Genomic DNA, 53,827 nt, shown 5'->3' with positions numbered 1-53,827 from the left:
TTTTTGTAGCGAAAGCAAAGCGCCAGTTACAGATGTTTTTTGTAGCGAAAGCAAAGCGCCAGTTACAGATGTTTTTTGTAGCGAAAGTAAAGCGCCAGTTACAGATGTTTTTTGTAACGAAGGCAAATCGTCAGCTACAAATGTTTTATGTAGCGAAAGTGCAACGTCAGCTACAGAAGACTCCCACCTCAAAATTCAGCGAAAGCAAAGAAGTTAGTTGGGAGATGAACTGCCTATAAAAGCTCGATTGGTGAATAATCAGTGGGGGATGAAGAAAACCTCCACTGATTAAAGTGAGGGCATTGAAAAAGTCGATTTGCCACAAAGAATTGTGATGCAAATCGACTTTTTTGAGTTTCTAAATCCAACAAAAGAAGAATTTCTTTAGTTTTTCAGTGCCCTTGATTAAAGTTTCACTCTATTTTTTTATAAGCTTATGAATAATCAAGCCGATAAGCGCGCCGATAATTGCAGGTACAAGCCATCCTAGACTTTGCTCGTAAAATGGTAAAGCTTTTAATATGCTCTCGTATGGCGCAATTTTAATATTCATTTCCTTCAAACCATCATACAAACTTACAAAGAATGTTGGAATTAATGCTAAAATATAAACAATTTGTCCACCTTTAAAGAAGTTATCGACAAGCGACAATACCATTAACACCATTGCAAGTGGATAGATAATTAATAATACAGGCAGTGATGCACTAATAATTGTGGAAAGACCAATGTTCGTAATGGCCATGCTTAAAATAGTGAAAATGACTATAAATGTTTTATACGAGATTCTTGGAAATAGCTTGTTAAAAAACTGAGCATTAGCATTTAATAAACCTACAGCAGTAGATATACAAGCTAGTAAAATTGTAACAGATAGGATAATACTCCCGAGTTTACCGAAAAGCACTTCAGCTGATTTTGCAATAATAATACCGCCATTATCAGAAATGCCAATCGCATCAATACTAGTGTTACCAATATGGCCAAGTGAGATGTAGACAAATGATAAGCCAATAGCGGCAACAATTCCCGCGAAAATCGTCGTTTTTACTTGCTTTTTAGTATCTGACATCCCCATGCCGCGCAACGCTTGTAAAATAACGATACCGAAAACGAGTGCGCTCAGTACATCCATTGTTAAGTAGCCTTGAACAAAGCCTTCAGAAAAAGGTGATACAGTGTATTTACCTATTGCTGTCCCAGGTTCACCCATTGGAGAAACAAAGCTTTTAACAGCTAATAATAAAATAACGAGCAATAGAACAGGTGTTAAAATTTTCCCCACGCGATCTATAAGCTTTGTAGGATTAATAGCTAGGCATAGTATTAAGGCAAAAAACAATATAGAAGTAATGAAAAGTGGTGCCCAATGATCAGCTGCTGCCTCTGGAAGAAATGGTGCAATCCCAATTTCATAGGACACAGAGCCTGTACGAGGTACTGCAAAAAATGGTCCAATCGCTAAATAAACGATGGATGTAAAAATAACACCAAAGATAGGGCCGACACGATTCGCAAGTAATTGTAGGTCGCCACCCGCTTTCGCAACAGCAACGATTGCTAATAAAGGTAAACCAACACCTGTTATTAAGAAACCAATCATTGCTGGCGTAATATACTCACCAGCTTGTTGACCTAATAATGGTGGGAAGATAATATTTCCAGCACCTAAAAACAGAGCAAACAAAAGTAAACCTACTGCTAAATTCTCTTTGATGAAAAGCATTATGTTTTTCATAAAAATTAAAAACTCCTTTAAGATTGAAAAGATAAAACTTTCTAAAAATTTTAAATACAGAAGTGTATGTTATCATATGACTACTAATCTTGCAATTAATAATCTATTGTAATTCGTCGGAATCTGTCGTATTCAATAAGATTAATAAATTGTTTGAAAAATAGTCAGTTTTTCCGATATATGATTACTAAAATATCTAGTATGATAGAAGACACACAAGGAAATATTCTAGCACGAACGGAGGAAATTTGATATGAAAAAGACAAAAAAATTGAGAATCCTTGCTTTAAGCACTATTGCTACTTCATTTTTAGCACTACAGACCGCAGAAGCAGCGACCTATACCGTACAAAAAGGAGATACTTTATCTAAAATCGCCCAAAACCATCAAGTAACAATACAAGACATAAAAAGTTGGAACAATTTAATGAATGATACGATTTATGTAGCGCAAAAACTTGAGATTTCAAAACAATCTACTAATGAAACAGTAAAACCTTCAAATCCATCAACAACAAAACCAACAACTCCATCAAAGCCAACAAATGTTTCCTATACAGTAGTTAAAGGTGATACATTATCAAAAATTGCTAAGCAATATAATGTGACACAAAAGGAAATTAAAGATTGGAATGGACTTACGGCAGACACTATTTTCATTGGACAGGTATTAAAATTAACTTCAGTAGCTACAATACCTGACGGCGAAACAATACATAATGGCGGAACTTCAGGTGCGGGAACACCATCAGTAAATTCTAATGATCCTTCAGCTAATGGACAAGCTATTTATAAGAAAACGATAGAAGTAGCTAATACATTAGTCGGAACGCCGTATCTTTATGGTGGTAACACACCAGAAGGCCTTGATTGCAGTGGCTTTATCTACTATGCCTTTAATCAGGGTGGCTTAAAAATAGGAAGAGACAGTAGCGAAGGATATTTTTATGGTAAAACAACACAAGTTAAAAATCCGGTAGCGGGAGATTTAGTATTTTTCGAGAATACGTATAAAGCTGGAATATCTCATATGGGTATTTATCTTGGTAATAATAAATTTATCCATGCAGGTTCAAATGGTGTTGAAATCTCGGATGTTACGTACTCTTACTGGTCTACAAAATTAGTAGCTTATAAACGATTCGACGCTGTGAAATAAAATAAAAGCGATTTTTGCATATACGCAGAAATCGCTTTTTTTTATGGAAGGGAGGCGAATACCCGCGGAAAAGAAGTGAATACCCGCGGAAGAGAATCGAATACCCGCGGAAGGGAAGCAAATACCCGCGGAAGAGAGGTGAATACCCGCGGAAGAGAAGCGAATACCCGCGGAAGGGAAGCGAATACCCGCGGAAGAGAAGCGAATACCCGCGGAAGGGAGGTGAATACCCGCGGAAGAGAATCGAATACCCGCGGAAGGTAAGAATACCCGCGGAAGAGAAGCGAATACCCGCGGAAGAGAAGCGAATACCCGCGGAAGAGAAGCTTCACGTATCACCGATAGAAATCATCAAATGAAAAAATCCCTTCTTTCTATGAAAAAGAAGGGATTTCGATATTTTATTGTGTTACGCGTGCTGTCCAACGAGAAAGATCTGCATCTTTTGCGTCAACAAGCTCTGCAGGGAAGACAAATGTCCAAGGCTTCGTTGAGTTTGGTTGTACAGTTAATACTGGATCCATTGTAAATGAACCGTTAGCAATTTGTTTACCTGTTGCATCTACAATTTCTAGCGGTAATTGTTCTAGATTAATAGCTTTATTGTGTCCGTTACGGATGAAAATCGATACATTTAGATTGCCATTATCAGCCAGCTTTGCTTGTAAGCCAGTGAAGTTTACTTCAGTTTCACCTAACTTTGGTAAAGTATCGACGATTTTGGCTAGCTCTTCTTTTTGAGCTGCAGGTAATTGTTTTTCCCATGATGGATCTAATTCTAATTGATGACCACGAAGGGAAACAAGATTGAAGGCAATTTTCCAACCATCTTCAGGGACTTCATCTACTTTAATTGTAGATTTTTCAAATTCGAACACCCATGGGCGAGCGCTTTCTGCTGGAATTGTGCCAAGTGCTTTAAAATCGAATTTTTTAGATGCTACAAGCTCGTCATTTTTATCCATAATGAAAAGTTCAATTTCACCTAGCTCGATTGCTTGTGGTAAGGATGAGCGGAAAAATGCACGAACAAGCCATTTACGTTTGTTTTCTTCAATACTAATAGAAGAAAGAGATAATTGATTTGGTTTCAATGGTTCTAGCTCATTTGAAAGGAAGTTGAAAATGTATTTTTGCTCCTGTGGTACATCCCAATCTGGATGGAATGAAAGCTTTGTCTCAACATCACGATTGTCGCCTGAATTCGTTGTAGCGTTTCCTAGTAAGTCTTTTGAGTCAATTGTGTTTTCTTGAACGATTTTGTCCGATTTTTTAAAGAATGAAAATAAGCCCATTATTGTTCCTCCTGTTGTGCCTCAATTGTTTTCATGAAGCCAGTAATCTCTATAATAATAGAACGACGTAATTCTTGGAAATTCTTACCGAATAACTCAAGTCCTTCACGTTGGTAAATTCGCATTGGATCTTCTTGTTGGTAATGACGTAAACCAATACCTTCTTTTAAATGAGCCATTACTTCCAAGTGTTTCACCCAGCCACTATCTATGTAACTAAGCATGATTTGTGGAAGAACTTCTATTACTTGTTCATTTTCTGCGAATTTCTCTATATGATTGAGCAGTTCTTGTTCTGAAGGTTGAACGTCAGCTAAAATTTGTTTTACTTTGCCCACTTCTCGGTCAATTGTGACAGACGTAATGAAAAGTGAGTTAAGTGAACTCTCCATTTGATCATAATTCCATTCAATAGAATTAACTTCTTCCGGTGCAGCGTCGAGAACAGCAAACTCAACCGTTTCACGAAGCATTTTTTTTAGCTCGTCCATTAAGTCTTTACCAGCTAAGATTTTGTCACGTAGACCATAAATAACTGTACGTTGGTCATTGATAACATCGTCTAATTTTAGGTTGTATTCACGCATACCGTATTGGGAGCCCTCAACAATTCGTTGTGTACGGTTAATGAGTTCTTGAGCATCTTTATTTTGAATAATGCCTTCTTCATTGACAACCATTTTTGCTGAGAATTTTTCAACTTCTTCTTTTGCGTAACGGCGGAACATATCATCTTCAATAGAGAGAATGAAGCGGCTTTCACCTACGTCACCTTGACGGCCTGAACGACCACGAAGCTGATTATCTACACGGCGGCTTTCATGCTTTTCGGTACCGATGACATATAGACCTCCAAGTGCATGAACTTCTTCGCCTAATACGATATCTGTACCACGACCAGCCATATTGGTAGCTACCGTAATACGACCTTTTTGACCTGCTTGAGAAATAAGCTCAACCTCTTGTTCCACTGTTTTAGCGTTTAGCAATTGGAATTTTAAGCCTTCTTTTTTCAAGCAATCGGCAACTGTTTCAGATTGCAGTATGGACGTTGTCCCAACTAAGACAGGTTGTCCCTTTTCGTGACGACGTTTAGTTTCAGCTGCTACATACTTATATTTATCTTCTTGTTTGTTAAAAATAATATCGGGCTGATCGACACGTTGACGTGGACGATTGGTTGGAATTTGAATAACTTCCATGCCGTACACTTCTCGAATTTCTTTTTCCTGTGTTTTCGCAGTACCCGTCATCCCAGAAAGCTTCGGATACATACGGAAATAGTTCTGAATTGTAATTTGTGCCTGTGCTTTATTTTCGTCGGTAATCGTTACATTTTCTTTTGCTTCAATCGCTTGATGTAAGCCATTTGATAGTGAACGACCTTCTAAAATACGACCTGTGAACATATCAACAAGCTCGATTTTGTCATCCTTTACGATGTAATCAACATCACGTTCAAACATGACATGAGCACGAACAGCTTGGATAACATAATGGAAAAGTGATTGGTGCTCTAAGTCATACAGATTATCTATATTGAATGCAGCCTCAACTTTTTCAATACCTTTATCTGTTAGGGAAGTAGCTTTTGTTTCATCATCAAAATCATAATCTTCATCTACTTTGAAGCGTTTAGCTAACATAGATGAGATGCGATGTAATTCATCGTTAGATGGCATTTTACCAGCGATAATCAGTGGTGTTTTTGCCTCATCGATTAGTACACTATCTACTTCATCAATAATGGCGAAGTGATAAGGACGCTGTACTTTATCAGCTAAGCTGTATGCCATATTATCACGCAAGTAATCGAAACCGAATTCAGTCCCAACACCATATGTAATATCTGCATTATAGGCTTCCTTTTTCTCGTCTGCCTCCATCATTGGTAAATTTAAACCAACTGTTAAGCCAAGGAAACGATGAATCTGTCCAACGAGCTCATAGTCACGTTTAGCTAGGTAATCATTGACAGTAATAACATGGACACCTTTGCCTTCTAATGCACGTACATATGAGGGAAGGGAAGCAACAAGCGTTTTACCTTCACCTGTAGGCATTTCAGCGATATTGCCTTCAGTTAAAACAAGACCACCAATAAGCTGTACATCAAAATGACGCATTCCTAATACACGTTTTGAGGCTTCGCGTACAACAGCAAATGCGTCTGGGATGATGGATGCAATAGACTCATCTTGTTGTAAGCGATCTTTGAAAATAAAAGTCATTTCTCGTAATTCCGCATCTGACTTATTGACATATTTTTCTTCAAGATTATTAATTTGTTCTACTATTTTATAGTAGCGTTTCAATTGACGAGCACTCGTTTGCTCTTTATTACTTTTGAAAATTGAGAACATGTAATATACGCTCCTTTAAAGTTGTCTAAATGCTAGACACTACATTATTCTATCAAATTTTACGAATGGTGACTACATTTGACCCTATAGCATTCTATCAATAGGAAAAGGTGAGAAATATTTGTGAAATGGTGGAAAATGTTTAGAAAAAGTATATTTCAATGCTTGTTCATGCTATAATCAATTTGGATTCCAATGAAGATTATTTTATGAGGAGGAGAGACATGCTTTATGTGTCTTTAATAGCAGCATTCGTTGCTTCCATATTGTTAACTCCACTAGTTAAACGATTAGCGTTCAGAATAGGTGCTGTAGATGCACCAAACTATCGAAAAGTACATGCACGAATTATGCCAAGACTTGGCGGATTGGCGATTTTCCTTGCGTTTTTAATAGCTGTGGCTATATTTTATCCAATTTTGATACACAATGAAAATGGTAGTGAGTTTTTACTATCAATTATAATTGGTGCTTGTATTATCGTAGCAACAGGTGTCATAGATGATATGCGTGAAATTTCCGCAAAGGCAAAATTGGTTGGTCAGCTTGCTGCGGCACTTATCGTTATCTTTGTAGGTGGCATTCAAATTGAAATGGTTAATTTACCATTTGTAGGTGAATTAAATTTTGGATTACTAAGTATCCCTTTAACAATTCTTTGGATTGTTGGTATTACAAATGCCATTAATTTAATCGATGGCTTAGATGGTCTCGCTGCCGGTGTTTCAACGATTGCCCTTATTACTTTAGCAGTCATGGCATTTATTCTGAGCAATATGTTCGTTTTAGCAATCGCATCCATTTTAGCAGCAGCGACATTTGGATTTTTATTTTACAATTTCCACCCAGCGAAAATCTTTATGGGAGATACAGGAGCCTTATTCCTTGGCTTTATGATATCAGTGCTCGCATTGCTTGGATTTAAAAATATTACGTTCGTGGCATTAATTATCCCAGTTATTATATTAGGTGTGCCAATTTCTGATACATTCTTTGCGATTGTTCGTCGTGTACGCATGAAGAAAAAATGGTCTGATCCAGATAAATCACACTTACATCACCGTTTACTGGATATGGGCTTCACACATCGTCAAACAGTACTCATTATTTATGCGATTGCAATGATGTTTGGAATAGCAGCGATCATTTTCTCTATGGCAAAAGTATGGGGTGCGATTTTACTCGTAGCTGTCATATTAACTGCCATTGAAATTTTTGTTGAAATTATCGGACTCGCTGGTAAAAACTACAAGCCGTTATTGAATTTTGTTCGGATATTCAAGTAAATAATAATGCGAAAGCAATCATACATTTTTGTGTGATTGCTTTTTTGTCGACGCTTTTAGAACGACTTTGAAGGAATACCCGCGGAAGGGAAGCGAATACCCGCGGAAGAGAAGTGAATACCCGCGGAAGGGAAGCGAATACCCACGGAAGAGAATTTGAATACCCACGGAAGAGAATTTGAATACCCGCGGAAGAGAAGCGAATACCCGCGGAAGAGAAGTGAATATCCGTGGAATAGAAGCGAATACCCGCGGAAGAGAAGCGAATACCCGCGAAAGGGAAGCAAATACCCGCGGAAGGGAAGCAAATACCCGCGGAAGGGAAGCAAATACCCGCGGAAGGAAAGAGAATACCCGCGGAAGGGAAGTGAATACCCGCGGAAGAGAAGTGAATACCCGCGGAGGAAGCGAATACCCGCGGAAGAGAAGTGAATACCCGCGGAGGAAGCAAATACCCGCGGAAGAGAGGCGAATACCCGCGGAAGAGAAGCGAATACCCGCGGAAGAGAAGCGAATACCCGCGGAAGAGAAGCGAATACCCGCGGAAGAGAAGCGAATACCCGCGGAAGAGAAGCGAATACTCGCGGAAGGAAGAGGAATACCCGCGGAAGAGAAGAATACCCGCGGAAGGGAAGCGAATACCCGCGGAAGGGAAGCGAATACCCGCGAAAAGGAAGCGAATACTCGCGGAAGAGAAGAATACCCGCGGAAGAGAAGCCAATACCCGCGGAAGAGAAGCAAATACCCGCGGAAGAGAAGCCAATACCCGCGGAAGAGAAGTGAATACCCGCGGAAGAGAAGTGAATACCCGCGGAAGAAAAGCAAATACCCACGGAAGAGAATTTGAATACCCGCGGAAGAGAAGCGAATACCCGCGGAAGAGAAGCGAATACCCGCGGAAGAGAAGCGAATAGCCGCGGAAGAGAAGAATACCCGCGGAAGAGAAGCGAATACCCGCGAAAAGGAAGCGAATACCCGCGGAAGAGAAGAATACCCGCGGAAAGGAAGCGAATACCCGCGGAAGAGAAGTGAATACCCGCGGAAGAGAAGCGAATACCCGCGGAAGAGAAGCAAATACCCGCGGAAGAGAAGCGAATACCCGCGGAAGGAAGAGGAATACCCGCGGATTCATATAAATTATATAGCGAAAGCAACTTTCGATATGATTCCATAAAAAAAGCCTTTCCACGAATTGAAGTGGAAAGGCTATAAGATTTATTGGGCTGGTTCACTCACCGAAGATTCTTCACTTGCAGCGCTGTCAGTATTGTTATTTGTGAGGCTTGATGAAGTTTCATCTAATAAGTCAAGGTGGTTTTTCAAAATTTCTTCTACTTCATTAACAGACTCTTGATTTAATTGATAATAATATATACCAGTAGACATATCATCTGTGCCATCTAATGTTAAAGTGTCAATGCGTGGTACACCTTTTGTTAAATAAGACAAGAAGGATTTCATTTCAGTAAATGTCATATCCGTCTTCATATTATCACCAAGTGCCTTAATTACATCATCGTATTTTGTTATAGAACTAACAGAAGCAGCTTTATTGATAATAGCTGTAAGAATTTCTTGTTGACGCTTACCACGCTCAATATCATTATCTTGTTTACGTGTTCTTGCGAGTGCAAGTGCTTGACTACCGTTTAAATGCTGTAAACCTGGCTCCAAATTGATTGTAAACTTGTCGAATTCGTCTAACTCATGTAAAGCATAAGGTACTTCAGCTTCAATGCCACCTAATGCATCAACCACGTCAATAAAAGCATTGAAGTTCATGCGTACATAATAGTCAATTGGGATATCTAATAATTCTTCAACTGTGTCGATTGTTGCCAGTGTGCCACCTAAAGCATGTGCATGGGTAATTTTATCTTTATATTCTACTTTAGGAATATAAACGTATGAATCACGAGGAATGCTTAGCATTTTAATTGTATGCGTTTTATTATTTAATGTAGCTAAAACCAGTGCATCGGAACGCGAATGATCCGAACCTTGCCCACGATCATCACTATCATCAACACCGACAAATAAGATAGATACATTATCTTTTATCGGCTCTACTTTATTGTCGCGAAGTGTAGAAATGTCTCGGCCTTCTAATTCTTCATGTGCTGAGTTTGCTGCATGTTCTACTTGTTTAGTAAGATAAACACCATAAGCAGTTACACAAATTGCCAAACTAGCAATGAGAAGTAGGGAAATTTTTATAATTAAGGAAGCTTTAGAAGACCTCTTTTTGTACTTATTAGTAGCTTTATTTTTCATTTATATTCTCCTCTAAGTTATGGGGATAATAATACGATTAAACTGAATTTTATTCAAATACAAGTAGTAATATGCTGTTGATAAAATAGTATTTAACATTAAAATTATACTATGCATATTTAGTTTCGACAATTAAAACTATTTATTTCACAACAAATTCGATAAATTGCGCATCCTCAAATGTAATGTTTGCTTGTCCGTTTGTCATTTCGGTTACCCAATTTTGGAACTGTTCTTCTTCCTCTTTTAGCACAGATACAATGATTTCGACGCCTTCCAAGTAGCGAATTTCTTCTAATGTATACGAAGAACCTCGAATTTCATTTTCAACTTTGCCAAGCCATGTGTAATCAACGGCTATTTTCATAAAATGATGAAGCTTGCGTTCAACTACTTGTGCAGCAAGTAAACCTTCAGTTGTCGCTTTTCCGTATGCACGAATAAGACCGCCACCGCCAAGCTTAATGCCACCAAAGTAGCGTGTGACGACAACGACCGTATCCTTTAAGCCTTGTTTCTTTAAGACTTCTAACATAGGGACGCCTGCTGTGCCACTAGGTTCCCCGTCATCGTTTGCTTTTTGAATATGATCATGCTCTCCAATAATATAGGCTGAGCAATTGTGCGTCGCGTTATGATGCATTTTTTTTATGCGTTCAATAAAAGAAATTGCATCCTCTTCCGTTTCTGCACGTTCTATATAAGTGAGAAAACGAGATTTAGAAATAACAATTTCGCTTTCTCCGTATCCTTTTACTGTTAAATAGTTTTCTCTCATCGGTATCAATCTCCTTTAAAGTAGAGTTCTATTCTATAATTTTCATTAAGAAAAAGCATTAATTTTTAGCAGGGTGATGCTATAATAGGTGTAGACTATGGAATATATGAAATTGGTCTATTAAAATGGTAAGTAATCATAAGACATTAGACTGGGGAGTACACTATGTTTTCAAATGATACCTTCGATTTAAAGTCGCTTGATGACATATTTAATCGAATGTTAGATACAATCATGAGCTCAAAGGATGATATCTTTATTATAAGTGAACAAAGCAGAAGAAACTTCGAAGATATGCAAAATGAGCTAGAAATTGTTCGAAAACAAGTTTCAATTGTTATTGATGAAGGCGATGCTTTAGAAAAAAGTACACAGCTTGCTAAACAAAGACTTGTGTTAGTAAGTAAAGCTTTTGATAATTATACCGAAGAACAAGTCAGAGAAGCATATGAAACTGCACATGATTTTCAAGTGAAGCTCTCCGTTATTAGAACACAAGAAAAGCAGCTACGTGATAAAAGAGATGATCTAGAGAGAAGATTAAGAGGATTGCTCGATACGATTGAACGTGCAGATCATATTGTCAATCAAGTAAATGTCGTTTTGAATTACTTAACTTCAGATTTAAGAAATGTTGGTTTAGCACTAGAACAAGCAAAAATGAAACAAGATTTTGGTATACGAATTATCGCAGCACAAGAAGAAGAGCGGAAACGTTTATCTAGGGAAATTCATGATGGACCTGCTCAGATGCTGGCAAATGTACTAATGCGCACTGATTTAATAGATAGAACGTATCGTGAGAAGGGCATTGAATATGCTTTGGCTGAAATTGCTGATTTAAAGAAAACGGTGCGTAATGCATTATCAGAGGTGCGACGTATTATCTATGATTTAAGACCAATGGCACTTGATGATTTGGGAATCGTTCCGACATTAAAAAAGTACTTATCGACAGTGACTGAATATAACCCTGGTGTTGAAGTTCATTTCCAATCGAGAAGTACCGAAAAGCGTATACCTTCAAACTATGAAGTATCTATTTTCCGACTAGTGCAGGAGTGTGTAACAAATGCCATGAAGCACGGGAATTGTAAGGATATTTGGGTGAAACTTGAGTGGTTGAACAATGCCGTAAATATCGTTGTAAAGGATGATGGCAAAGGTTTCGATCCACAGGTAGTTAAAGATCATTCCTTTGGGATTTTAGGAATGAAAGAACGTATCGAAATTTTGGATGGTACAATCTCCATTACTAGTGAGATAAATCGAGGTACGACGGTTTTATTTAAAATTCCGTTAGAAGTAGAGTGAAGCAATTGTTGCAGAAATTTAGGGGGTAAAGACAAATGACGAAGATTATTATTGTAGACGATCACCAGCTATTCCGCGAAGGAGTAAAACGTATTTTAGATTTTGAAGATACGTTCGATGTAGTAGCAGAAGGTGATGATGGTACAGATGTGGTTACTTTATATGCTGAAAATCAACCAGATGTTGTACTAATGGATATTAATATGCCGGGTAAAAATGGAGTAGAGGCTACGGCAGAGCTAATTAGTGAATTCCCAGACGCAAAGGTTATTATGCTATCCATTCATGATGATGAAACATATGTAACACATGCGCTAAAATCTGGATCACTTGGCTATATGCTAAAAGAGATGGATGCTGACGAAATTGTTGAAGCCATTAAAGTAGTCGCGAATGGTGGATCTTATCTACATCCTAAAGTAACTAAAAATCTAGTAGCAGAATTCCGTCGTCTATCTGAGCATGAAAATAAAGGAAACTTCCATCAAACAGAAATTCGTCGCCCGTTCCATTTATTAACAAAGCGTGAATGTGAAGTATTACAATTATTAACAGACGGTCAATCTAACCGTACGATTGGCGAGACACTGTTTATTTCTGAAAAAACAGTTAAAAACCACGTTTCAAGCATTTTACAAAAAATGAATGTAAACGACCGTACACAAGCTGTTGTTACAGCCATCAAAAATGGCTGGGTTGAAGTACGATAATTGCATAGCATTGAATTAAGAGCTGTTTTTAAAGGCTACTATATTATTAGTAGTTTTTAAAGCAGTTTTTTTATGGCTGAACACCTCTGGAAAGAACAACCCTCGTTAGATAAAAATGGATCATCACAAAAGTGAAGCGTCTCATCGGACACGCCCAGTCGGAACGGAAATCAACTACACGATATGGTGATGAGTCACAAAAATGGAGCACTCCTATGGGTAACGGATCTTTGTTAAAAGTGTAGCAATTTAAGTTGTGCAACATTTTAAAAACATGGACGTCTTAAGAAAGATGTAGCACCTAAATATTGAAAATGTACAACAAAATTCATACGACGGGATTTATATGCTACAATATGCGCGGGAGGTTTTTTGATGTTAAAGAAAAGTATTCTAGCAGTTCTTACCTTATTAGTGTTAACTGCCTGTAGTAATAAAAAAGATGAGATAAGTACGGAAGATCGTGCAAAAGTGATTGAAGATGGAACTGTTGGTTTTGAAATGGTTGGCGGTAATGTAGAAAAAGCTACGAATGTACCAGCAGCAGAAGAAAAAGCCATTTTAGCGTCTTTCGATGAGTATATTGCTGCGTTAAATGCAGAAGATATCAATCGTTATATGCAATCAATATCGAAGAATCCAAGAGGCTTTAAGTATGATGAAGAGAAGACTTATGCAGCCGAGGTATTCGACCAATTTGATAGTAAACGTGAAGTAGAAAATGTAACCATTGCGAAGTATAAGAACGAAGAAGCGGAGGTCTTTGCCAATATGACAATGCACGCTCTGCAGGTTGAAACAAACATCGAACATGAAAGTGCGGGGCGTCAAGTAACTGTCTTTGTAAAAGAGGATGGAAGCTGGAAAGTAACGAGCGTCTATTATATTGGAGATGACTCTAAATCAAGCACTGGCCAATAAAAATAAGGAATTTTGAATAAACCTCTAGGGGATTCACACAGCTTCGCCAAGAGGTTATCTTCATTCAGCAGATGTTTTTTGTAGCGAAAGCAAAGCGTCAGCTACAGATGTTTTTTGTAGCGAAAGCAAAGCGTCAGCTACAGATGTTTTTTTGTAGCGAAAGTGAAACGTCAGCTACAGATGTTTTTTGTAGCGAAAGTGAAACGTCAGCTACAGAAGACTCCCACCTCTGAAGGTGGTAAGATGAATGCGGATGAGGTTCCTTTTCAGTGGGTGTCCAAACACCTACTGAATGAAGATAATGCCTCCGGCGGATGTCACGGATTTTGAAAGGAATGAATTGTGCGGGCACAATTCAAAATCCGGACGCATTGTTTATCTGTGCGAAAGCGAAGCGACAGCAACAATTACGCCAAGGCGAAATTGATTATACATAGAAAATGAATGTGAAATGAATGCTAGAGAAACTGGACAAGAAGTTGAACAATCTAGCAGAAGTCTGGAATGATGAAAGAGTGAATTGTACTTACTCCTATTCGAAATTCGGACGAAATTACGCAATGTCGTAATTCATTTCACATTCATTATTTTTTATCTTCATTCAGTAGGTACCTACTGAAATAGAGGAACTCAGTCTAAGAACGCCACGTCCTGTGGCAATGACTGAGTGACCAACGTCGTGTTGGCCTAAAGCCTCCGGACAACATTTTTTATCTGTGCGAAAGCGAAGCGACAGCAACAATTGCGCCGAGGCGCAATTGAATGTAAACTATGTAGAATAGGAGAGTGGACATGGATGAGGACAGCAATCGTAACAGATAGTACTGCATATATTACGGCTGAAGAACGAGCACGCTTAAACATTCATATGATTCCGTTAAGTGTAAATATCTCAGGGCAATTATTTGCAGAAGAAGTAGATATCACGGCATCTGAATTTTATGATAAAGTACGCGGGGCAAAAGAATTTCCAAAAACAACGCAGCCCCCAATCGGAGAATTTGTCTCTCTCTTTGAAGAGCTGGCAAAAGAGCATGATGAAGTAATTTCTATTCATTTATCAAGTGGAATCAGTGGAACATATCAAGGCGCCGTTCAAGCAGGCGAAATGGTGGAAGGCGTTGATGTGTACGCTTTTGATAGTGAAATATCCTGTGCGGTACAGGGTTTTTATGCTATACGAGCAGCTGAAATGGCGGCTCAGGGCTTTTCTGCAAAAGAAATATTCGCTACATTGGCGGACATGCAGCAGTCTATTCGTGCTTACTTCATTGTAGATGACTTAGCGCACTTACAGCGTGGGGGACGTTTGTCTTCAGCAGCAGCATTAATTGGCGGCTTATTACAAGTAAAGCCTGTACTTCATTTTGTGGACAAGGTCATTGTACCTTTTGAAAAAATTCGTACGCGTAAAAAAGCATTAAAGCGTGCGGAGGAGCTACTGGCTGAGGATGCTAAAAAATATGAAGCGATGGATGCGGTTGTGATCCACGCCAATTGCCAGGCTGAAGCAGAAGAATGGCTAGCACAACTAGCAGCAACCTACCCGAACGTTAACTTTAAATTGAGCTATTTCGGTCCCGTTATCGGCACACACTTAGGTGAAGGCTCAATGGGACTAGGCTGGACAAAAAAATAAACTTAGGTAAGACAGTCTCTACAGCAAATTTGTAGGGGCTGTTTTTTTATTTTGTATCGCCGGAAGAAGTAAGAGAGTCGCTGGTAAGCCCATGAACATCGCCGATAAACATACAAACATCACCAATAAAAAAATCACAGGAAGGAGCAAAGCAATGAAATACAAAGGTTGGTTGTTGCCACCAGCATTACGAGACTTTCATGAAGGTCGTATTTGGTTAAAGGAGCATACCCCATTTTCAAAGGAAGATATCGAGAAATCGATCCACCATAAATACTTCCATATAATAGAAGGAATTCAAAAAGTGCCTCATCTAGAATGCAATCGTTGTCATAATGATGATCCACAGCAATTTACAACGTTTGATTGTTCAAAGTGCCAGCAACAATGTATTTATTGTAGACATTGTCTGAATATGGGCAGAGTGAGTAGCTGCACGCAATTGATAATCTGGATTGGCCCACGCACAATTAGAACAAGGAAGCATTCACTTAAATGGGCAGGTCAATTTACAGTGCTTCAACAGCAGGCAGCAAATGAAATGTTAGAAAGTGTTAAAGTAAAACGTTCCCACCTTACGCATGCAGTGTGTGGGGCAGGAAAAACAGAGCTACTTTTCCTAACTGTTCATTATGCTTTAGAGCAAGGCTTACGGGTATGCATTGCTACGCCTCGTACAGACGTAGTGCTAGAGTTATATCCACGCTTTCAAAAAGTCTTCCCGCAATCGATTATCCATGCTTTATATGGTGGATCACCAAAGCAGGGGGGCTATGGACAGCTTGTGTTGGCTACAACTCATCAGCTTTATCGTTTTGAACGAGCCTTTGATGTCATGATTGTTGATGAGGCTGATGCATTTCCGTATACATTTGACGAAACCTTACAAAGAGCCGTGCAAAAAGCAAAAACAGAGAACGCACCGATATTATTTGTCACAGCAACACCTTCGCAAAAATTACTGACCCAGTATCAAAGTAAAAGCTATTCATTTATCCCGAAGCGCTATCATAATTGTCCATTACCAGTTCCACGATTTATTTCTTTATGGAGCTATGAAAAAAGCTTAAAACGAGGAAAAATTCCACGAAAGCTGAAACAATGGACGGAGGAGCGTCTTGCACAAAAAGAGCCCTTTCTATTATTTTTCCCGAAAGTAGAATTAATGAAAATAGCAACGCCTCTTTTTCAGCTATTAGATGCAAGCATTATGGCGGTTCATGCTGAAGATCCTGATCGTAAAGAAAAAGTGCTTAAACTACGTCATGAAGAAGTTCCTGGTTTACTCACAACAACCATTTTAGAAAGAGGGATTACGATAAAGAATGTGCAGGTTGCTGTTATAGGGGCAGAATCGACAATTTTTACTTCCAGTGCACTTATACAAATTGCAGGGCGAGTTGGGCGGAATGCTAATTTTGCAGATGGAGACGTTGTATTTTTTCATCATGGCATAACAGTTGAAATGGATGATGCGCGTATAAAAATCCTTTATTACAATAAGAAAGGATTTCCGCAATGAATAAAATTGAAACACGTTGCTTATTATGCTCACGTCCTTTGCAATCAGCAATTTCATGGAAAATACTTTTAACAAAACAATTTCAGTCAACCATCTGTGATAAGTGTTCGGCTCGATTTGAACATTCCCCGGCTGCAACTGCACTTTACCAATATAACGACGCTATGAAGGATTATTTGCATCAATATAAATTTCTTCAGGATGTCGCCCTTGCCAAAGTATTTCGGCAGGAGCTACATGCACGATTCAAAAATGAAAAAGCAACCATTATATTGATTCCAATGCATCCCCTTAAGCAAAAGGAACGTACCTTCTCACATATGGAGGAGCTATTAAAGGCTGCCGATATTCCCTTTACGCAACTTTTAGAAAAGACGACTACAGAAACGCAAAGTTCTAAAAATAGAGAACAGCGAATACAAGTAGCTCCTCTTTTTCGTCTGATGACTGGTGCGCATGTAGAGCATAAAGAATATCTTCTTTTTGACGATATAAAAACTACAGGAACTACTTTGCGGCACGCCAGCGAGATTTTATTAAATGCAGGTGCCCGAAATGTTCGATGCTTTACGCTAATTAATGGATGAAAATGCTAATGCATTGTGTATAATAGATTATGAGTATATAAGATTCGTATAGTGTTGTTAGTTATGCCAAGAGGAGGAAAAACAGATGGCAGAGGTTCGTAATTGTCCAAAATGTAATGAGTTTTTTAATTATACAGGGGTCAGAGAAGTATGTCATAAATGTGCTCAATCTGAAGAGGACTTATATCAAATCGTTTATCGCTTTTTACGTAAACGTGAAAACCGTGCTGCGACAGTAGAACGTATTGTTGAAGCAACTGGAGCTGAAGAGGAGTTATTGTATAAATGGGTACGCAAGGGGCGCTTACAGACTGCGATGTTCCCTAATCTTGGGTATCCATGTGATAACTGTGGTCACCTAACGACAACAGGCAAGCTTTGTACAAAATGTCAGGATGAATTGAAGTCGGAGCTGCGCACATTCGAAGCGGCGAAGGAGTTCCGCGAAAGTGTGGCAGAACGTGATCGTGTGACATATCACGCAGATCGAAAACGTTAAAGGCATAAAGTGTGTTAATTTTAAACAAAATTAGCACACTTTTTTATGTTTAGAAACTTAACATTATGTGAGACAATCCGAAATAATAGGAAGATAAGCTTTTTAGGATGGGGGTTAAAAAATGAAAATTACAACTTATGGCATTAATGCAGTAAACGCCTATAAAAATAAGGTGCACAATGTAAAATCAGGCACAAACAAGGCATCTTTCGCCGATAAAATCGAAATTTCAAAGGCTGCACAGGAGATGCAAGGAGTTTCAACATATAGCACAGAGCGTGCAGAACGCGTACAACAATTAAAAGAAGATATTGATTCTGGAGAATACAAAGTCGACGCTCGCAAAGTTGCAGAAGATATGCTGAAATATTATCGTTTCTAAGGAATATCAGAGAGGGTGCTTAGCAATATGTCTGTAGAAGCAATTTGTTCTACACTAACAAAGCTAGAAAGAATGCATAAAAGCTTACTTGAACTAGCCAATAAAAAAACTGAAATCATCACAGCTGGCGATATCGAAGCACTGGACAAAATGCTCAAGGATGAGCAGGCACATGTAGCGGCCATCGATAAGCTCGAGCAACAGCGTCAGAAACAGGTAACGGAATACCTTGGAGCAAAAGGATTTGCTTCAACTGACAAAATGACTGTCGCTGATGTCATCGAGGCTGCTGAACAACAGTCTGAAAAAGAAGCACTATCAGCAGTTCGCAATCGATTAATGCAAATCATCAATGACTTAAAAAAACAAAACGATTTAAATCAAAAACTAGTGTTCCAATCACTACAATTTGTCAATCTCACATTAGGTGCACTACAACCTCAGACCGAGCAAATGAACTACTCTGGCAGTGAGGTGCGCGGCACAAATACAATGGCCAAAAAATCATATTTCGATTCGCAAGCATAGTTTCTTGCGCCCATGCAAGAAATTATGCTTGAAATTATAAACGTTAAAAAAGGGAGGAAAAAAAATGCGCTCAACATTTATGGGCTTAGAAGCTAGTAAACGTGGTTTATTTACACAACAAACAGCTTTATATACAACTGGACATAATATTTCCAATGCAAATACATTAGGTTATTCTCGTCAACGAGTAAATATGGAAGCAACGGCAGGTTTCCCAGCTGCAGGCTTAAATCAACCTAACTATCCAGGGCATCTCGGAACTGGGGTTCAAGCAGGATCGATTCAACGTATTCGCGATGAATTTGTTGATCGTCAATTCCGTCAAGAAACAAACAAGCTAGGCTATTGGGAATCACGTTCAAATGCAATTTCTCAAATGGAAGATATAATGGACGAACCATCTCAATATGGTCTTAACGCAGCATTAGAACAGTTCTGGAAAGGGCTTCAAGATGTCAGTACAAACCCAGAAAATACAGCATCTCGTAAAGTAGCAATGCAACGTGCTGAGCACCTAGCTGAATCCTTTAGATATATGGACAAGCAGCTAAAAACAATTCAAGGTAATTTAGGGAACGAAGTTAATGTAGCGACTAATCGTATCAACTCACTCTTAAAGCAAATTGCTGCCATCAATAAACAAGTTCAGGAAGTAGAGCCGAATGGTCATGTACCGAACGATTTATACGATGAACGTGATGTTTTAATCGATGAATTAAACAATTACATACCTGTATCCATTAAACGTGTCGAATCTGGCGGAAATGCTAGTGCTGTGGCAGAAGGAAGCCTGACAGTTGTGTTCAAACCATATGGCACAGATAAAGAAATTGAGCTAGTGAATGGTAAAGATTATGCTACTTTCGAAGTAAATGGTACTGTCGCTAATCCAAGTGGCTCAAAGCAAATTGATGGCACGAACTTGTCCAATATGTTCTCATCTATTCAAGTAAGTGGGCTAGGCTCGACAGAATCAATTGCATATGACGATTTAGAGCCAGGTAAAGGGAAACTATTATCACTAATTGATTCATACGGTTATGATAGTGCAGGTGAGTCTAAAGGTTATTACATTGAAACACTAGCAAGCCTTGATAAACTTGCAGCTGAATTTGCTGAAGCCTTCAATGAAATGCATAAGAAAGGTTATGATTTATCAGGTGATAAAAATGATATAGATTTCTTTACTACGGAAGACGGATCACCGATAACGGCTGGTAATATTAGGGTAAATGATGATTTTTTAAATGATCCTTCTAAATTAGCTGCTTCTTCTGGACCGAATGAAGAAGGAAATGGTAAATGGGCACTTGAACTTGCTAATATTCAATCAAAAGGACAAGCTAGTTTAAATGGTGCAACATTCAACTCGTATTATCAAGGAATGATTGGTAAATTAGGTACTGACGGTGAAGAAGCTTATCGCTTAAACAAAACTTCTGAAACTTTATTAGTAACACTTTCTGGTAATCGTGCCTCAGTAAGTTCAGTATCCCTTGATGAGGAAATGACAAATATGATTACGTTCCAACAAGCATATAATGCCAACGCACGTATGATTACAGTTGTCGATGAAACATTAGACAAAATCATTAACGGCATGGGCCGTGTAGGACTATAAAAAATACTCTAGCATTACGATAGAAAGGGGCTTTTAAAAAATATGCGCGTAACACAATCCATGTTATCGAATAACATGCTTTTAAACTTAAATAATAGCTACGGTAAAATGTCCAAGCTACAAGACCAAATCACTTCAGGTACAAAGATTACTCGTCCTTCTGATGACCCAGTTATTGCAGTAAAAGGCATGGGCTATCGCCGAGATTTAGGTCAAGTAGAACAATATACACGTAATATGAATGAGGTTAATAACTGGATCGATACAACTGACGAATCGCTAAATCAAGTTAGCGAACAAATGAAGCGTGTTCGTGAGCTTGTTATTCAAGCAGCTAATGATACGAATACTCCAGAAGAACGTGCGAAGATTAAAACTGAAATTGATCAAATTCGTCAGCAAATTCAGGATATCGGAAATACAAAAATTGCTGATCGTTATATTTTTAGTGGTACGAACACTAGTAAGCCATTATTTGTTGAAGCTACACCGCCAAATGCTGATGGTATTAAAATTATAAATTCAGATATAAATGCGCCTAATGGTGATGTAGAAATTGAAGTATATGATAGTATTCAAATGAAAGTGAATACTCCTGGAGCTGAACTATTTCAAAATATTGATGATATGATGGGGAAAATTTCAGATCTTTTAGATCCTGAACGTCCTGGTGGTCCAGCTACTGGTGAAGAAATCGGTAATGCGCTTGGAGGAGTAGCGGAACAAAGCACTGGAGATGATATTACTGCAATCCATAATAAAATTCTCGAGGCTCAGGCTGATGTCGGGGCACGTCAAAACCGTGTAGAATTAATGGAGAATCGTCTTTCTATTCGTGAAATCGGTGTAACAAAGCAAATGTCCGATAATGAAGATGTTGATTACGCAAAAGCAATTACAGAAATGATCACTCAAAATTCCATTCATCAGGCTGCATTATCTGTAGGTGCACAAATTATTCAACAAACATTAGTAGATTTTATTAGATAAAATAGTCTTGCCTATTTAAATTTGAGTCAGATTTGAGAGATTTTAACGAATAAGATTAAAAGAAGCGTTTGGACATTTTGTTCAGACGCTTTTCTTGAAAGGAGATGTTTTACATGAGACTCCCGCAAATTCAAATTCATACAACCGATGCGAAAATAGACCTGAATATATCTAAGCCACAACAGTATATTAAACAACCAAACGCAACACAGCATATTAAACAACCCGCAGCCATTCTCGAAATAAATACAACTCGCAGTGTACTAAAAATCGATTCTTCTCAAGCCAGACGTGATTTAGGTTTAATTGGTCCCTTTGAATCAAGCGCGAATTACGCAGAACAAGGTAAACAAGAGGTTCTAAGGGGGATGGCGCGAAGAGCAAGAGAAGGGCGCCAGATGATGGATAATTCCGGTAAAGGGCATGGTCGTGCTACAATTCAGGGTATTGCAAAACAAAACCACGGTCCTCACCAAGCGCAATTTAATATTAAGTTTGTCCCATCTGTAGGATCAGTCAAAATCGACTATACGCCTGGGACAACGGACGTTAATATCCAGCGTAGAGAACCAATTATTGACGCAAAGGTGAACAAACCAATACACGAATACACGCCAGGTAAAGTAACTGGTACAATGGTACAAAGACCAGATGTTAACATCGATGTCGTCATTTAAAGGAGCGTATAAAAGAATGAAAATTGCTACTAAATTTTTAGGGGAAGTCGAAATATCTGAACAAGACATCCTTACGTTTGAACAGGGACTATTAGGATTAGAGAATGAAAAAAAATTTGTCATACTACCTATAGATGCTGATCTTCCTTTAGCAATATTACAATCAGTTGAGCACACAGAAATTGGTTTTGTAGTTGCCTATCCGTTCGTCTTCAAAAAAGATTACAGCTTTGATATAAGCGAAGATGATCGTGAGCAGCTACAAATTGAGAAGGAAGAGAATGTACTTACATACTCTATCGTAACAATGAAGGAAACATTCCAAGAATCAACGATTAATTTGCTGGCACCTATAATCGTTAACATGGATAAAAAATGTGGTAAACAAATTGTCCTGCAAGATAATAAATCCTATCCACTACGCTACCCAATGCAAACATTGGAAGGAAGTGCGAAATAATGCTAGTGCTCTCACGTAAAAAAGATGAATCTATTATGATAGGCGACCAAATTGAAATTAAAATATTAGCAGTGGATGGCGAGCAAATTAAAATCGGCATTGTTGCACCAAAAACAGTGAAAGTACATCGATCCGAAGTTTTTGAAGCCATTCAAGCACAAAATAGAGAAGCTCTTTCTACCTCATCAAGTTTCTTAGAGCAGCTGAAGAAAAAATAATTTGGAATCTATTACATAAAAAAATAAAAAACTTTCGAAATACTATTAAACATTTCCAACTAAATACGATATATAGATTGTAAGGGGCAGGAAGTACATACATACTACCTAATCCGAAATTCCACACGGATGTGGAATAACAAAACAAACATTCAAGGAGGAATTCCAAATGAGAATTCAACACAACATTTCAGCTTTAAACACACACCGTAACCTAGCATTCAACAACACTCAAGCTTCTAAAAACCTTGAGAAATTATCTTCTGGTTACAAAATCAACCGCGCTGGTGACGATGCTGCTGGTTTAGCAATCTCTGAAAAAATGCGTGGACAAATCCGTGGTCTTGACATGGCAACTAAAAACGCTCAAGACTCAGTATCATTAATCCAAACTGCTGAGGGTGCATTAAACGAAACACACTCTATTCTACAACGTATGCGTGAACTAGCAGTACAATCTGCGAATGATACAAACGTAGAATCTGACCGTGAAGCACTACAACTTGAAATTAAATCACTATCTGACGAAATTACACGTATTGCTGACAACACAGAATTCAATACACAAAAATTATTAGATGGTACATTTAAAGGTTCACGTACAGATACTGTTACAGGCGGAAATGCAACTAATGCTAATGGTAAAGTATTCCATATCGGTGCAAACTCTGGCCAATCTATTAACTTAGCAGTTGGTACAATGACTGCAAATGCATTAGGTGTAAATGTTCAGGACACTGCAGCTTCTGTAACATCTATTTCATCACCAGGTGAAATCGGTGGAGGTATTAACATTACAACACAAACAGCTGCAGATAACTCAATCTCTATCATTGATTCTGCATTAAACCACGTATCTAAAACTCGTGCATCTTTAGGGGCTGTTCAAAACCGTTTAGAGCACACAATCAACAACTTAGGTGCTACATCTGAAAACTTAACAGCTGCTGAATCTCGTATCCGTGATACAGATATGGCGAAAGAGATGATGGGCTTCACAAAGAACAACATCTTAATGCAAGCTGCACAATCTATGCTAGCGCAAGCTAACCAACAACCACAAGGCGTTCTTCAATTATTAGGTTAATCATCTTAAAACGAAAAGGTACAAAAGGGATTATTCCTTTTGTACCTTTTTTGTGTTCATAGGGAGGCAGAATTAATTACTTAGCCAATGCCTTTCTCATTAAAAGCAAAAGAAAAAATATTAATAAAAAATATGTAGATTAAGAAAATCAATAAAAAGTCGATAATAACAAAGAGGTGGTTTATGTGGCTAAGTATACAATCGAGAAGATTGTTGCAAAAACTGGTCAAGAGGTTTATCGTGTGAATAACTATTATTTACACAGTAAATATGACCCGATAAGTGAGGCAGGACGTTTAGTAGAAAAGGAATATAAAATTAATTGTATACATATATTATTTGGTTATGGGAATGGATACATTTTAGATGCATTATTGGATAAAGTAAAAAATGAGTCAATCATTATTATAGACCCATTGTTAGATGATGGGACGCTTCAAGTTTTTGCAAGGCATATGCAACTGAAAAACGTATATTATTGGTCTGAACACCATAATAATACGCTTGGCTTTGTAATTTCAAAGCTTGCAAATGGACTGAACTTAAAAATTCATGTCTTTGCTTCATCTAATTATAATCAGATATTTAAGCAAGAGTATAAAGAAATTTTACTATATATAAGAGATTTTCAAAATAGAATGCAAGTTAACTATAATACAGAAGTTCAATTTTCTAATGAGTGGCAACAAAATTTCACAAAAAATGTGTTGCAAATAGCTAAGGATAATACTCTATTATCACTGGAAAATAAATTTGATTTACCAGTTGTTTTAGCTGCTAGTGGGCCGTCATTAACAAAGCAATTACCTTTATTAAAGGAAGTTGAACAAAATGTATTAATTATAGCAGCTGGATCTACTATAAATGCTTTACTAGATGCCAATATTGAGCCGGACTTTGTGATCTCTATAGACGGTGGAAAATGGAATTATGAGCACTTTAAAAACTTGAGTTTACAAAATGCAAGACTGATATATGCACCATACAATCATCCTGGAGTAAGAAAGTCTTTCAAGAAACAGGCATTCATATTTTCACAAATAGGACACGAGTCTATGGGGGGATATTTATATGAGCATATGGGAATTAATTTACCAATTATAGCTGGTGGAGGGACCGTAGCACATTATGGAGTAACTGTAGCAGGATTATTGAATTCTGGACCTATAGCTATGATTGGACAAGATTTGGCTTATACAAATAACCAAACTCATGCACAGGGGAACAAATTTATAAATACAGTTCAAGATTTAAAGGAGTTAGGAAAAGATTTATTTGAAGTTGATGGTTATAATGGTGAGCCTGTTCAAACTTCTAGAGAATTTTTATCGATGAAAATGGTATTTGAGGAAATTGCCCAATTTCATAAACCATCTGTACCTTTGTTTAATTGTACAGAAGGAGGAGTATCATTAAGGGGGTATGAGCAATTACCTTTTAAAAGCTTTATTGAGCAATACGTAGATACAAAAACTTATAAAGATTTATCAACAATTGAAACAATCAAGCCATTTAAGACAAGCGATGGCATCATTGCTATTTATAAAAATGAAGTAAAGATTATCAATGACTTACAGCGATCTATAAACAAAGGGCTTGAAAAATTAAATAAAATTCAACACAATATATACTTTGATGAAAAAACCTTGATAGTATTGGACGAAATTGAAAAGAAAATTGAAGAAAAAACAAAAATGATACAAATTCATTTTTTAATAGCACCAATTACCTACGAAGTTGCTAATCAATTTTTGCCAAAAGAATTTGAAACACAAGAAGAGACTTATAAGCGTTCTTGGAATCAAACGAATACATTATATAAGCGCTTGTTGGAGGCATTGGAAAAATCCAAAAAAAATTTACAGGGTGTAATTGATACTGTAGAAAACAATAATCAAGAGTTACTTTAACAAGGAATGAGAAAAGGGGAAACACTATGGATGACTTATTAATTGAAACAATTGAAAGTTATAACGACTATTTAGACAAAGTAATGCCAGGTTGTTTGAAAATTGCAGAATATTTACGGCAGGATGAAATAGAAAGTGCATTACAAATGATTCTGCAATTTTCAGAGGGAATGGATTGGCTAGTACAGGCATGTAATTTATTTGTACAAAATGAAGTAAGTGCTGTTTTAGAAGTTGAAACTATCCACGAATTTTTAAAAGAAGTGAATGAAGGTCTGGAAATGCAAGACTATGTAGTAGTGGCAGATATGTTTGAATATGAAGTTGCTCCTTTCTTTGGAAAAGCACAACGGGTAAAAAGTATTAAACATTAATGAATTGGGATATTATTTTGCAAAAAAACTGGGAACGTACACTACAATTGAACGACGTTTATGTAAATATGGGCCGTTGAAGATGCACTGCGATGAGCTCAGGTAGAGGCATTCAAATGATGAGATTTATAGACTGCCGAAATTATCAAATTTTTAAAGATGGTTTAATCAAAAATTAAAACGCTCATCATCAAAGGTCTATAATACAACTAGACAAGGCGCTAAAAATCAGAGGAGTTCCATTAATTTGATTAGAAACAATTATTGGCGTTAATAAAGTGAAAATAAAAAATGTAGTTTACAAGATTGGAGTAAGTCGATGACTGTGTTAAGTGGGAAAACAGTATTAGTTACTGGTGGAACGGGTTCATTTGGAAAAAAAATTACGAAAAAAGCATTAGAATTAGGTGTGAAAAAAATTATTATTTTTAGCCGTGATGAGCTAAAGCAATATGAGATGAAGCAAGAGTTTGACGATACACGTCTCCGATTCTTTATTGGAGATGTGCGGGATAAAGAACGTTTACATAGAGCATTTGACGGTGTTGATATTGTAATTCATGCAGCGGCTATGAAGCATGTGGATGCATGTGAATATAATCCATTTGAAGCGGTAAAAACGAATATTCATGGAGCTCAGAATATTATTGAAGCGGCGATAGATTGTGGTGTGGAGAAAGTAATTGCGCTTTCCACAGATAAAGCATGTGCGCCAGTAAATTTATATGGTGCAACAAAGCTAGCTTCAGATAAATTATTTGTTGCTGCAAATGCATATGTAGGAAGTAAAAAAACAAGTTTTGCTGTTGTTCGTTATGGCAATGTTGTAGGAAGTCGCGGGAGCGTAGTACCTTTCTTTAAAAAAATGAAATCAAAAGGTGTTCTGCCAATTACAGATGAGCGTATGACTCGTTTTTGGATTACACTAGAGCAAGGTGTACAGTTTGTACTTGATAATTTAGAACGTATGCACGGCGGTGAAATTTTTGTACCTAAAATTCCAAGCATGAAAGTCGTTGATTTGGCAAAAGCAATTGCGCCAGAATGTGATATTGAAATTGTAGGGATTCGACCAGGTGAAAAATTGCATGAGGCGATGATTATGGAAGATGATGCTCGCCATACAGTTGAGTATGATTCATATTATGTCATTCAACCAGAGTTTCCATTTTGGTCATCGAAATTCGCAGAAGATGGTAAAAATCTTCCGGATGGGTTTGAATATACGAGTAATAAAAATGAAGATTGGTTGACGATAGAAGAATTGCGTACACTAGCAGAGGAGATGTAGTTATATGATAGCTGTTGTCGGTGGAGCAGGTTATATAGGCTCACATGCAGTGAAATATTTAATTGAACAAGGTGAACAAGTTGTGGTTTTTGATAATTTATGCACAGGTCATCTAGAACTTGTTCATAAAGATGCTCAATTTCTAGATGGTGATTTAGCATCATTGGAAGATTTACATACTCTGTTTACACAATATCCTATAACTTCAGTGATGCACTTTGCGGCGTATGCCTATGTAGGAGAATCTGTACAAGATCCTGCAAAGTATTATCATAATAATCTTGCTAATACAATGAACTTATTAGGCGTAATGCTGACAAATAACGTGAAAAATATTGTTTTTTCTTCTACGTGCGCAACATATGGCAACCCAATAGAGTTACCGATTACAGAGCAACATTCGCAAAATCCAATTAATCCATATGGCCGAACAAAGTTCATGATGGAGCAATTAATGGAGGATTACTCTACAGCATATGGCTTAAAGTATGTTGCATTACGTTATTTTAATGCAGCAGGTGCAGATGAGGATGGGACTATTGGAGAATGGCATGAGCCGGAGTCTCATTTAATTCCTTTGGTTTTAAATGTAGCTTTGGGAAAATCGGATTCAATCAATGTATTTGGCTCAGACTTTGATACGCCAGATGGAACGTGTATTCGTGACTATATACATGTGACAGATTTAGCGGATGCACACCATAAAGCCTTACAGTTTTTAATTAAAGAACAACAAAATCTTCAATTAAATTTAGCAAATGGTGCAGGCTACTCAAATTTAGAAATAATTAAGATGGTAGAGCAAGTAACCAAAAAAACTATACAATATCAATTAACAGATCGTCGTTCAGGTGATCCAAGTAAGTTGATTGGTTGCGCGGACAAAGCAAAGGATATCATAAATTGGGTTCCTAAATATAACTTAGAGCAGATTGTTGAAACAGCCTGGCATTGGCACAAGAAGAAATTTGGGGGTACTTTATGAAAAAACGTATTTTAGTAACTGGAGGAGCGGGTTTCCTCGGTTCACATTTAATCGATAGATTATTGGAACAGGGACATGACATTATTTGTATGGATAATTTACAAACAGGCTCTATAGATAATATTCAGCATAATTTAGAAAAGATTTTATTTATTAAGCATGATATTACAGAGCCTTTACCAGCGATAGGGCATGTGGATGAAATTTATAACTTGGCATGTCCTGCAAGCCCTATTCATTATCAAGCAGACCCTGTTCATACGTTTAAGACAAGCATACTAGGAGCATTGCATTTATTAGAGCTAGCAAAACAAACAGGAGCTAAAATTTTCCAAGCTTCTACATCAGAGATATACGGTGATCCGTTAGTACATCCGCAGCCAGAACATTATTGGGGGCATGTAAATCCAATAGGTATTCGAAGCTGTTATGATGAAGGAAAACGCGGTGCAGAAACATTATTTTTTGATTATGCAAGAATGTATGATATTGAAATTAAAATTGTACGTATTTTTAATACATATGGTCCCCGAATGGATGCCAAGGATGGACGAGTTGTAAGCAATTTTATTGTGCAGTCATTGCAAAACAAGCCGTTGACAGTTTACGGTGATGGTCAACAAACGCGCTCTTTTTGCTATGTTGATGATTTAATAGAAGGATTTTTAAGATTAATGGCTACGCCAAAAGATATTACAGGACCTGTAAATCTAGGTAACCCGAATGAATTTACAATGCTAGAGCTTGTAGAAAAGGTAGTGAAATGGACGGGGAATAAAACGCCTTTACAATATGAACCACTACCACAAGATGATCCAAAACAGCGCAAACCGATGATAGATGAAGCAAAGCGTACATTAAACTGGGAGCCACAAGTTATGTTAGATGAAGGGCTTCAAAAAACAATTGCTTATTTCAAGGAGCGAGTGTAAATGAAAAAAGTACGTAAAGCTGTTATTCCAGCTGCTGGATTAGGAACTCGTTTCCTACCAGCAACAAAGGCACAGCCGAAGGAAATGTTACCAATTGTTGATAAGCCAACGATTCAATATATTGTAGAAGAAGCGGTTGCAGCGGGCATTGAAGATATCATTATTATAAGTGGACGCAATAAAAGATCAATTGAAGATCATTTCGATAAAACATATGAACTAGAAGAGTTATTAACGAAAAAAGGAAAATGGGATGACCTTGAAGAAATTCGAGCAATCTCAAATTTGGCCAATATCCATTATATACGCCAAAAAGAGGCGAAAGGGTTAGGTGACGCAATTTATTGTGCACACCGTTTTATTGGTGACGAGCCTTTTGCAGTGTTATTAGGTGATATTATTTTACAAGCTGAAACACCTGCATTAGCACAATTAATTGAAACATATGAAAAAGAGCAGGCATCTGTTATAGGTGTACAAGCAGTGGAAATGGATGTAGTACATCAATATGGGGTTATTGATCCGAATGGCGAAATTGAAGAGGGGAAAGCAATAGAAGTGAAAGGCTTTGTTGAAAAACCAAAAGCTGAAATGGCCCCTTCAAATTTAGCCATTATGGGTCGATATATACTTACACCAAATATTTTTAATGCTTTAAAAGTAACACAGCCAGGAGCAGGTGGCGAGATTCAATTAACAGATGCTATTGAGTTATTAAATCATTCAGAACGTATTGTAGCACATGATGTACAAGGTAAACTCTATGATTGTGGTAGCAAGTTTGGTTTTGTACAGGCAACGGTTGATTTTGCATTAGAACGAAATGATTTAAAAAATGAAGTATTAGCTTATATAAAAAAAGTAGTGACTGAGGTGGAGGAAGTATGACAAACGTAGCGGTGATTGGTACAGGGTATGTAGGACTTGTTACAGGTGTAGTATTATCTGAGATTGGTCATACAGTAACTTGTATCGATTTAGATGAACAAAAGGTAAATTCATTAAAATTAGGAATGTCACCAATTTATGAACCAAGCTTAGATGAATTAATGGTGAAAAGCATAGAATCTGGTCGCCTGTATTTTACAACAAATCATCAAGAGGCTTTTGTAAATGCACGTATTGTATTTATCGCTGTAGGTACACCTCAAAGTGAGAGTGGAGCGGCAGATTTAAGTTATATTCAACAAGCTGCAAAGGATATTGCATTAAAAATTGTTAACGACACGATTATTGTTGTGAAAAGTACGGTTCCTATAGGTACGAATGATCTAGTAGAAAAAATTATTTATGAAAATTTAGTGGCAGATGTAGACGTAAATGTAGTATCAAACCCAGAGTTTTTACGTGAGGGTCATGCAATTCATGATACATTCCATGGAGATCGTATCGTGATTGGTGCTGAATCTATTGAAGCTGGTGATACGATTGAGCAATTATTTAACCCGTTAGAAATACCGGTTGTACGTACAAATCGTCGAAGTGCTGAGATGATTAAATATGCGGCAAATGCCTTTTTAGCAACAAAAATAAGCTATATTAATGAAATTGCAAATCTTTGTGAAAAGATGGGGGCTAATGTGCTCGATGTAGCAGATGGTATGGGATTAGATCATCGTATTGGACGTGCCTTTTTAAATCCCGGATTAGGATATGGGGGTTCTTGTTTCCCGAAAGATACTGAGGCAATTGCTTATTTAGGGAGGCAATATGAAACACCATTAACAATTGTAGAAAGTGCTATAAAAGCAAATTTCCATCAAAGAGAATTATTTTTACATAAAGTGTTAGATTATTTTCATGGCAATGTAGAGGGTAAAATCATTGGTATGTTAGGGCTTGCTTTTAAACCAAATACAGATGATTTACGAGAAGCACCATCGCTTTATTTAATTGAAGAATTAGAGAAACGAGGGGCGATTGTAAAGGCTTATGATCCTGTTGTAAAGAATTTGAAACAGTGTGTGTGCTCTGTACAGGAGGTATTAATAAATTCAAATGCTGTATTACTTGTTACGGAATGGGATGAGTTTAAAAAAGCGAATATAGATAACAGTGTGATTTTTGATGGTAGATACATTTATGGAAAATAACAGAAATGAGTGAGGGAATTGAAAGGTATTATTCTTGCAGGTGGTAGTGGTACACGTTTATCCCCACTAACAAAATCTATTTCAAAACAATTGTTACCTATTTATGATAAACCAATGATTTATTATCCATTATCAGTTCTAATGTTGGCTGGCATTAGAGAAATATTGGTAATTAGTACCCCTAGAGATTTACCGATTTTTCAGGAATTGTTAGGAGACGGATCTCAATGGGGTATGACATTAGAATATGCTCAGCAAAAAGAGCCGAGAGGACTTGCTGATGCTTTTATAATAGGTGAAGAATTTATAGGAAGTGACTCAGTTTGTTTAATACTAGGTGATAATATATTTTATGGCCAAGGATTTACACCTGTTTTAAAACAAGCAGCTGCTTTAAAGGAGGGAGCACTAGTATTTGGATATCAAGTTAAAGATCCAGAACGTTTTGGTGTTGTTGAGTTTGATGGAAATTTAAATGTAGTTTCTATTGAAGAAAAGCCTATGAAACCTAGATCAAATTTTGCAGTTACGGGTTTATATTTTTATGATAATGATGTAATTTCTATAGCTAAAAATGTGAGACCATCTGAACGTGGGGAGATTGAAATTACTGATATAAATAATGCATATTTAAAAAGAAAAAAATTAAAGGTTCGACTTCTTGGGAGAGGATTCTCTTGGTTAGATACAGGTACATTTGAAAGCCTTTTGGAAGCTGGGCAGTTTGTGGAGACTGTTCAAAAAAGACAAGGTTTTATGATTGCTTGTTTAGAAGAAATCTCTTTGAATAATAGTTGGATTACAAAGGATGAAATTATTGTTAAAAAAGGGAACAATACATATTTTAAATACCTACAATCTTTGAAGGAATGAATAAATTTCTATGGATATTTCTGTCTTCACTTTAAACGATTGTAAAATTTCCTATCTATATTATTAACAAAAAAATGAGAGTAATACATATATAGGACTGATTCCATTCAATGAGATGCAATGATTGTTTTTTGATGAGTCAGAAGGAAATATAAGACCTAAAACGAACGTTATTTTTAAAATACAAGGTTTAAAAACAAATACTGATACATTTTTGCAACCAATATTAAATCAAAATGAACATAGTATATTAGGACTTATTATTACAGAAATAGAAGGGGAAATATACTAGTGCAGATGAAAGTAGAACCATGAAACAAGAAAATTATCTAAATTTCCCCAACGGTTAGGCTACCGAAAATAATTTTAAAAGTGTTAATAAAGGAAAAATAGTGAGATGTATAGATCATTTGCCTGGACATGATATATATTCTAAAACAATTATATATATAATTACAATCTGAGCAAGGTGTTGAATTTTTCCAAAACAAAATTTGATAAGGTTAATAATCCTAAAAATAAGAATAGAAAAAAATACAGTGGAAACATTTTTAAAAATAGAGGCGGCAGATAATTTTAAGGAAATGTTGGATTCAATTGCTAATCAAATAATATTACAGGATATTAAAATTGATACTTCTATTCTTGAACGATGAAGATTAGAGATAAATTTTATCATGAAAGTAGGGTGTAAATATGATACCAGTTACACAGCCTTTTATGCCTTCAAAAAAGGAATATGAAAAATTATTAGAGAATCTTTGGGATACTAAATGGTTGACAAATAACGGACCTTATGTAGTTGAATTGGAAAAAGAACTTTCAGAAAGATTAGCAGTACATAATTTAACATATGTTACTAACGGAACATTGGCGCTTCAATTAGCTATTAAAGCTTTAGACTTACAAGGAGAAATAATTACAACCCCATTTTCTTTTATCGCTACTACGACATCAATTACATGGGAAGGATGTAAACCTGTATTTGTTGATATTGATCCCACAACATTAAGTATTGATCCTGAGAAGATTGAAACTGTAGTTACTACAAATACTGTTGCAATTATTGCAACGCATGTTTTTGGTATTCCTTGTGATGTTGAAAGAATAGAAGCGATAGCCAATAAGTATAATTTGAAAGTAATATATGATGGTGCGCATGCATTTGGAGTAACTTATAAGGGGCGATCTATTTTCAATTACGGTGATATTTCAACGTACAGTTTTCATGCAACAAAAGTTTTCCACACTGTGGAAGGCGGAGGAATTACATGCGCTAATAAGAATCTTGCAACAAAAATTGAATTATTACGAAGTTATGGTTATGTAGGTGAAGATTATTATTTACCTGGAATTAATGCAAAAGCAACAGAATTTCATGCTGCAATGGGGATATGTAATTTAAATTATATTGAGCACAACTTAGAAAAACGCAAAGAAATAAGTGAATTTTATAATAAGCTATTACCTAGTGATATCCATGTGATTTATATTACAGAAAATGTTGAATACAACTATGCATATTACCCTGTTTTATTCAACAGTGAGGATACTTTATTAAAAATAGTCTCAGAATTGAAATCCAAAGAAATTCAAACTCGTCGTTATTTTTACCCTTCTTTAAATAAATTACCTTATCTTAAGGACAATAATGACTGTCCAGTTTCAGAAAGTATTTCAAAAAGAATCCTCTGCTTACCTTTATATGCAAATTTAGATAAAAAAATAGTAAAAAAAATATCGGACATCATAAATTCGATAATTGAGGAGGAAAGCTAATTGAATCTATTAGTTACAGGTGGAGCTGGATTTATTGGTTCTAATTTTATTATTTATCTACTAAGTAAGTACCCAAAGTATAAAATTGTTAACTTAGATCTATTAACATATGCTGGTAACTCTAATAATTTAAAAAATGTTGAAAATCATCCTAATTATGAGTTTGTTAAAGGTGATATTTGTAATCGTGAATTAGTGGAGTTCTTATTTGAAAAATATAATTTTAATGGTGTTTTTCATTTTGCTGCTGAATCACATGTTGATAACTCGATTAAAAACCCAGGTGTATTCGTGAAAACTAATATTAATGGTACATATGTATTGTTAGATGTTGCAAGAAACCATTGGATGAAAGCACCGAATAATTTTAAAAAGGAATTTGAAAGTGCTAGATTCCACCATATTTCAACAGATGAAGTGTATGGATCCTTGGAAAGTGAAGGTTATTTTACAGAAGATAGTCCATTTGCTCCTAATAGCCCTTATTCCGCTAGTAAAGCAGCTTCTGATATGTTAGTTAGAAGTTATTATCATACATTTGGAATGAATGCTGTGACAACAAATTGCTCAAATAACTTTGGACCGGGGCAACATAGTGAAAAATTAATCCCAACAATTATTCGTAAAGCGATAGCATTCGACCCTATTCCAATTTATGGTTCAGGCCAGAATATAAGAGATTGGCTATATGTAGAAGAGCATTGTCGAGCAATTGATTTAGTTTTCCACGAAAGTAACAAAGGGGAAACTTACTTAATTGGGGGACAAAATGAAAAAACAAATCTAGAAATTGTAAATGATATTTGTGGAATTTTAGATGAAAAACTCTCTCATAAATTAGAAAAAAGAAAAATGAAATCTTTTAAAGAATTGATTACTTTTGTAGAGGATCGTGCAGGACATGATTTTAGATATGCGGTAGACACAAGTAAGATTCAAAATGAACTAAAATTTGAATGTAAAACTAACATGAAACAGGTATTGAATAAACTAATAGATCAATATTTAATGGAGGGATCTTAAAATGAAGCGACAATATATTTATGGTGCAGGAGCCCTTGCTAGAGAAATTTATAGTACTATCTTATGTTTAAATAAAAGTCAAGCTGTTGCTAAATTTAATATTGAAGCTTTTGTTGTAGATCAAGCTTATTTTAATGAGCAAGATAATTTACTTATGGGCATTCCAGTTATTTCAGAGACTATCTTTTCAAATGAAGAATGGGGAAATTGTGAATTTGTAATTGGAATTGGAGAAAGTTTAGTAAGAGAAAAAATTTATAAAAAAATAGTATCAAAAGGTTCTACGTTAATGGAAACGATTATACATCCTAATGCACTAGTAATTCAAGGCAGTAGTACTGCAATAGGTTCATATATCGCACCAAATACAACAATTTCTATAGATACAATAATAGGTGAGAATGTGATAATAAATCAAAATTGTTCAATTGGCCATGACTGTAATATCCAAGATAATAGTGTGATTTCTCCAGGAGTGATTTTATCAGGACATGTCAGTATTGGACGTAGTAGTTTTGTAGGAAGTGGAGCAGTTATCTTACCAAAAGTTAATATTGGAGAATATTGTATTATAGGAGCAAATGTAACATTAAATAAAGATTTGTCAGCTAATAATAAATTATTACAGGTAACAAGGAATATAGCTGTACCGATAGAGTAAAGTCCTAATAATAATATAGAAAATTGGTGAATTTTAATGTCAAATATAGGTGACACTTTAGTAATAAAACAAATAATTGAAAATGATATGCCATTGTTTATATATGGTAGTGGTGAAGTGGCTAAATTTGTACACGAAAAGCTTAAAACAAACAATTTATGTGTGAAAGGTTATTTTGTGGATGATATTTTTTTAAACAGCTCTGATAAAAATAGTATTCTTCCATTAAGTTATATTAATGTTTATAAAGAAAAATTTAATATTGTCATGGGGCATATTGAAGGATATAAAATATCTAAAAGTGAAATTAGAAGAAGAATTAATAATATTAACTTAAATGATATTTATTATTTATCAGAAATTTATAATATGGAAGAATTATCATTAAAATTTATTGATATGAATAAAGGAAAATTTCAAAATATCAAAAATTTACTAGCAGATGAACAATCACGTAAGTCACTTACAGCTTATATAGATGCAAAAGTTTATAATAATTATAGCTGTTTAAAGGACATATATTGTGAAGAACACTATTTCCCAAAAGATATAATTTCATTGAATGAAAATGAAAGTCTCATCGATTGTGGTGCATACATAGGAGATACAATCAAAGATTTTATAGCTTTAAATAATAATAAATTCAAAAATATTATTGCAGTAGAAGCAGACCCGATTAATATGTCTATTTTAAAAGAGAACTATTTAGATGAACGTATAAGATTTTGTGAAGTGGCAGTGTTTAGTAAGAAAACTGATTTATTGTTCGATTCTTCAGAAAATATGTTATCCAAAATATCGGAAGGTAATGGTGTGCTTGTTAAGGCCGATAAATTAGATAATATTGTGAAAGAGGGTGAAGAAATTTCATTTATAAAGATGGATATTGAAGGAGCAGAAATGGCAGCATTAAAAGGAGCAGAAAAGATAATTAAAACTCAAAAACCGAAACTAGCAATTAGTGTCTATCATAAAAGAAATGATTTGATAGAAATATTTGAATATTTAAAAGGACTTGTTCCAGAATATAAATTCTATTTTAGAGTTCATAAGCCTATAGCAATTGATGCCGTTTTATACGCTGTAGCGGAATTTTGAAATTATTAATATAGTGGCTAGTGGCGAAATATTACCTATACAAACATAGAAAAGAGAGACTTTATAGCTTGAAATGTAAAAATCATTTTCAACATATATATACTATTTATAAACACATTTAAATATACCATCTACTTTTTTTCCTGGAAATAGTTTAGAAAAGAGGAATTGAATTTAATTAAAGAAAACCGAAAATTGATTTGTTTTCGTTCTTTCTTTTTTGAGGCAATCGACCTAAGCGTAGACAGTTTATCGAAGGATTCTTTTATTGTAGGTAGTGGTTTAGACCTTCCATGATGAAAGAGGGGGGAACTAATGAGGCAGTATATTAGTGAGTCTCTAAGTAATGTAAGCTACTTCCCTTATAATATAGTATGAAAAATTAAACTGGTAAGTACATACAAATAAGAATCTTATAAACAATTTATTAATGAAAATGATGATTTCTTTTTGGATCTTCGGTAAAAAGGAGATAAACAGTTCAAACATAAAACAAAGTGGAGGAAATCAATGGAGACCACTACCTTATAGGGAAATTCAACAAATTTAACTTAGCTAACTAAATCAACTAGTGTTGCTTTAGGAAAGAGCTTTTACTTAAAGGAGAATAGTATGAAAAATCAATATTGTCAGATATGCAAAGGAGACTTAGAATATTTTTTTACTAAAAGTTTCAATCTAGAAATATTAAATAAAGTGGACTATCTAAAATGCAATAATTGTGGTTTTGTTAAAGCTGATACAATTTGCAAATTGAATATAGAAAAATGGAATAGATTGAATAATGAATTTCATTCGAATTATCAATATTCTGAAATGAATATTGAAGATCTAAAATGGGTCACTAGGCTTGAAAAGCAATCAAAAATACTCAAAGAGTTTGCCGATTTGAAAATTATTAATTTAAACGAAAGTTTAGATTATGGATGTGGCGATGCAAAACTATCTAAATCATTAAAGAAAATTAGTGGCTATAATTTATTGAATTATGATAAATACATGACTGAAGAAACATATAACACTCAATTAAGAGAAAATTACTTTAACTTTTTAATCACAACTTCTGTTTTTGAACATATTGTAGATTTGAGAGATTTAGATAATATAGTTAGTTTGATAAATGAGAATGGGGTTATGGCTGTACACACATTAATTACTGAAAAAATTCCTAGAGATCCTAACTGGTTTTATTTATACCCAGTGCACGTATCTTTTTTTACAAATAAATCTATGGAAATATTGTTTAATAAATGGGGATTTAAATCAAGTTTATATCATCTTGAATCTCAATTATGGTTCTTTTTTAAAGAAAATAAAGAGTTTGATCAAAGATTTTTAAGTGAAAATAATTTATTTTATAAGGATGGCTTTATGGATTACTGGCATGTAAAGCCATATAGAAGAAATTAACTATATGTATTATATTATTGAGTTATAAGTACCTGAAAAGTATTTTTCCTCCAAAACAATATTTTAAGAAATTAACACCACTAGAAGAAATGATATGGATAAGAAAACATGAGAATTATATGCTATAGGAATTCTTATGTTTTTATGTTGCTGTAGATTTTTGAAGAGGTAAAATATACTAGTATATTAAGGAGGGAGATTAATGGAGGAGTATAGCCCACTTGTTAGTATTTGTTGCTTTACTTATAATCATGAAAAGTATATTAGAGATTGTATAGAGGGCGTTTTAAAACAAAAAGTTAATTTTGATTATGAAATAATCATTGGAGAAGATTGTAGTACAGATCTTACAAAAAAAATAATAGAGAGTTATGCTGCTTTAAACTCGAAAATTAAAATTGTTACTTCTAAAAATAATGTTGGGATGATAAATAACTTTATTAGAACAATAAAAGCTGCTTCTGGAAAATATATTGCTTTTTGTGAAGGCGACGATTATTGGGTAGATGGTAATAAATTACAAAAACAATTTAATTTTATGGAAAAAAATACTAAATTTGTTCTTTGTGGACATGCGGTTAAAGTATTAGATAATCGTAATAATATGTTTTTAGAGAACTATCAGAAATTTAATTATTCAGGTGAAATTAGTATAAACGAAATAACAAAGGAGCCATTATTTCATGCAGCAAGCTGTTTTTTTAGAAGTAGTGTTTTCGAAAACGGAATTCCTGAATATATACTGGAGGCTCCTGTTTTAGACTACTATTTACAATTGATAGCGGCGGAAAAAGGGAAAATATATTATTTCAATGAACCTATGGCTACATATAGAAGATTTACAGAAGGATCATGGAGTGAAAAAACATCAAAAATAGAAAATCAATTAGATTTTTTAGAAAGACATATTATAACTTTAGAGAAATTTAGAAGCCAAACTAATGAAGAGTACAAAGAGCATTTGTTAAAAGTCATTGAGCAATATATAGAAGAAATTAAGCACATTAAAGAAAAACATCCCAAATTTTCTTGCCCAGAAAATTATTTGAGTTTACAGAATATAGATTCCCTCGAGGAATATGATTCTATTTATATTTTTGGAGCAGGAGGAAGAGGAGAAACTTTAAAAAAGATATTAGATATAAATAAAATAAAAATTAAAGGTTTCATTGATAACAATAAAGTAGGTTTAGAGCTGTATGAAGAAAAAATATTTAGTCTATCTATGATTGACAAAAGAAGTTTAATATTAATTGCATCTGATTGGTATAAAGATATTATACAACAGTTGAAAAAAGGAGATTTTTCAAATTTCTATGTATTTTGGTTATAAGAAGAAGTTTGGATTATTCAGATAGATGAGGGATATTATGAGTGATTATAAAATGTTAAATGTTGGGTGCGGATCGACGTATCATCAAGATTGGGTTAATGTTGATTTAGTATCTGAAAGTAAAGATGTAATTGAGATGGATATTCGAAAAGGATTGGATTTTCCAAATGAAAGTTTTGATGTTGTATATTGCTCACATATTTTGGAACATTTAAGACCTGAAAAGGGCGAGGAATTTATTAAAGAAATGATTCGTGTTCTAAAGCCAAATGGCATTATAAGAGTTGTTGTTCCTAATCTTGAAACAATAGTAAAAAATTATCTATATTATAAAAAAAGAGTAGAAGAAAATTACAATCCTTATGATGAAGCAAATTATGATTGGTCTATGTTAGAGTTGTTTGATCAAATTGTACGAGAAAATCCTGGTGGAAATATGGTTAAATATATGCTAAATGAAAAAATTATTAATAAGGATTTTATTTTTGAAAGATGGGGATGGCAAGCAGAACAAATTTATTCTTTATTTGAAAATGAATTGTTATTAGATTTCTGTAAAGACAAAAAAATTGTTATTTTTGGTGCAGGATCTTATGGAAAAAAAGTAAAGCAAGCATTAAAAAAAGCAGGTATGGAAATATTTGGATTTATTGATAATGATGTTCAAAAGCAAGGTACTTTTTTTGAAGACAAGATGATTTATAATTTAGATGAAGTAATTGCAGATGATATTCTTATAGTTGTAGCCTCTTCCTGGTGGAAATCAATAGAAGAGCAATTAATAAGTGAAGATATGGAAAATGGAATACACTATTTTATCGAAAATAGAGAAATTGAAGTAACTATAGAAGACAAGAAATTTACGGAGACCTACGAGTATATTGAAAAAAAACTAGGGTTAGAATATGCTGATATCTTTAAAAAATCCTTATTTAGAAATAGGGGAGAGGTACATTATTGGATGTATGACTCGTTTTCATTAAAGAGACTTTTAAAAAAATACGGAGTGAACTTTAGTAAAATTTGTAATTCTGATGAAAGCGAAATACCAAACTTTAATTTATTTAACTTGGACACAATAGAAGGCGTAACTAGAAAGCCGGATTCTCTATTTATCGAAGGAATAAAGTAATTTTTCCTTTTATGGAGGCTAATAAAATGCACACTGAACGTATAAATATAGTTATTACATGTGATGATGATTTTATTCAACATATGGGGGTCATGTTAATATCATTATTAAAAAATACAACTGAACCTCAGAATATAAATATTTTTTTTCTAGATCACGGTATTAAACAACAAAGTAAAGATTCAATGAATAGGATATGTAGCGACTATAAAGCAACAATACATTTTTTAGAAATAGATGGGAAATTGTTTGAAGATTTTTATATAAGCCATCATATAAATCAAGTAACTTATTATAGAATAATAGCTCCTTTGGTGGTTCCTAGAAATATAAAGAGAGTAATTTATATAGATGGGGATGTAATAGTTGAAGGTGATATTAAAGAGTTATTTAGAATAGATTTAAATAATAAAGTTCTTGGAGCGATACCTGATCCTTATGGGATAGAGAGAATTCAGGAGTTGAACATTCCGAACTCGAAGTACTTTAATGCAGGTATTTTATTAATAGATGTAGAGAAATGGAATTCAAAAAACTTAACAAAAAAATTATTGGATTATATTCAAAATAACAATAAATTAAAATATTGGGACCAAGATGCTTTGAATGCAAATTTATATGATTTATGGGAAGAGTTATCACCGGAGTGGAATTACCAAACGGCAATAGCTTTGAATAAAGAATATAGTGAATTGAGTCCTAAAATTATACATTACACTGAACCTCAGAAACCGTGGCAAATTTATTGTAGACATCCTTATAGCGATAGATATTATAAGTATATTGAATTTAGTGAATGGAAACAATATAATCCTATTCCAAATAAAATACAGCAACTTTTAAAAGAAAAAAAGTATAAATATTTTATTTTTGGAACTGGAGAACTGGCTAAATCGTTTTATACTAAAGTGTCTGATGATAAAATTATTCAAGGATTTATTGATAATGATTCAAAAAAGTGGGGAAGTCTTTTTGAAAATAAACATATTAATTCCCCAAACGTTATTAATGAATTTGAAAATATAAGAATATTAGTATGTAGCTCTTATTTTGAAGAAATAAAAAAGCAACTTGAAAGTGATTATTATAAAATAGAGAATATAGATTTTTTTAAAATTAATATTGATTCGAATCAATTTCCATAAATCACATTTTCCAAGAGCTTAGACCGCTCTATTAAGAAAATTTTATTGTTTTTAGAACCCTTGATACGATGGATTAGAATTATGAAATTAACTTATACTAAAGAGATTTTGTATAAGTTTAAAAATATAGGTGACATTTTATGAAAAATGATAAGCAAATTATATTGTTTGGGACAGGGAGTTCTGCTCAGGCAACTGAAGCTTTACTTAATCGTGTAAACTTAAAGGTAGATGGCTATACCGACAATAATCAACAATTATGGGGACAGTATAAAAATGGAAAACCTATCTTTTCCCCTTCTAATTTAAATATTCACCATCATATTATAATAATTGCAAGTATGTATAAAAAAGAAATTGCAGAACAGTTAGATATGCTAGGTTTTATTGAACATCAATCATATTTATACCCAGAAAATTTTATGTTTATTAATAATAAGTATATTTATGTGAAGAAAGAACCAATCTTCCCAAAGCCTACAAATATTTTAGAAAATATAGATACGCAAGCTATAACTATTTATGATAATCAAGGAATGTTACAATACTCCAAACCTATAATACTGGACTCTAAAAGATATCCAAATTTTATTTTTCCTCAGCAAGACCATCCTAGCGGTGAGGTTTCTATTCAGGTACTTAAAGATGCCTATACTCTAGGCTATAGTGGCATGATATTTGATAACCAAGTTCAAATGGTTAAGTCATTATCTACTCTTAGCATGGTAAATATGGGTATTTGGGATGGGAGAAGATGGGATGAGTCGTTTTTTGAAAATTTAGTACCAACCCCTTTTTTAAAGAAATTAAATGGGATTAACGCTGTAACTAGTACAAGATGGAGTGGTGTTAATTACTATCATTGGATGTTTGAAGAACTGCCTCGCTTTTACATATTAAAAAAGTCTGGAATTAAGATAAATAAATTTATAAGTAATTTTAGGGGATATGACTTTCAGAAATGTTCGTTGGAGGCTATTGATATTAATCAAGATAATATAATTTCATCTAGTGATTCATATGGATTTCAAACTGAAACTCTAGTTGTACCATACTCCCCTTATTATGATTCAGGCTATGTAAGTACATGGGTATGTGATTTTTTGAGAAAAACTTTTTTAAATAAAGTCACTATGAAAGAGAATGAGTATAAGAGAATTTATATTACGAGAGGATCAGCTAGATATAGAAAAATCCATAATGAAGAAGCACTAATAGAGCTATTAAAAGCATATGATTTTAAAATCTTGGATATGGGACAATTTAATATTTATGAACAAGCCAATATATTTAATTCTGCTGATGTAATAATTGGAATTCATGGTGCGGCATTATCTAATGTTGTATTTTGTAAACCCAAAACAAAATTAGTTGAAATTTTTAATCCTTTATACATGCCTACAATGTATTGGGGTATAGCTAGTCAAGTAGGCGTAGAATATTATTGTTCAATTGGAAATAGTCTTGATACACATTTTAATGAAACAGAAATTGAAATTTTACTTTCGAAAGATATAGAAGTAGATTTAAAGCAAATTCAAAAATTTTTAACTGAATACTTATAGGGGAATGAATAAAAATGTTTGACACAATAATTATCGGCGCAGGATACGCAGGTTTAGTTTTAGCCGAACGCCTCACCTCTCAACGAAATCAAAAAGTGCTTGTAATTGAAGAACGTCAACATATTGGTGGTAATGCTTATGATCATTTTGATGAGCATGGTGTTTTGATTCATAAATATGGTCCACATATTTTCCATACACGCTCAAAAGAGATATGGGATTATTTATCACAGTTTACAGAATGGCATTATTATGAGCATCGTGTGCTCGCAAAAGTGGATGGCAATGAGGTACCAATTCCCTTTAATTTAAATACGATTGCGGAAGTGTTTTCACAGGACTTAGCTGAGCGATTACAGCGAAAGTTAGTTGATTTGCTTGGTTATAATGTGAAAGTCCCTATTTTAAAACTTCGAGAGCAAAATGACGAGGACCTAAAATTTTTAGCAGACTATGTATACGAAAAAGTATTTTTGCAGTATACATTGAAACAGTGGGGCATTGGTCCAGAGGAATTGGATCCGACGGTGACTGGTCGAGTTCCTGTTTACATTTCAAGGGATGATCGTTATTTCCAAGATCCATATCAAGGTTTACCTAAGTATGGCTATACAGAAATGTTTAAAAAGATGGTTGATCATCCTAATATACATCTCATGCTGAATACAAAATATCAAGATGTGATGACAATTTCAAAGGATGGACATACTTTGTTTGGACAGCCTTTCGAAGGACAAATTATTTATACAGGTAAGATTGATGAGTTATTTGACTTTAAATATGGGGAGCTTCCATATCGTTCATTGCGGTTTGAGTATGATACATATGATGTAGAGTATAAACAAACCGTTGGGCAATTGAATTCGCCCAATAGTTATGATTTTACACGAACTACAGAATTTAAACATTTAACAGGTCAGCAGCATCCAAAGACTACTTTAGCACGTGAATATCCACAAGCCTATGTACGTGGTGAAAATACCCCTTATTATCCGATTATCGCTAAAGAAAACCAGCAACAATATAAACGTTATAAACAATTAGCAGATGAACTAACAGATGTACATTTAGTGGGACGTTTAGCAGAGTATAAGTATTATGATATGGATGCTGTAATCGCAGCAGCTTTGAAAACTTATAAAAAATTAATAGAAAATTAGTATCTAAGGGGTTATGTTGAGAAAGGAAATCTTAACATAACCTTTTATGATAGTATATATAATAGATATATTAAGTATATAGAATGGAGGAAAACTCATGAATATTTCTGTAGTGATTCCGTTATATAATGCAGAAAAATACATAGTAGAAACATTAGATAGTTTAATGAATCAAACATATCCAATAGATGAGATTTTAGTTGTAGATGATTGTGGTCCTGATCGTTCTGCTGAAGTCGTAAAAGAGTACAGTAAGCGACATCCAATCGTTCGTTTAATTCAGCAGCCACATAATCAAGGCGGATCAGCAGCACGCAATAGAGGACTTAAAGAGGCACGTAATAAGTGGGTATTGATGATGGATGCGGATGATACGATTCATCCCGATTTATTAAGAAATCAATTTGAGCTGCTCGGACAATATTCAGAGGCTAAACCTGCTCCTGTTTGTGTACATCCTGCTTATGTTCAAACAGATGCGGAAGGTAACATTTTAGCAAACAGTGAATACAGAGGACAGCAGCTATCATACAATGAAACTTTTGGTTCTTTATTAGTAAGGAATTATATTATTACTCCTTCAGGTTTATTACTGGATAGAGATGCAGCACTTGAAATTGGAGGCTATAAAACGAACTTTTTCGTTTCGGAGGATGCTGAGTTTATTTTACGTTTATCGCGCAAAGGAACTTTTGTTTATTTAGATAAGCCGTATGTCTATTTCCGCCGTCATCCAATGAGTATTACTTCGGATTTAAAAAAGGCTTCCAATGCAGGAAAAGCTATTTTAGAGGTTTATTCAATTGACGAAATAAAGGAGGCAATTTTTAGTCGAAGTTTTGTTGAACAAAAAAATTTGCTGGATTTTATAACGTTGTTGTATCAATATCAACTATTTGATAAAGGTTTTCGTTATTTAGCCGATATTAAAGGTGATGAGTACCAACAAAGTAAGCTGTTCTATCAAGCACTTTATTATATAGAAAATAATCAAGAAATAGAAGCTTCGCGTCATCTAGATCAGTTATTAAGTATAAATGATGGTCATGGTGCAGCATTAAATAATCGTGCTGTCATTTACGCAAAGGATAATGATAGTAAAATGGCGTGTGAACTTTTGGAAAGTGCAATATTATTATTCCCAGGCTATATGGACGCGACAGATAATTTACAAGCTGTAAAAGAAGGTACGCAAGAGTACCGTTTCACTAAGCGCGAATTGCGTAAAAATTTATTAAGATATTCCTAGAGTAGGTGATAGTATGTCTTTTAAGAAAATTATTCTCATTACTGGTGCAACACGTGGCATTGGCTATGAAACAGCTGTAAAAGCAGCGAAAAAAAGCTGGACGTTAATTTTAAATGGTCGAGATGAAAAGCGCCTGCAAGAGATTAAGGAAGAATTGGAATCGCTATACGATACAACTGTACATATTCTAAGCTATGATGTTTGCGATATAGATGCTATAAAAAAAGCATTTATGTGGATTAAAAAAAATGTTGGGCAACTAGACGCTGTAGTTAATAATGCTGGCATTTTGGATGATGCATTGCTTGGAATGGTCAATGAAAAACAGGTGTCAAATACTTTAGCTGTTAATACTGAAGCAGTTATTTACCATATGCAATATGCGTCTCGCCTAATGATGAAACAAAAATCTGGTTCTATTGTTAATGTGAGCTCGATTATTGGTCGAGTTGGTAATGCTGGGCAAACAGTATATGGTGCAAGCAAAGCAGCGGTAATTGGTGCGACGTATTCTGCTGCGAAAGAGCTAGCACCTTATAATATCCGTGTAAATGCAGTAGCACCTGGGTTTATTGAGACAGATATGACGAAGCAATTGTCACAAGAGAAATATGAGCAGCGTTTATCAGAAATTAAAATGGGTCGTATTGGTACCGCTGAAGAAGTAGCTAATGTCATTTTATTTTTAGCTTCAGATTATTCTTCTTATGTAACAGGACAAGTTATAGGTGTAGATGGAGGCATGGTGATTTAAGCCATGCCTTTTATATAGGAGTTGGGATAATTGATTTCATTTCGTAAACTAGAGGAACGAGATTTAGAGCTTGTGCTAGAATGGCGTACAAGTGAGCATGTGACACAATATATGTATACGGATATAGAAAAGGATTTAGTAAACCAATATAAATGGTTTGAGAAAATTTCCAATGATGATACACAATATTACTGGATAATCGAAGTTAAAAATACGCCAATTGGTTTAATTTCACTAAATCAGTTGGATCGAACGAATAAAAAATCATCATTTGCTTATTACATTGGCGATTTAAATTATTCGATTATCGCGGGTCGTATTCACCCTTACCTTTATAATTTTGCCTTTTATGAACTTGGTTTAAATAAGGTATATGCAGAAGTCATGCGCGGAAATGATGGAATGATGAAAATGCATAAGCATTATGGCTTTACACATGTTGCAACATTTAAAGATCATATTTATAAATACGACCAATTTCACGATGTAGAGTATTTTGAACTTTTAGCTTCTGATTGGACAGAGTGTACAAAGTTTCATAAATTTAAATTAACATTTGTATTATAATTAAGTAGAAATAGCCGAAATAATATATATACAATTTGAAGTAGGTAGGGATAATTTATGACGAATGAAGAGAAATTACGTGGAATTTTTGCAGAAGCACTTGGGATTAATATTAATCAAGTTACAGAGAACCTAGCTTATAATACAATTCCAGAATGGGATTCAATTGCTCATATGGCATTAATTGCAGAAATTGATGATCAATTTGATACAATGTTAGACACAGATGATGTATTAGATATGAGTACTTTTGCAAAGGCAAAGGAAATATTAATTAAATATGATGTAGAGTTTTGATTGAGGAGGGTGTGGTAGAGACTATCACGCCTTTTTCAATGGAAGGAGAGATTGAATGAGTTTTTTTAAACTGAACAACGATAAAGTTGCAGTCATTACACATGAACGTACATATACTTACAATGAAATTTCTAGAGTGGAATTTAAAAGTACACAAAAAGAATTAGTGTTAATTTTATGTAAAAATACTATTGATATATTATCAACATATGTATCAGCTATGAATAGCCAGCATGCCGTGATGCTACTTTCGGCAGATATTAATCGTGAACTTTTAGAAGATATTATAATCCAATATAGACCAAAATGGATTGTAGGTTTAGAGAGTTATGATGGATATGAGAAAAGTAGAGAGTATTTAGTAAGAATCCAAAATAGTAAAGCGAATATACATCCCGACCTCGCGATTTTATTGAGTACTTCCGGAACAACTGGTAGTCAAAAGTTTGTTCGATTATCCTATGAAAATATTCGCTCAAATGCGGAATCAATTATTAACTATCTTGAGATAGATGAAAATGAACGTGCCATTATGAATTTACCACTTTCTTATTCCTATGGGATGTCCATTGTAAATAGTCATCTTTTTGCAGGTACTTCTATATTATTAACAGATGAAAGTGTCATGGAAAAATCCTTTTGGAGTTTTGTGAAGGATCAGAAGGCGACATCTATATCAGGGGTACCTTTTACGTATCAAATGTTGCAACGTATAGGTTTTACCAAAATGGAGTTACCGACATTAAAAACTTTGACACAAGCTGGAGGGCGACTAAATGAAAAGCTTGTGAAGTTTTTTGCAGAGTATGCAAAGGAAAAAGATAAACGCTTTTACGTAATGTATGGACAGACTGAAGCATCACCACGTATCAGCTATATTCCCTTTGGAAAAGTGTTGGAAAAAGCCGGTACGATTGGCGTGCCGATTCCTGATGGCCATTTGGAAATTGATAAAGCAACGGGAGAGCTTATTTATAAAGGTGCAAATGTCATGATGGGCTATGCTGAATGTCTAGAAGATTTAGCAAAAGCGGATGAGCTTGGTGGCGTTCTTCATACTGGTGACACTGCAACTGTTGATGCAGAAGGATACTTTACGATAACAGGGCGAATGAAGCGCTTTATTAAGCTTTTTGGTTTGCGTATAAACCTAGATGAGGTTGAGAAAAAACTCGAGTCCGCCTTCCATACACCTATAGCTTGTACTGGTTCTGACGATAAATTAATTATAGCCATTGAGCAAGAAGTATTTGTTGAACCTATAAAAAAAGCCGTAGAAGATTTGTACAAACTTCATAAAACAGCTTATAGGATAAAAGTGATGGAAATACCACGCTTGGCAAATGGGAAAACAGATTATATGAAATTAAAGGAGAGCTGTTTATGATTGCCCCTTATCATTTGGAACGAGAGCAAAAATCAGCACAGCTATTAGATAAACTTAATGATTTAACAAAATGGCATATTGAAAAATGTTCAGATTATAAAGCGATGCTTGAAAAAAGTGGTTCTGTAGAGCAAGCAAACTCATTAGAAGAAGTACCCTACCTACCTGTACAACTATTCAAGCTATTAGATTTAAAATCGATTTCACAAGAAGATGTAGTAAAAGTACTTACATCAAGTGGTACGACAGGGCAGCAAGTGTCAAAAATCTATCTAGATAAGGAAACATCTGTTTCGCAAACAAAAACATTAGTGGAAGTGATGAAGCCACTACTTGGCAGTAAACGCTTACCGATGATTATTTTAGATACGAAGTCCGTTTTAAAAGACAGAAAATCCTTTAGTGCACGTGGTGCTGGAATCTTAGGTTTTTCCAATTTTGGTCGTAAACATTTTTATGCTTTAAATGATGATATGAGTTTGGATGTCGAAGGTCTACAGGCATATCTAAAAGAATTTGCAGGACAGAAAATTTTACTGTTCGGCTTTACTTTTATGATTTGGCAGTATGTCTATAAGGAAGCTGTATCTCATGGCTTGGGGATTGATTTTGGCGATAGTATTTTAATTCATGGTGGTGGCTGGAAGAAGCTTAAGGATGAAGCGGTCGATTCATTAACATTTAATCGACTGCTACATGAGCAGTTGGGAATTCGTGAGGTACATAATTATTACGGCATGGTCGAACAGGTCGGTTCAATTTTTGTTGAGTGTAGTATGGGACATCTCCATACACCTAGCTACGCTGATGTCATTATTCGCAATCCGATTACATTTGAGCCAGTTGCTTATGGAGAGCAGGGGCTAATTCAAGTACTAAGCGAACTCCCAAAAAGCTACCCAGGGCATTCGTTACTGACAGAGGATCTAGGTACCATTCATGGGGAAGATAATTGTCCATGTGGTTGGAAAGGGAAATACTTCTCCGTAGCAGGTAGAATTCCAAAAGCCGAGCTCCGAGGTTGTAGTGATACGTTTCAAGGAGGTACAAAATGATGAAGTTATTTTGGCCAAAAAATATAGAGATTGAAGTTGCAATTGAGCAACTATCTTCGAATCAACCGAATCAACCATTCGATCAAGAAGTTGAGGCATTCACACAATCACTTTCCAAGCGTTTTCTTCGAATGAGAGAATTACCTGAAGTGGTAGCTTTAGGTTATTGGCTACGAAAGGCAAATATAAAAGAAATGCAAACGGCTTTTGAACAAGGTACAGTTCAAAAAATTATACGATCACGTGGGACAGTCTTTCATATTGCACCATCAAATGTTGATACGATTTTTGTCTATTCTTGGATGTTATCGTTACTAGCAGGTAATCGAAATGTCATACGAATTTCAAGCAAGGAACAAAATGGATTAAACGTGCTTCTACAAATTATTATAGAGGAATTAGCACGTACCGAATTTCAAAAAATCGCTAAACAGACGATAATATGTACGTATGGTCACGAGGAAAATACAACAGCTGTCTTAAGTGCTGCTTGTCAAACACGTGTGATTTGGGGCGGGGATGAAACGATTAGTTCTATTCGAGAAATACCACTAGCTCCTTTAGCGAATGAACTTGCTTTCCCAGATCGTTTCTCGTTGGCAGTATTAAATAGCGATGTACTCTCTAAACTAGATGAAGTACAACTAGACAGTCTATTAGAGCAATTTTATAACGATGTTTTTTGGTTCGATCAAATGGCGTGCTCTTCCCCTAGATTAATAGCTTGGTGTGGAGATAATCAGCAGGCAGTTAATCGTTTTTGGAAAGCCTTTGCACAAAAGATTCAGCAAAAACAGTATGAATTAATGGCTGCTACACAAGTGTTAAAATATACAACAACCTTAATGCTTGCGACAGAAAGTAATGTAGAAAATTTGAAAAATGGGACTTATTTTTCACGAGTGACACTATCGAATGTTCCAGTAGACGTTCGTGAACGCCACTGTGGTGGTGGTTTATTCTATGAATACAATGTCGATAAACTTGAAGAATTAGCAGATGTACTAATAGATAAAGATCAAACAATTGCCTATTTTGGATTTAAACGCGAGGAACTTGAGAGTTTAGTAGAAGCTATTTCAACTCGAGGTATTGATCGTATAGTCCCTATCGGTAAAGCACTTGATTTTAATGGAGTATGGGACGGACAAAGTTTTTTAACATCGTTTACAAGAGAAGTAGTAATTATATAAATTGAGGTGTTTCAAGGTGAATACAATTGTAATCATCCAAGCAAGAATGGGATCATCCCGTCTACCTGGTAAAATTTTAAAACAGCTTGGCGATGTGGATGTACTTACATATAATATAGAACGATGTCGAGCAATTCAAGGAGTTAGTGAAGTGATTGTTGCGACAAGTAATTTACCACAGGATGATGCTATTGCAAAATGGTGTGAAATGCATCATGTAGCATATTTCCGTGGTTCTGAAGATGATGTGCTAGATCGCTATGTACAATGCGCTAAAATGTATAAACCTGATTATGTAATGCGAGTTACATCAGATTGTCCCTTTGTCGATTACGAAATGGCAAGTGAGATTGTTTCACTAATGGAAAAAGAGCAGAAAGATATTGTATTAATGAATGGAGAGCTTCCACGTGGTTTAGCGGTTGAACTCATTTCCTATGAGGCGTTATTACGTATATACGAAATTGGAACTGAATCACGTCATCGTGAGCATGTCACTTATTACGCTTATGAATTTCCTGAAGAATTTAATGCGGTTACATATAAGGTACCTAAAAATCGAATAGCGCCTGAGCTACGTATCACGTTAGATACTGCAGAAGACTATGAGTTGATTTCGGCGGTTGCCAAGCATTTTAATGACCCGCTAGTTTCAAGTTCAGAGGTTATTCGCTATTTACGAGAAACGCCTAATGTCGCTAAATTAAATGCACATATTGAACAAAAGCCGGTGATTTAATGAAAAAAATAATTATCCGTACGGATGCTTCAGTAGACATTGGAAGCGGTCATGTTATGCGCTGTTTAACAATTGCTCATAATTTAAAGCTGGAAGGTTGTAATGTTCAATTTTGGATGGAGCCACATGCTGGCAATTTAATAGATTATGTTGCACAACAAGGCTATGAAACTATTGCAAAGGCAGAACAAGCTGATCTTTATATAATTGATCATTATGGGCTTGATATGGAATGGGAACAAAATATTCGTCCTTATACAAAAAAGCTAATGGTGATTGATGATTTGGCAAGAGCACATGATTGTGACCTTGTACTCGATCAAAATGTTGTACCGAACTTTGAGGTTCGTTATGATGAGCTTGTACCAAAGCATTGTATTAAACTATTAGGCCCAAAGTACTTAATTATGCGTGAAGAGTTTATTGATGCCCGTCAGCAAATTAGACAGCGCTATCAAGATATTCAACGACTTCTTGTATTTATGGGGGGAACTGATCCAACCAATGAAACGATGAAAATATTGACTTCACTTGAAGAATTGACATTTGCTCATGTAGATGTAGTTGTTGGCAATGGGAATGTGCATAAAGAGAATATTGAACAAATTTGTCATGAACGTAATTATCACTATCATTGTCAAATTTCGTATATGGCACAGCTTATGCAGCAAGCGGATTTTTCTATGGGTGCAGGTGGAAGTTCAATGTGGGAGCGTTGCTATGTTGGACTCCCATCTTCAAGTACTATAGTTGCTGACAATCAGCTCATTACAACTAACTATGCAGATCAGCTTGGAGCAGTCATTAATTTAGGATGGCATGAAGATGTCACAGTAGATACCTATAAACATTTGCTAAATGGATTAGGAGATATAGATGTGGAGAGACTTGAAAGAATCGGTTTGCAATTGACAGTCACATCACAACCAAATGCCTGGTTATCACAAATAATGGAGTTGTTAGCATGATTAAAATTGGACACAAAGAAATTGGCAAGCATGCAAAGCCTTTTATTATTGCAGAAATGTCTGGAAATCATAATCAATCATTAGAAAGAGCTTTGCATTTAGTAGATTTAGCAGCTGAAGCTGGTGTGGATGCGTTAAAGTTACAAACGTATACACCGGACACAATTACATTAGATGTACATACAGGTGAGTTTTTTATCCAAGATGATGCCAATCTCTGGAAAGGGAATTCCCTATATAATTTGTATAAAGAGGCCTATACTCCTTGGGAATGGCATGAGGCGATTTTTAATCGTGCAAAAGAACATGGCTTACTAGCTTTCAGTTCACCTTTTGACGAAACAGCTGTCGATTTTTTAGAAACTTTGAATGTACCTGCTTACAAAATTGCATCTTTTGAAAATGTAGATATTCCATTAATTCGAAAAGTTGCTCGTACAGGTAAGCCTATTATTATTTCGACTGGCATGGCAACAGCATCAGAACTAGACGAGGCAGTTCGAGCTGCAAGAGCTGAAGGAAATCATCAAATTATTTTATTAAAATGTACAAGTACATATCCAGCAACGCCTGCAAACTCTAATTTAGCCACTATACCTCATATGCGAGAGTTGTTTGGTACTGAAATTGGTTTATCAGATCATACGATGGGTGTTGGTGTATCAGTTGCTGCCGTAACACTTGGAGCAACTGTTATAGAGAAGCATTTTACTACCTCTCGTGCTGATGGAGGAGTTGATTCTGCCTTCTCTATGGAGCCACATGAGTTAAAAATGCTAGTAGAGGAAACGGAAAGAGCATGGCAA

General features: G+C 35.2%; 58 protein-coding genes (1 of these 58 only partly in view). 53 read left to right on the top strand and 5 right to left on the bottom strand.

Annotation, left to right across the window (positions count from 1 at the left end):
* Positions 1-239, top strand: a 239-nt coding sequence (locus AN161_RS21650; RefSeq protein ID WP_347230954.1) for a hypothetical protein, incomplete at its 5' end; no start/stop codon positions are given.
* Positions 240-418: 179 nt separating this feature from the next.
* Here AN161_RS21650 and brnQ read toward each other — a convergent pair.
* Positions 419-1,738 (bottom strand): branched-chain amino acid transport system II carrier protein, encoded by a 1,320-nt coding sequence (gene brnQ / locus AN161_RS21645; protein ID WP_053596403.1) that lies wholly within the window; start codon positions 1,736-1,738, stop codon positions 419-421.
* Positions 1,739-1,991: 253 nt separating this feature from the next.
* Between brnQ and AN161_RS21640 the strand changes: the two genes are divergently transcribed.
* The gene (locus AN161_RS21640; protein WP_053596402.1) at positions 1,992-2,897 is read left to right on the top strand and encodes a C40 family peptidase; all 906 of its coding nucleotides are present in this window, start codon (positions 1,992-1,994) and stop codon (positions 2,895-2,897) included.
* Positions 2,898-2,911: 14 nt separating this feature from the next.
* A complete protein-coding gene (locus AN161_RS29090) occupies positions 2,912-3,256 on the top strand; it encodes a hypothetical protein (RefSeq protein ID WP_143114984.1) in 345 nt (114 codons plus the stop codon).
* A 42-nt stretch (positions 3,257-3,298) separates the two neighbouring features.
* On the opposite strand, the gene AN161_RS21635 is transcribed toward AN161_RS29090, so the two are convergent.
* Together AN161_RS21635 and secA2 are read right to left on the bottom strand one after the other, a co-directional pair.
* Entirely contained in the window at positions 3,299-4,192 is an 894-nt protein-coding gene (locus tag AN161_RS21635) for an accessory Sec system S-layer assembly protein (RefSeq protein WP_053596401.1), read from the bottom strand.
* The gene (secA2, locus tag AN161_RS21630) at positions 4,192-6,555 is read right to left on the bottom strand and encodes an accessory Sec system translocase SecA2 (protein WP_053596400.1); all 2,364 of its coding nucleotides are present in this window, start codon (positions 6,553-6,555) and stop codon (positions 4,192-4,194) included. Before secA2 ends, AN161_RS21635 begins: the two co-directional genes overlap by 1 nt.
* A 224-nt stretch (positions 6,556-6,779) precedes the next feature.
* Between secA2 and AN161_RS21625 the strand changes: the two genes are divergently transcribed.
* From AN161_RS21625 to AN161_RS29075, 5 genes are read left to right on the top strand one after another with little or no spacing between them, the layout of a single operon-like run.
* Entirely contained in the window at positions 6,780-7,841 is a 1,062-nt protein-coding gene (locus tag AN161_RS21625) for an MraY family glycosyltransferase (protein ID WP_053596399.1), read from the top strand.
* A gap of 28 nt (positions 7,842-7,869) precedes the next feature.
* Complete coding sequence (locus AN161_RS31150) at positions 7,870-8,001, top strand: hypothetical protein (RefSeq protein ID WP_277815970.1); 132 nt, start codon at positions 7,870-7,872, stop codon at positions 7,999-8,001.
* A complete protein-coding gene (locus tag AN161_RS29085; protein WP_143114981.1) occupies positions 7,998-8,273 on the top strand; it encodes a hypothetical protein in 276 nt (91 codons plus the stop codon). Before AN161_RS31150 ends, AN161_RS29085 begins: the two co-directional genes overlap by 4 nt.
* Positions 8,270-8,755, top strand: a complete 486-nt coding sequence (locus tag AN161_RS29080) for a hypothetical protein (protein WP_143114978.1) — start codon at positions 8,270-8,272, stop codon at positions 8,753-8,755. Before AN161_RS29085 ends, AN161_RS29080 begins: the two co-directional genes overlap by 4 nt.
* Positions 8,685-8,873, top strand: coding sequence for a hypothetical protein (locus AN161_RS29075; protein WP_143114975.1), 189 nt, complete (start codon positions 8,685-8,687; stop codon positions 8,871-8,873). The genes AN161_RS29080 and AN161_RS29075 overlap by 71 nt, the downstream gene beginning before the upstream one ends.
* Before the next feature lie 183 nt (positions 8,874-9,056).
* Here the strand turns inward: AN161_RS29075 and AN161_RS21615 are convergent, their stop codons facing one another.
* Complete coding sequence (locus AN161_RS21615; protein ID WP_053596397.1) at positions 9,057-10,115, bottom strand: LCP family protein; 1,059 nt, start codon at positions 10,113-10,115, stop codon at positions 9,057-9,059.
* Positions 10,116-10,257: 142 nt separating this feature from the next.
* Positions 10,258-10,893, bottom strand: a complete 636-nt coding sequence (locus AN161_RS21610; RefSeq protein ID WP_053596396.1) for a YigZ family protein — start codon at positions 10,891-10,893, stop codon at positions 10,258-10,260.
* A 165-nt stretch (positions 10,894-11,058) separates the two neighbouring features.
* On the opposite strand from AN161_RS21610, the gene AN161_RS21605 reads away from it, so the two are divergent.
* From AN161_RS21605 to pseI, 45 genes are all read left to right on the top strand, one after another.
* A complete protein-coding gene (locus AN161_RS21605) occupies positions 11,059-12,207 on the top strand; it encodes a sensor histidine kinase (RefSeq protein ID WP_053596395.1) in 1,149 nt (382 codons plus the stop codon).
* 35 nt (positions 12,208-12,242) lie between these two features.
* The gene (locus AN161_RS21600) at positions 12,243-12,917 is read left to right on the top strand and encodes a response regulator transcription factor (RefSeq protein WP_053596394.1); all 675 of its coding nucleotides are present in this window, start codon (positions 12,243-12,245) and stop codon (positions 12,915-12,917) included.
* Positions 12,918-13,292: 375 nt separating this feature from the next.
* Positions 13,293-13,838 carry a nuclear transport factor 2 family protein gene (locus AN161_RS21595; protein ID WP_053596393.1) on the top strand — a complete coding sequence of 182 codons (546 nt, stop codon included), beginning with the start codon at positions 13,293-13,295 and terminating at the stop codon, positions 13,836-13,838.
* 71 nt (positions 13,839-13,909) lie between these two features.
* A complete protein-coding gene (locus AN161_RS29920) occupies positions 13,910-14,071 on the top strand; it encodes a hypothetical protein (protein WP_158003081.1) in 162 nt (53 codons plus the stop codon).
* Between the two features lie 563 nt (positions 14,072-14,634).
* The gene (locus AN161_RS21590) at positions 14,635-15,477 is read left to right on the top strand and encodes a DegV family protein (protein WP_053596392.1); all 843 of its coding nucleotides are present in this window, start codon (positions 14,635-14,637) and stop codon (positions 15,475-15,477) included.
* Between the two features lie 154 nt (positions 15,478-15,631).
* Positions 15,632-16,999: a DEAD/DEAH box helicase gene (locus AN161_RS21585; protein WP_053596391.1), complete on the top strand. Its 1,368-nt coding sequence runs from the start codon at positions 15,632-15,634 to the stop codon at positions 16,997-16,999.
* Positions 16,996-17,586, top strand: coding sequence for a phosphoribosyltransferase family protein (locus AN161_RS21580; RefSeq protein WP_053596390.1), 591 nt, complete (start codon positions 16,996-16,998; stop codon positions 17,584-17,586). The genes AN161_RS21585 and AN161_RS21580 overlap by 4 nt, the downstream gene beginning before the upstream one ends.
* A gap of 85 nt (positions 17,587-17,671) precedes the next feature.
* Complete coding sequence (locus AN161_RS21575; protein ID WP_053596389.1) at positions 17,672-18,085, top strand: TIGR03826 family flagellar region protein; 414 nt, start codon at positions 17,672-17,674, stop codon at positions 18,083-18,085.
* A gap of 121 nt (positions 18,086-18,206) precedes the next feature.
* Complete coding sequence (gene flgM / locus AN161_RS21570; protein ID WP_053596388.1) at positions 18,207-18,467, top strand: flagellar biosynthesis anti-sigma factor FlgM; 261 nt, start codon at positions 18,207-18,209, stop codon at positions 18,465-18,467.
* A gap of 27 nt (positions 18,468-18,494) precedes the next feature.
* Positions 18,495-18,995, top strand: coding sequence for a flagellar protein FlgN (locus AN161_RS21565; RefSeq protein ID WP_053596387.1), 501 nt, complete (start codon positions 18,495-18,497; stop codon positions 18,993-18,995).
* A gap of 64 nt (positions 18,996-19,059) precedes the next feature.
* Complete coding sequence (gene flgK, locus AN161_RS21560) at positions 19,060-20,616, top strand: flagellar hook-associated protein FlgK (RefSeq protein ID WP_053596386.1); 1,557 nt, start codon at positions 19,060-19,062, stop codon at positions 20,614-20,616.
* Positions 20,617-20,658: 42 nt separating this feature from the next.
* Positions 20,659-21,606: a flagellar hook-associated protein FlgL gene (gene flgL, locus AN161_RS21555; RefSeq protein ID WP_053596385.1), complete on the top strand. Its 948-nt coding sequence runs from the start codon at positions 20,659-20,661 to the stop codon at positions 21,604-21,606.
* 113 nt (positions 21,607-21,719) lie between these two features.
* Positions 21,720-22,283: a DUF6470 family protein gene (locus AN161_RS21550; RefSeq protein WP_053596384.1), complete on the top strand. Its 564-nt coding sequence runs from the start codon at positions 21,720-21,722 to the stop codon at positions 22,281-22,283.
* Positions 22,284-22,299: 16 nt separating this feature from the next.
* A complete protein-coding gene (gene fliW / locus AN161_RS21545) occupies positions 22,300-22,743 on the top strand; it encodes a flagellar assembly protein FliW (protein WP_053596383.1) in 444 nt (147 codons plus the stop codon).
* Complete coding sequence (gene csrA / locus AN161_RS21540) at positions 22,743-22,961, top strand: carbon storage regulator CsrA (RefSeq protein WP_053596382.1); 219 nt, start codon at positions 22,743-22,745, stop codon at positions 22,959-22,961. Before fliW ends, csrA begins: the two co-directional genes overlap by 1 nt.
* A gap of 169 nt (positions 22,962-23,130) precedes the next feature.
* Positions 23,131-24,048 (top strand): flagellin Hag, encoded by a 918-nt coding sequence (hag, locus tag AN161_RS21535; protein ID WP_053596381.1) that lies wholly within the window; start codon positions 23,131-23,133, stop codon positions 24,046-24,048.
* Positions 24,049-24,233: 185 nt separating this feature from the next.
* Positions 24,234-25,958 (top strand): 6-hydroxymethylpterin diphosphokinase MptE-like protein, encoded by a 1,725-nt coding sequence (locus AN161_RS21530; protein ID WP_053596380.1) that lies wholly within the window; start codon positions 24,234-24,236, stop codon positions 25,956-25,958.
* A 26-nt stretch (positions 25,959-25,984) separates the two neighbouring features.
* Positions 25,985-26,332 carry a hypothetical protein gene (locus AN161_RS21525; RefSeq protein ID WP_053596379.1) on the top strand — a complete coding sequence of 116 codons (348 nt, stop codon included), beginning with the start codon at positions 25,985-25,987 and terminating at the stop codon, positions 26,330-26,332.
* Positions 26,333-26,651: 319 nt separating this feature from the next.
* Positions 26,652-27,623, top strand: a complete 972-nt coding sequence (gene pseB, locus AN161_RS21520; RefSeq protein WP_198926921.1) for a UDP-N-acetylglucosamine 4,6-dehydratase (inverting) — start codon at positions 26,652-26,654, stop codon at positions 27,621-27,623.
* A 4-nt stretch (positions 27,624-27,627) separates the two neighbouring features.
* Positions 27,628-28,608: a UDP-glucose 4-epimerase GalE gene (gene galE / locus AN161_RS21515; RefSeq protein ID WP_053596378.1), complete on the top strand. Its 981-nt coding sequence runs from the start codon at positions 27,628-27,630 to the stop codon at positions 28,606-28,608.
* Positions 28,605-29,540, top strand: a complete 936-nt coding sequence (locus AN161_RS21510; RefSeq protein WP_053596377.1) for a UDP-glucuronic acid decarboxylase family protein — start codon at positions 28,605-28,607, stop codon at positions 29,538-29,540. Before galE ends, AN161_RS21510 begins: the two co-directional genes overlap by 4 nt.
* Positions 29,541-30,428, top strand: coding sequence for a UTP--glucose-1-phosphate uridylyltransferase GalU (galU, locus tag AN161_RS21505; protein WP_053596376.1), 888 nt, complete (start codon positions 29,541-29,543; stop codon positions 30,426-30,428).
* Positions 30,425-31,633, top strand: a complete 1,209-nt coding sequence (locus AN161_RS21500; protein WP_053596375.1) for a UDP-glucose/GDP-mannose dehydrogenase family protein — start codon at positions 30,425-30,427, stop codon at positions 31,631-31,633. The genes galU and AN161_RS21500 overlap by 4 nt, the downstream gene beginning before the upstream one ends.
* An 18-nt stretch (positions 31,634-31,651) precedes the next feature.
* Positions 31,652-32,506, top strand: a complete 855-nt coding sequence (rfbA, locus tag AN161_RS21495; protein ID WP_053596374.1) for a glucose-1-phosphate thymidylyltransferase RfbA — start codon at positions 31,652-31,654, stop codon at positions 32,504-32,506.
* 124 nt (positions 32,507-32,630) lie between these two features.
* Positions 32,631-32,798, top strand: a complete 168-nt coding sequence (locus AN161_RS30360; RefSeq protein ID WP_201406626.1) for a hypothetical protein — start codon at positions 32,631-32,633, stop codon at positions 32,796-32,798.
* Positions 32,799-33,202: 404 nt separating this feature from the next.
* On the top strand, positions 33,203-34,285 hold the full coding sequence (locus AN161_RS30220; protein ID WP_053596373.1) for a DegT/DnrJ/EryC1/StrS family aminotransferase: 1,083 nt from the start codon (positions 33,203-33,205) through the stop codon (positions 34,283-34,285).
* Positions 34,286-35,308 (top strand): dTDP-glucose 4,6-dehydratase, encoded by a 1,023-nt coding sequence (rfbB, locus tag AN161_RS30215; RefSeq protein WP_053596372.1) that lies wholly within the window; start codon positions 34,286-34,288, stop codon positions 35,306-35,308.
* Between the two features lies 1 nt (position 35,309).
* On the top strand, positions 35,310-35,969 hold the full coding sequence (locus AN161_RS21480; RefSeq protein WP_053596371.1) for an acetyltransferase: 660 nt from the start codon (positions 35,310-35,312) through the stop codon (positions 35,967-35,969).
* A 36-nt stretch (positions 35,970-36,005) separates the two neighbouring features.
* Positions 36,006-37,067 (top strand): FkbM family methyltransferase, encoded by a 1,062-nt coding sequence (locus tag AN161_RS21475; protein WP_053596370.1) that lies wholly within the window; start codon positions 36,006-36,008, stop codon positions 37,065-37,067.
* Between the two features lie 612 nt (positions 37,068-37,679).
* Positions 37,680-38,477: a methyltransferase domain-containing protein gene (locus AN161_RS21470; RefSeq protein ID WP_053596369.1), complete on the top strand. Its 798-nt coding sequence runs from the start codon at positions 37,680-37,682 to the stop codon at positions 38,475-38,477.
* Positions 38,478-38,679: 202 nt separating this feature from the next.
* Positions 38,680-39,810 (top strand): glycosyltransferase, encoded by a 1,131-nt coding sequence (locus AN161_RS21465; RefSeq protein WP_053596368.1) that lies wholly within the window; start codon positions 38,680-38,682, stop codon positions 39,808-39,810.
* Positions 39,811-39,847: 37 nt separating this feature from the next.
* A complete protein-coding gene (locus AN161_RS21460; protein ID WP_053596367.1) occupies positions 39,848-40,942 on the top strand; it encodes a methyltransferase domain-containing protein in 1,095 nt (364 codons plus the stop codon).
* Between the two features lie 26 nt (positions 40,943-40,968).
* A complete protein-coding gene (locus AN161_RS21455; protein ID WP_053596366.1) occupies positions 40,969-42,087 on the top strand; it encodes a glycosyltransferase family 8 protein in 1,119 nt (372 codons plus the stop codon).
* Between the two features lie 140 nt (positions 42,088-42,227).
* On the top strand, positions 42,228-43,652 hold the full coding sequence (locus AN161_RS21450; protein ID WP_053596365.1) for a glycosyltransferase family 61 protein: 1,425 nt from the start codon (positions 42,228-42,230) through the stop codon (positions 43,650-43,652).
* Between the two features lie 14 nt (positions 43,653-43,666).
* Entirely contained in the window at positions 43,667-44,812 is a 1,146-nt protein-coding gene (gene glf / locus AN161_RS21445; RefSeq protein WP_053596364.1) for a UDP-galactopyranose mutase, read from the top strand.
* 97 nt (positions 44,813-44,909) lie between these two features.
* The gene (locus AN161_RS21440; RefSeq protein WP_053596363.1) at positions 44,910-46,061 is read left to right on the top strand and encodes a glycosyltransferase; all 1,152 of its coding nucleotides are present in this window, start codon (positions 44,910-44,912) and stop codon (positions 46,059-46,061) included.
* Positions 46,062-46,074: 13 nt separating this feature from the next.
* Complete coding sequence (locus AN161_RS21435) at positions 46,075-46,815, top strand: SDR family NAD(P)-dependent oxidoreductase (RefSeq protein WP_053596362.1); 741 nt, start codon at positions 46,075-46,077, stop codon at positions 46,813-46,815.
* Between the two features lie 30 nt (positions 46,816-46,845).
* Complete coding sequence (gene pseH, locus AN161_RS21430) at positions 46,846-47,382, top strand: UDP-4-amino-4,6-dideoxy-N-acetyl-beta-L-altrosamine N-acetyltransferase (RefSeq protein ID WP_053596361.1); 537 nt, start codon at positions 46,846-46,848, stop codon at positions 47,380-47,382.
* Positions 47,383-47,439: 57 nt separating this feature from the next.
* The gene (locus AN161_RS21425; protein WP_053596360.1) at positions 47,440-47,679 is read left to right on the top strand and encodes an acyl carrier protein; all 240 of its coding nucleotides are present in this window, start codon (positions 47,440-47,442) and stop codon (positions 47,677-47,679) included.
* 55 nt (positions 47,680-47,734) lie between these two features.
* Positions 47,735-49,066, top strand: coding sequence for an AMP-binding protein (locus AN161_RS21420; RefSeq protein WP_053596359.1), 1,332 nt, complete (start codon positions 47,735-47,737; stop codon positions 49,064-49,066).
* The gene (locus tag AN161_RS21415; protein WP_053596358.1) at positions 49,063-50,121 is read left to right on the top strand and encodes an acyl-protein synthetase; all 1,059 of its coding nucleotides are present in this window, start codon (positions 49,063-49,065) and stop codon (positions 50,119-50,121) included. The genes AN161_RS21420 and AN161_RS21415 overlap by 4 nt, the downstream gene beginning before the upstream one ends.
* On the top strand, positions 50,118-51,314 hold the full coding sequence (locus AN161_RS21410; RefSeq protein WP_241774619.1) for an acyl-CoA reductase: 1,197 nt from the start codon (positions 50,118-50,120) through the stop codon (positions 51,312-51,314). The genes AN161_RS21415 and AN161_RS21410 overlap by 4 nt, the downstream gene beginning before the upstream one ends.
* A gap of 16 nt (positions 51,315-51,330) precedes the next feature.
* Entirely contained in the window at positions 51,331-52,053 is a 723-nt protein-coding gene (locus AN161_RS21405; RefSeq protein WP_075807315.1) for a glycosyltransferase family protein, read from the top strand.
* On the top strand, positions 52,053-53,021 hold the full coding sequence (gene pseG / locus AN161_RS21400) for a UDP-2,4-diacetamido-2,4,6-trideoxy-beta-L-altropyranose hydrolase (protein ID WP_053596357.1): 969 nt from the start codon (positions 52,053-52,055) through the stop codon (positions 53,019-53,021). Before AN161_RS21405 ends, pseG begins: the two co-directional genes overlap by 1 nt.
* Positions 53,018-53,827 carry the 5' portion of a pseudaminic acid synthase gene (gene pseI / locus AN161_RS21395; protein ID WP_053596356.1) on the top strand. The gene runs 237 nt beyond the window's last position, so only the first 810 of its 1,047 coding nucleotides appear in the window; its start codon is at positions 53,018-53,020; its stop codon lies off the right edge, out of view. The genes pseG and pseI overlap by 4 nt, the downstream gene beginning before the upstream one ends.

It is taken from the genome of Lysinibacillus sp. FJAT-14222, from assembly GCF_001278875.1.
GTDB lineage: Bacteria > Bacillota > Bacilli > Bacillales_A > Planococcaceae > Lysinibacillus > Lysinibacillus agricola.
This window is presented reverse-complemented; position numbering and strand designations above follow the sequence as displayed.

Coding starts and splice junctions, on each gene's coding strand:
- hag (WP_053596381.1), top strand. CDS start 23,131: ATGAGAATTCAACACAACATTTCAGCTTTAAACACACACCGTAACCTA.
- AN161_RS21595 (WP_053596393.1), top strand. CDS start 13,293: ATGTTAAAGAAAAGTATTCTAGCAGTTCTTACCTTATTAGTGTTAACT.
- flgM (WP_053596388.1), top strand. CDS start 18,207: ATGAAAATTACAACTTATGGCATTAATGCAGTAAACGCCTATAAAAAT.
- AN161_RS21600 (WP_053596394.1), top strand. CDS start 12,243: ATGACGAAGATTATTATTGTAGACGATCACCAGCTATTCCGCGAAGGA.
- AN161_RS21580 (WP_053596390.1), top strand. CDS start 16,996: ATGAATAAAATTGAAACACGTTGCTTATTATGCTCACGTCCTTTGCAA.
- fliW (WP_053596383.1), top strand. CDS start 22,300: ATGAAAATTGCTACTAAATTTTTAGGGGAAGTCGAAATATCTGAACAA.
- AN161_RS21510 (WP_053596377.1), top strand. CDS start 28,605: ATGAAAAAACGTATTTTAGTAACTGGAGGAGCGGGTTTCCTCGGTTCA.
- AN161_RS21615 (WP_053596397.1), bottom strand. CDS start 10,115: ATGAAAAATAAAGCTACTAATAAGTACAAAAAGAGGTCTTCTAAAGCT.
- AN161_RS21635 (WP_053596401.1), bottom strand. CDS start 4,192: ATGGGCTTATTTTCATTCTTTAAAAAATCGGACAAAATCGTTCAAGAA.
- AN161_RS21470 (WP_053596369.1), top strand. CDS start 37,680: ATGAAAAATCAATATTGTCAGATATGCAAAGGAGACTTAGAATATTTT.
- AN161_RS21425 (WP_053596360.1), top strand. CDS start 47,440: ATGACGAATGAAGAGAAATTACGTGGAATTTTTGCAGAAGCACTTGGG.
- secA2 (WP_053596400.1), bottom strand. CDS start 6,555: ATGTTCTCAATTTTCAAAAGTAATAAAGAGCAAACGAGTGCTCGTCAA.
- AN161_RS21440 (WP_053596363.1), top strand. CDS start 44,910: ATGAATATTTCTGTAGTGATTCCGTTATATAATGCAGAAAAATACATA.
- AN161_RS29920 (WP_158003081.1), top strand. CDS start 13,910: ATGTTTTTTGTAGCGAAAGCAAAGCGTCAGCTACAGATGTTTTTTGTA.
- glf (WP_053596364.1), top strand. CDS start 43,667: ATGTTTGACACAATAATTATCGGCGCAGGATACGCAGGTTTAGTTTTA.
- AN161_RS21455 (WP_053596366.1), top strand. CDS start 40,969: ATGCACACTGAACGTATAAATATAGTTATTACATGTGATGATGATTTT.
- AN161_RS21415 (WP_053596358.1), top strand. CDS start 49,063: ATGATTGCCCCTTATCATTTGGAACGAGAGCAAAAATCAGCACAGCTA.
- AN161_RS21410 (WP_241774619.1), top strand. CDS start 50,118: ATGATGAAGTTATTTTGGCCAAAAAATATAGAGATTGAAGTTGCAATT.
- AN161_RS21605 (WP_053596395.1), top strand. CDS start 11,059: ATGTTTTCAAATGATACCTTCGATTTAAAGTCGCTTGATGACATATTT.
- brnQ (WP_053596403.1), bottom strand. CDS start 1,738: ATGAAAAACATAATGCTTTTCATCAAAGAGAATTTAGCAGTAGGTTTA.
- AN161_RS21565 (WP_053596387.1), top strand. CDS start 18,495: ATGTCTGTAGAAGCAATTTGTTCTACACTAACAAAGCTAGAAAGAATG.
- flgK (WP_053596386.1), top strand. CDS start 19,060: ATGCGCTCAACATTTATGGGCTTAGAAGCTAGTAAACGTGGTTTATTT.
- AN161_RS21480 (WP_053596371.1), top strand. CDS start 35,310: ATGAAGCGACAATATATTTATGGTGCAGGAGCCCTTGCTAGAGAAATT.
- pseB (WP_198926921.1), top strand. CDS start 26,652: ATGACTGTGTTAAGTGGGAAAACAGTATTAGTTACTGGTGGAACGGGT.
- AN161_RS30220 (WP_053596373.1), top strand. CDS start 33,203: ATGATACCAGTTACACAGCCTTTTATGCCTTCAAAAAAGGAATATGAA.
- AN161_RS21420 (WP_053596359.1), top strand. CDS start 47,735: ATGAGTTTTTTTAAACTGAACAACGATAAAGTTGCAGTCATTACACAT.
- AN161_RS21550 (WP_053596384.1), top strand. CDS start 21,720: ATGAGACTCCCGCAAATTCAAATTCATACAACCGATGCGAAAATAGAC.
- AN161_RS21625 (WP_053596399.1), top strand. CDS start 6,780: ATGCTTTATGTGTCTTTAATAGCAGCATTCGTTGCTTCCATATTGTTA.
- flgL (WP_053596385.1), top strand. CDS start 20,659: ATGCGCGTAACACAATCCATGTTATCGAATAACATGCTTTTAAACTTA.
- AN161_RS21610 (WP_053596396.1), bottom strand. CDS start 10,893: ATGAGAGAAAACTATTTAACAGTAAAAGGATACGGAGAAAGCGAAATT.
- AN161_RS21500 (WP_053596375.1), top strand. CDS start 30,425: ATGACAAACGTAGCGGTGATTGGTACAGGGTATGTAGGACTTGTTACA.
- AN161_RS21475 (WP_053596370.1), top strand. CDS start 36,006: ATGTCAAATATAGGTGACACTTTAGTAATAAAACAAATAATTGAAAAT.
- AN161_RS21575 (WP_053596389.1), top strand. CDS start 17,672: ATGGCAGAGGTTCGTAATTGTCCAAAATGTAATGAGTTTTTTAATTAT.
- AN161_RS21590 (WP_053596392.1), top strand. CDS start 14,635: ATGAGGACAGCAATCGTAACAGATAGTACTGCATATATTACGGCTGAA.
- AN161_RS21435 (WP_053596362.1), top strand. CDS start 46,075: ATGTCTTTTAAGAAAATTATTCTCATTACTGGTGCAACACGTGGCATT.
- galU (WP_053596376.1), top strand. CDS start 29,541: ATGAAAAAAGTACGTAAAGCTGTTATTCCAGCTGCTGGATTAGGAACT.
- pseG (WP_053596357.1), top strand. CDS start 52,053: ATGAAAAAAATAATTATCCGTACGGATGCTTCAGTAGACATTGGAAGC.
- AN161_RS21465 (WP_053596368.1), top strand. CDS start 38,680: ATGGAGGAGTATAGCCCACTTGTTAGTATTTGTTGCTTTACTTATAAT.
- csrA (WP_053596382.1), top strand. CDS start 22,743: ATGCTAGTGCTCTCACGTAAAAAAGATGAATCTATTATGATAGGCGAC.
- AN161_RS21640 (WP_053596402.1), top strand. CDS start 1,992: ATGAAAAAGACAAAAAAATTGAGAATCCTTGCTTTAAGCACTATTGCT.
- galE (WP_053596378.1), top strand. CDS start 27,628: ATGATAGCTGTTGTCGGTGGAGCAGGTTATATAGGCTCACATGCAGTG.
- AN161_RS21450 (WP_053596365.1), top strand. CDS start 42,228: ATGAAAAATGATAAGCAAATTATATTGTTTGGGACAGGGAGTTCTGCT.
- AN161_RS21585 (WP_053596391.1), top strand. CDS start 15,632: ATGAAATACAAAGGTTGGTTGTTGCCACCAGCATTACGAGACTTTCAT.
- AN161_RS21460 (WP_053596367.1), top strand. CDS start 39,848: ATGAGTGATTATAAAATGTTAAATGTTGGGTGCGGATCGACGTATCAT.
- AN161_RS21525 (WP_053596379.1), top strand. CDS start 25,985: ATGGATGACTTATTAATTGAAACAATTGAAAGTTATAACGACTATTTA.